The sequence below is a fragment of the Halopiger aswanensis genome (assembly GCF_003610195.1).
GTDB lineage: Archaea > Halobacteriota > Halobacteria > Halobacteriales > Natrialbaceae > Halopiger > Halopiger aswanensis.
Genome location: NZ_RAPO01000009.1, coordinates 1 through 51,537, shown reverse-complemented (window position 1 = coordinate 51,537; position 51,537 = coordinate 1). Strand labels below are relative to the sequence as shown.

The window sequence follows — 51,537 nt, the reverse complement described above, 5'->3', positions numbered from 1 at the left end:
TGATGCCGGCAATTCGATCCAAGCAACCCAAAAGCGAGAGACCGAGTCTGAATGTCGATCGTGTAGTGCATCAATTCCATCGAACCGAACGAAATGCCTGTTCTGTTTGACCGAGCGTATCGATCCCCCAGATGAGGCGACTGGAGAATCTGCTGAGAATCTATTGAGCGTTGTCTTCATCGTCGTCCCTGCACGGACTCGTTACGAGGCCGTCGCAAAGGGAACAGTCGCCTGTCGAAAACTCGTCGCTGACGACGGGCCGATCGATGGGTACCAACTCGTAGCTGATATCGACAAGCCGGCACCGCAGCTCGTCGAACGCTGGACGTCACTCCCATCAGCGGCCAACCTTCACTCTGAACCAGGGGAGCAGTTGCTCAAGCAACTCGAAGACATCGTGGACGCAGATAGTGCGAGATGGTCAGCAGTCGGTAGCAAGTTTCCGATTCTGTACGACGAGTGGGGAGACGCTATTGACGACCGCGAGGAATTATCTGGACTCAAGGGTCCACATCAGTGGTTCGTCCCCGCACTTGCGCTACACGAATTCGCCCGGTCGAATCAAACCACGCAATCAGAATCGAGTATTCCACGAAAGACGCGACTCTGTTGTCCCCACTGTGACGAAGAGACAATTCACGTCTTCGACAGCCGTGATGCTGTTTCAGGGTCTTCAGTCTCATCAGCACCTATCTGGGAATGCAACCGATGTAGCACTCCTCGTCATGGTCCAGCCCTCAAGTGAAACCACATACCAATTGTTCAGTGTCCCTGATAGCAGGTACAGGACAAGCAGTTACCGAAGTGTTATTGATATATCTGAAACATGCCAAAAGTTACCCTGCTGAATATAGAGATTGTAGTCACTACTGTAACTTCGATTATTTCCACTCCTTACCTCCGAATCAACCGCCCAGCGTACGTGCGAAGTAACATCTACGAGAGCAGTTCATCCCACTCGAGTGAACAGTAGAACTCCTGTTATTACCGAAACCGAGCCCAATATTTAGTCAAGGTCATAGTTCAAGTTGTTGAGGTCGTCTAAAGTGAGGAAATCTTCATCTTCGATGTCCGAATACAGTTCTCCCGACTCAATATCGACTGATGGCTTATCGGGTTCGGTGTCTAAGTCAAGCGTCGATTCTTCAATCGTGATATCAAGGTCCAATTCGCTGGATACAACGCGGTCTAAGGATCTCCGCTGCCAGCCACTTCCCAATGGAGAAACACGTATCTCCTTGATAAGTTTCTCTACATCTACGTCGGTTGTAACTGGCTCACTCTGATACTGGCATCCGTCAATGAATCCGCCTGCTAAAGTGGATTTTCTAGCATCCAGATACTCTTCCTCATTATTGACAATACCTTGGTATTCCAATTGGTCGAACTCTTCTATGTTGAAGCCAGTCTGGAATACTATAGCCCGTATTTCTCGCTCGACGAGACAGAGTTTCTCGTCGATGCTGGCGGCTATCTGACTGCCCTTGTCCGCCACGAATTGAGCGGTCAGCTCAACTACAGCGACTGAAACCACGTCGAAAAGTGGTTTCAGACCGTCTCAATGCGGATTGACCGCTTTCACTCCTTCTGGCGGGGCAGTCCGCCCAGCGCAAAACGCTGGCTCAGACGCTTCAGACACCACTACAACCACGATCGACCGAATCAAGCACTCAATGGCCGAATGCCAGCCGAGGAGGTGCTGAACTAGACAGTGCCTTCTAATTAGCATATCATAAGCCCTGTAGGTACGAAGTGTAGCTTCGTTCCCCGGTACTAAATCAATGAAAGTCTAGTGTTCTAAGGCTATTTCGATGTTTAATAGGTGATGTTTATGGGAAGAAATTATTAACCTATAGAATGTCAGTTAGTTCCCTATATTATTAGAAACAATCAATGAAGATTCCAACTGAATCATAATGTATGGATCATATATGTAAATCTGATAGTAGGGGGATGAATGAGAGAGATGCTGCCCGCGCAGAGGTGTCAGAGATCTCGGACCAGATCAACCGGCTACTTCTGTACGTGGACTATGCCCAGGGGAGCTGTGAAGACTCATAATAGTTGATGTCTTGGATATCCCAGCGTGGACCTTGAGTAGCCAATCGTTCGCGGAACGACTCCCAGTCGTCAGTTTTGGTGTCAGGTGACCATCCAAGTTCGGCGATAGCAGGGAACCGGGGGAATAACATGAACTCAATATCATCCAGCGTCTCGAGGGTCTCGGACCAGAGCGCCGTCTCAGGTCCCATGATTGAAGACTCGTCGACGCCTTCGATGAACGTCCCAGGATCCCAGTCGTAGGCCTCCTTCACAGATGTGAGCCCTGCCCAGTCGAGACCGAGTTCGGTGTCCTCGTGGTATTTCATATCGAGGTAGGCATGGCTTGCGGGGGAAGCGATGATCTCATTCCCCTTCTGAGCGGCCTCGGCGACTTCTGGGGCCTCGTTCCCCGGATACCAGTACTGGGGAATCACGTCGGCGTCCGGATCTGGCCCGAGAATCTGATGCCAGCCCAGAGGACGCTTACCGTGGTCCCGGACAATGTCGATTGCGCGCTCCATGAAGTAGTTGTATTCTTCATCGGTGATGACGTGGGCTTCGTCGCCACCAATATGAATGTACGGCCCGGGTGTGAGTTCTGCCACCTCACGGATCACATCGTCGACGAACTCATAGGTGATCTCTTTGTCGATACACAATGAACTGAATCCGACCTGCGTACCTGTGTAGAGGTCCTCCCGCTCGCCATCACAGTTGAGTTCAGCGTACGAGGCGAGCGCCGCATTGGTATGTCCCGGCATGTCAACCTCCGGGACAACGGTAACAAACCGTTCCTGCGCGTACTCGACGATTTCGCGGTACTCGTCTTGGGTGTAGAACCCACCCTCACCACCGCCGACCTCTGTGGAACCGCCGATCTCGGTGAGTTTCGGCCAACTCTCGATTTCGATTCGCCAGCCCTGATCGTCAGTGAGGTGGAGATGCAAGTGGTTCGCCTTATACTGGGCGAGATAATCGATGTACTGTTTGACATCATCGACCTCGAAGAAGTGTCGTGCAACATCCAAGTGCGCGCCCCGGTGGGCGAACCGTGGATAATCCCGAATCTGGACGCCGGGGACGGTCCAGTCGGCTGCCCGTGCCGAATCAGCCTCAACTGCGGGCGGCAGGAGTTGGCGGAGTGTCTGTACACCGGCGAACAGGCCGGCTGGCGCGTTGGCACGAATCGTCACCCCGCTGGGGTTGACCTGCAAGCGATACCCCTCCTCACCGACCTCGTCAGACGCACCGGTAAGTCGCAACGAGATGCCGCCAGCCGCCCCTCGAGGCGGCTGCTCGACGATCGGGAGTTCATAACCTGTCGGTGTCCGGAGGAAGTCGGCCAGGTATTTTCCGACACCGGTCGCCGACGTGTCTCCGACGTAGATCGCCGTCTCGTCGGTAATCTCGTAACCTGCGCCTGTCACTTCGGTTTCGACCGGCACAGGCACGATATTCTCGACGCGACGTGTGTCACTGCTCTCGGATCCCTGAGCTGCAGCGGATCCAATCCCGAATGAGAGGGTGCCAATGCCGCCAATCGTTTGTAGGGCTCTGCGTCTCCCCATGTCATCATCTGACATACAAAACGCTATTTCACATCCTACTATTTAAAAGTAATCCTATATTTAGGCTATTAAAGAAAGAAAGAGTTGTGTTACTTTATACTACATCAATGATTTATAAATAATGGCGTGCGGTGCCGCATCTCGAAAAGGAGAACAGGGCCTCAGATCGTATCGAAGTCCATGATCTGCAGTTCGCGCTCCTCCTCCCAGGCGCCGCGAGTGAAATCAGGGAACTTGACCGGCTTGCCCCCGTGTTCGATCGAGATCGCTGACAACGGCCGTACTGCGCTCCACGCAGCGGCGTCATAGACGTCCATATCGAGGGGGCGGCCTTCGTTGAACGCATCGAATAGGCGGTAAATTTCAAGGAAGTCGCCACCGCCATGGCCGCCGTATTCCTCGGCGATCTCTTCCATCTCCTTCCAGAGCGGGTGGCGGTACTCCTCATAGTAGTCGTCGTAGGTGTCGTCGTCGACGAACCCGTGGCCCTCGCCGTTGAGCGCCAGCTGGCTCGGGTAGCCTTCGTGATACGCCTCCGACCCCGCGAGTTCGTTCTTCCGGCTGTAGCCACGGTTCGTCTTGACGTCGAACTGGAGATGGATCTGACGGCCTTGGTTCGTCATGATCTCCGACCGTGTCGTGTCGCCGTTGGCCCAGTCATCGATGCCATGCGCCCAGTGATCTTCGGGGAGTTCCTGCGCTCGCTGGGTCAGCCGACTCTCCGGACTCTCCTGGCTCGCAATGTACTCCATTCGATCGCCACGGTTGAGTCCCATATAGAATGCAATGGGGCCTAACCCATGAGTCGGGTACAGATCGCCCTTGTACTGGAGGTGATTCTTCGCCCGCCAGTCGTTCCAGTACGCCTGGAAGAAGTAATCAGAAACCAAGTTGTGGATATACCCTCCGGAGGCGTAGTTCAACTGGTCACCGAACACGCCCTCCTGAACCATATTGGTGATCCACAGCTCCTCATCGAAGTAGCAGACGTTCTCCAGCATCAGACACTGCTGCTGGGTCTGCTCAGCGGTATCGACCAACGTCCAACACTCCTCGATCGACGTCGCCGCAGGCACTTCAACGGCCACGTGCTTCCCCTTCTTCATGGCATACTCCGCCATCGGTGTGTGGGCCTGATGGTGCGTAAACACGAAGACGAGGTCGAGATCATCGCGCTGGACCAGCTTCTTCCAGCTGTTTTTCGATCCTGAGTAGGTATCCACGTTCTCGGCGTCGTTCTCCCCTTCCTCGTCGATCCAGGAATACATGCTCTCGACGGCCTCTTCGCGGATGTCACAGATGGCCCGGATCTCGCCCTTATCCGGGTACATCGCATCGATGAGCTGCGTCATTGAGGAGCCTCTGTTCCCGAGCCCGATGATTCCCGCCTTGACCGTATCGATCTGGTCGGTGAGCCCGATTACCGACTCCCCTTTTCGCGGCGGCATCTCATTCGGCAATCCTTTGCCGTTCCCCGGGCGACCGTCGCTCCATTCCTGTGCAGTGCCCGTGTGTGACACGGTAACGATGCCAGCAGCGCCCGCGACTCCTTTCAGATAATTGCGTCGATTCATGGCGCATGCCAAGCGTCCACATTGGTGATAATAAGTCTTTCCTGAAACTATATATTCGATATAATTAGCAAGTGAATGAAAACTCATCTGTCGATTTCGATCCTCTGAGTGTCTCAAACACCATCGATCCGGTCTGGCGATTCACCATCGAGACAGATCCGGCGCTGTTTCTCTCCGCTAGCAACTTCCGTTAATCAGGAAGAGACAATCCATGAGGCTCCGATTTCTCAACGCGGACACGCAGAAAACGCTCTCCGTTACGTGATCGATCGAATCTGAACTCCGTCAGCGTCTCATCGCCTACTGAACGCGTGCAGTGACTTCGATCTCGACGCCGATCTCAATTGGAAGCCGTGATACTTCCACGGCCGCTCGTGCCGGATACGGGTCGGTCATGTACTCCGCGTACACCTCGTTTACGTCGTCATAGTCATCCATATCGGTGACGTATACATTTGCCTTCAGTACATCATCGAGGGACGCTCCGCCCGCTTCCAGAATCGCTGCGATGTTCTCGAGCGTCTGTTCGGTCTGTTCACTGATGTCCTCTGAGACGACTTCACCAGTCTCGGGATCAACCGGTCCCTGTCCGGACACATAGAGACGATTGCCATCTTTGATCCCTTGGGAGTACGGTCCGATAGCGTCAGGCGCGTTCTCAGTTACAATCTCTTCCATAGCTATGTTATCTCACACCCCACCTTTGAATCTATCGGTTCTCTAGTTTATTTGAAAACGAGTGGGCCGAACTCCGATGGCTGGTGGAAATCTGGCTTGGGGGCGTTGACTGGGTTCCATGTCGCGAAAAATGAGGTATCGCGTGGACCGAGACGATGGAAATTTCCCTGCCAGACTGTCCCCTCACTCGGCGAAATCGAAACACCGGTGACGGTCGCAAGCGTCTCAAACGGAAGCGCAATTGCAACCCACCAGTGGTCGTCCGCAGCGTTCGCAGCTGGCTGTTCGTCGATGGACGATTCAACCCGAATCGACTCTGCTTGGTTGGCGGTGATCAGTTCACGGTTCTGGCGATCCGGACCGAATCCGAGCCGAAATGCACCGATACAGTTGACCTCAACGTTGATGTAGTGCGGTCTGCGCTGTGGGTCGAGTGTCGCAAAAAATTCTACACAGCTGTCTTCCCAGACTGGCCCGTTGAGTTCATCAGTGTCTGCCCGGATGATCGCATCGTCAGCGTGATACTGCAGGTACAGCGCGTCCTCATCGTACAACGATCGGACAACCGTCGATCGCTTTGCGTCTGGAACGTTCCATGGGAATTCGTTTATCTGGATTGGAACTGCGGCTTCCCAGGGAGTGTCTTTCACCTCACCTGTGAGCGGTACAGACTCATCGACCCGAATGATCTGGCCTTGTCTCATCGCTCAGCAGGCGGATCATTTGCCTGATAGATCTCATTTTGGAATGAGGTGGGCAGGCTCACCGTGAGACCACCATCAACGACGATGTTTTCACCGGTGATGAAGCCGGCCCGTTCCGTGGCGAGAAAGAGGGCAGTATCTGCGACTTCCTCTGGGCGACCGAACCGACCTAACGGATACTGGTCGAGCCAGCGATCACGAGCGCTGGTTTCCGCCGTCCGTTCTTCGGTATTCTCCATCTCATCCTTTCGGTTTTGTGTTTCAATCGTCCCAGCGGAGAGGACGTTCGACCGGATGCCATACTGTCCGTAATGGGTCGCAATATTCCGCGAAAGGGCAAGGAGGCCGCTCTTTGCCTCGGAATAGCCTGCAAGGCCGATGCCGAATAACCCATTGACTGACCCGACATGAATCATTGATCCACCTCCCGCAGCGATCATCGCGGGTAGCACTTCCCGAGCAAGCAGGTACGGTGCTTTCAGATTAAGCTCGAGCATCCACTCATATGTCTCTTCGTCGCACCGATGGAGGAGGTCCGCTGATTCGACCGAGCCGCCGGCGTTGTTCACGAGGACGCGGAGATCACCAAACTCCTCAATCGCGGTATCGACCAGATTCGCGACCTCGTCAGCGTTCGTCACGTCACATTCGACGGGGATAACGCGCCCGTCGTGTTCAGCCGTAATCTGTTCAGCGACCGATTCGACGTCCTCGTACGACCGCGAACAGATAGCCACATCGCCGCCAGCAGCGGCAAACGTCGTTGCGATCTGGCGGCCGATACCTCTTGATGCGCCGGTAACGATAGCCGGACGGTCAGCTAAAGACAACTCGACCATGTGCTTCGTTGTACTCTTTCAGGTATAAAATAGATTATCCTCCGCTGCTACTCAGGTTTATAAGATCGGTTCCTCCTCGCTGCCGAATACGTAGTTCTACCTACGACAGTCCCACGATCTTAGCCGACAGGTTGCCAGCATCCAGTATTATACGAATTACACTTGGAACTTCTCGATCGCATCTAGATCGATGTCCACGCCAAGTCCAGGCGCATCTGGGACGGTCATCCGGCCGTCGGCGAGTGCGAACGGTTCCTCGAGGATATCTTCCTCCCATGCGTAGTAGGTCGTGTCCGGCGGGAGCGAGAAGCCCGGGAGCCCGTGGACGGCATGGAGGATCGCCGCCGTTCGAATCCCAAGGTCGAACGCGCAATGATGCGTATACGGGACGCCGGCATCCTCGACGATGGCAGCCTGTTGCCGAAGACCAGTGATCCCACCAGCAGGGGTGAGATCAAGGACAGCAACGTCCATCGCTCCGTTATTGATGAGCGATCGAAGGTTGTTCGGGATATAGGTATCCTCGTTCGGCGCGATCGGTTGTCGTAACCGCTGCCGAAGCGTTGCGAGCGAGGTATGATTGTTGACCCGAATCGGCTGCTCCATATACTGGAGATAGATCCCCGAATCTTCGAGTGCGGCGCCGACGCGGACGGCTTCATCGAGCGACCACCCCTGATTTGGATCTAACCGGAACTCAAGTTCCCCATCAACCTCGTCGTGCATCGCCTCAATGCGAGCGACGTCTTGTTGCCAGTCGCGGCCGGCTTTCGTTTTGAGTACCGAAAAGCCAGCCTCAAGTGCTTCGCGTGCCTTGGAGCGTGACTCTTCTGGCGGCAGGATCCCGAGACAGAACGCGAACTCCACCTCACGATCGGGGCGGGACTCTGCATCGGCCGCGTCGGCATTCAGCGCTTCCGTCTGCTCGGGGGCAGTCGCCCCGCCGAGCAGCTCGTACACGGGCTTGTTCAGTGCTTTCCCAACGATATCCCAGCAGGCCGTTTCGACGGCGGCGAAAAACAGTTCGATATTGGTGTACTCGATGAATACCTGTCGGCGGAGCCGTTCGACCTCGAACGGCGATTGGCCCTCAATCAGCGGCCCAATCCCGTCCTCGAGGACGGATTCCGTTGCTTCGGCCGAGAGAAAGGTCCGCATTTCCCCCCAACCAGCGATGTCCGCATCCGTCTCCACGCGGACGAGCACGCGTTCCATCGACTCGACCTGTCCATGGTTGGTCACGTAGGGCCCGATGCCAAGGGGGTCGTCGAGCTCGATCAGCGGCACATCGACGGTCGTCGCAGTCACGTCTGTGATCTCCATGCACGGTGCTGATTCGTGAACCACAATGAAGGTACCGTCTCGCCGACAGCGACGGGCACGGCTGCCCCGACACGGTTAGTGCGTCGCCGACTCAATCCACTCGAGCGATCGCTCCGGCAGGAGGCCGTAATTGTAAAACGACACCCGCGGGACATCGATCGCCCGCAATCCGTCAACGATGTCAACAACGGTCGCTTCGTCATGGATCGCGGGATGGCCAGGCAATACCCCGACGTGGATCGGGATCTCCGGCGTCAGCTCGTCGACGGTCCGGTACGCATCGAGCACGGCGTCTCGAGAGGATTCATACGCCGGAACGCAGTAATAATCGACGTAGTCCGCTAGCCGATTCAGATCCGCACCCACGAGCCACTCGCGGCCAGGGTCTGGCATGCCGGCATAGTAGCCGAGTGGTGTCCCATCTGCGGCGTCGGCGAGGTCGGCATACAGGTCGGCCAGGGTCCGCTCCCGCAGATCGACGTAGTCGGCGACGGCCGGCTGCGATCGCAGCCACCGGTCCGGACTGAGGTCGTGCGGCACACGGCCGGCAACGATGTGATCAAGCGTTTGCGCAGCCGTTTCTCGGACTGTCTCGACATCGATACCGGCGTCCGCTGCCGCTGCCCGACAGTGCTCGCAGAAACACAACCCGAGTAGAAACTCACCGAGGGTACCGAGCCGGGCATGGATTTTCTGGTGATGCCAGCCAAACCCAGTGCCGTAGAAGTAATCGAATGTCTCCAGTTCGATCCGGTCGAACTGGTCGCGATCGGCCAGATCCCCGACGACGGCGACGAGGTACTCGTGGACAGCCGGATTCGTCGGACAGAGTCCGAAGACGAGGTCATCGCCATGGGGGGACTCGATCGTGAGATCGGGGTGCGCCATTCCCAGACGGGAATTGTGGCACCCGACGGTCCACGCGGTCAGTGTGAGATCCGGGACTTGGTCGGCGATCTCGTCGACCCAATCCCCCTCCATTCCCTCGTAGGGCACCGGCTCGAGCCGGCCATACCGATCATCGGGTCTGAAGTACGAACTCGCCCGCGCAAAGTGCGTTCGACGGGTTGGATTGTGCGGTGTGAACGCTTGGACGGTGTGGTAATTGGTTGCCAGATTCAGTTCCGAGACACCGATCTCGCGGAGACGAGTGGCGACGCGGGTGGGCCCCTCGTCCCGAAGATCCCAAGGATAACCCCAGATCGCGAACTCCATAGCGGTCGTACGACCGGCCTCGTGTTAGTGGTTTGGGTGTCGCAAAAAGGGAGCGTGGGCTGTGCTACTCTTTGACAGCGCCGGCGGTCATCCCGCTCACGATGTACTCTTCAAGGAAGGCAAACAGGATCAAGAGCGGCAGAATCCCGATGACCGACACAGTCAGCATCATCCGCCAGTCCGTCTGGAGTGCCCCGACCATCGAGAACACGCCCCGCGGGATGTTGTACTTCGAGGCGTCCGTGAGGAAGGTCAAGACGAAGAGGAGCCGGTTCCACGCGTAGAGGAACGTGTACGTGATGCTGGCGACCAGTGCCGGTTTCGTGAGCGGCAACACGACCTTCGTGAGGATCTGCAACTGCGAGGCGCCGTCGATGCGGGCCGCCTCCTCCAACGAGACGGGAATCGTCTTGAAGTAGCCGTACAACATCCACACGTTGAATGGGAGTGTAAACGCTGCTGCCGGGATGATGACCGCCAGATAGCTGTTGAACAGCCCGAAGCTCGTGATCACGTCGAACAACCCGACGATCAACACCACGGGCGCGAACATCTGCACAACCAGGACCCCAAGGAGGAAGACCCGCTTGCCGATGAACTCGTTGCGTGCACACGAGTAGGCGGCCGGAATCGCGAGCAGCAGCGTCAGCACGACCGTACCGATCGAGATGAGGAAACTGTTCGCGATCCACAGCAACACGTCCGTCTGCGTCCAGACCGCGAGGTAGGCCTCAACCGAGGGGTCCGTCGGAACGAGTGTCGCCGGGCTGGAGAACATCTCCGACTCCGACTTGAGCGTGCTCGAGAACATCGCGTAGAACGGGAACATCATCAGCCCGAGCAAGGCAATGAGGACGCCGTAGATGCGGACTTTGCGGAGGCCCGTTTGGTCGTGGCCAGCCATCGTCATAGTTCTTCACCTCCGGACGTGTAGATCCGCAGGTAGATGATGGCGAACACGAGCAGGAACACGAAGCCAACCACGCTGTACGCGGCTCCCCTGCCGAGATTGCCGTTCTCAAGGCCGACTTGGTAGATCCAGATGACCAGCGTTGAGGTCGTGTTGATCGGGCCACCACCAGTCATCGTCCAGATCGTATCGAAGCTGACGAAGGTCCAAATCGTCGAGAGCAGTGTTGCGATCAGAATAACCGGCTTCAGCTGCGGAAGCGTAATGTAGCGGAACTGCTGCCACTTCTCTGCGCCATCGATCGCCGCTGCCTCATACAGCTCCTGTGGGATCGACTGCAGTCCAGCCAGGAAAATGATCGCCATGAACGGGGTTCCGATCCAGATATCAGCGACGACGACGCCGATCCAGGCGATATTCGGATCCCCGAGAATGCCGATCCCTTGGTCGATGAGCCCCAATTCTAGTAGGATGGCGTTGAGGTAGCCGTATTGGGGATGTTCGATCCAGCGGAACACGACCGCGGAGATCGCGTACGGGATCCCCCACGGAATCAGGAACGCCGTCCGGAAGAACTTCCGGCCGCGGATATCCTGATTGAGATGGACCGCAATCAGTAAGCCAAGCAGTGCCTTCCCGGCAACGCCGACAACGACCCAACGACCGGTCTGCCAGAGCAGTTGGTAGAAGATATCACTGTTAAAGATTTCTACGTAGTGCTGTAATCCGACGTACGTTTCAATGTTCGAATCAGCCGGCGATTCGTACAGCGAGAGCCGGAACGTCTCTAAGATCGGATACGCAATCACACTGCACAGGAAGAGCGCAACCGGTGCGATGAGCAGGTATGCGCGTCGCTGCTGCCAGAGATACGTCAGGCTCCGCTTGAGCCGTGAATCGGGTGGTGTCTCCGTGTATTCTTCTGCAAGACTCATAAATCAACGTTATCCCATCAGCTCTTCGAGATCGGATTGCGCGTCATCAAGCGCGTCCTGGGGCGATTTCTGGTCGCCCAGCGCTTCCTGGATCGCCTGGACCATCCGGTTGTTAAACTCGTTGAAGTTCGAGAGTTTCGGCCGGGCACGAGCGTACTGGGCGGCCTCAATGTACGGAGCCCAGTTCTCCGAATCTTGGAAGTGATCACGCTCGCCGACCGCTTCGATCGTCGGCATGAATCCTTTGTTGGTCGCGTATTCGAAGTGGCGATCCTCGTCAAAGTAGAACCGGAGCAGGTCTTCGGCCAGATCGCGGACTTCGGTCTGGCTGAAGATCGAGATCGCGTCGATCGTATTCAGACTGTACCGGCCTTCGGGCCCGGCAGGCACCTGGACGATCCCGTAGTCGAAATCCACCTCCCCGTTTTCCTTCGCTTCGTCGATGTTGAGGCCGGTGTAGACGTGGGCGATGACCATCCCCAGTTCGCCGGTCTCGAACAACTGGCGGATGTCCTGCCGCGTCGACGAGAGCGGCGACGACTGCGTCACCTCGTGCTCGAGGTGGAGGTCCGCATAGAAGGACAAGGCGTCGACCGCCTCGCTCGAGTTGACGACGGGGTTGCCATCGTCGTCGATCAGGTCCGCCCCGTGTGACCAGTGGTAGTGGTAATACTGCGACCCGGTCTCGATGGCATCGGCACCCGCGAGCCCGAGCGCCGGCGTCTCCGTCTCATCACGGATCTGTTGGGCTGCTGCGAGCATATCCTCCCACGTATCGAGTTGGGGGTCTTCGGGATCAAGGCCAGCAGCCTCGAAGACGTCTTTGTTGTAGTAGAAGCACTTGTTCGACGCGGCCCACGGCGCCCCGTAGTAGCTCCCTTGGTACGTACACCCCTCGGCCATCCCGTCGTAGAACCGGTCGCCCCACTCGCTTTCCATCAGGTCATCGATGGGCTCAAGGGCGTCCTTTCCGACGAGCTGTGGAATCCACCGGGCAGGCCAGCGCGCAACGTCCGGGGCTTCGCCGCCGTCGACGCGGTTATTGACGGTCTGCTGGGCGTTATCCCAGGTAACGCTCGTGAAATCGATCGTGACGTCGTACTCCTCCTCAAACTGCGCATTATTTTCCTCAAAGTACTCCTGGATATTATCTCCAACACCCATCGTCAGGAACTGAATGTCGGCGTTGTCGCTCCCATCGTCGCCACCGCCGAGACAGCCGGACAGCGCGATAATCCCGCCGGCGCCAAGGCCTTTCATTATCTGCCGTCGGTCAATTCCGTTCCCCTCAACTGTGTCTGGCTGGTCGTTCGGCATATGCACTAACCCTTATGCTGACACTATTAAAATATACCGGGAAATATATTTTTAATTATAATAAACAATGGATATGATTGGGTTTTGTCACGCGTTCTGTTCGTAGATCGCGACGAACAGGGCCGCGAGTTCCTCCGTGACGATGTCGTAGATGCGGGCGCCCTTTTCGGCGCTGGCCAGTTCGGGCGCTCCGATCGCCCCGGATTCGGAGTACTCGTCGAACCCGCGATAGACGGCCACCGTGCCGCCGTCCAGCAGGTCGCTGCCGCCCCAGTCGTAGGGCTCGTCCAACACGGTGGCAGTCGCCCGTTCCTGCTCGGCCACGAGATCCGGGCGGAGATGGAGCATGAGCGACGTTTCGTACTCCCCGCCGTGGGCCATCCCCCCGATCTCGCTCTCCCGGAGGGCCTCGATTTCGTCGGTAGCCAGCGTAAAATACGTCGTCCCGAGCACTTCGGCGTCGGTCGAGGTGCCGACCGTACTGACCGCCGCGTTGATCAGCGCCATATTCCCGCCGTGGCCGTTCACGAAACAGACGGCATCGAATCCGTTTTCGATCCCGGTTACCGCAACGTCCTCGAGGACGGCGCGCAGGTTCGCGAACTCGAGGGAGAGCGTTCCCCCGAACGAGAGGTGATGGGGGGAGAAGCCACTCCAGACCGGCGGAACGACCAGGACCGGGGCATCCTCGGGCGCCCGTTCTGCGGCCCCGGCGACCATCGCCTCAACGAGAATGGTATCGGTCGCGACGGGAAGATGGTGGCCGTGTTGTTCGATACTGCCGACCGGGATCACGAGGAGGGAGCCATCCTTCGCCGCGGTCGCTTTGATCTCGGCGTATGATTTCCCGGCCCACTCACTACTTGTGGCTCCAATAGCGTCGTATAGCATGGTTTTAGGCGGTTGTCACGGATTCGAATTCGTCGTTAAGCGGAACGCGGTCGCCGGTCGGCTCGAAAAAGTGGGCGTCGACCGCGGCGAAGTCGAGCCCAACCGTGTCGCCGGCTTCCGGGCGGAACTCGCTGTCAACACGCGCAATAATCTCGTTTTCGCCATCATCGGGATGGAGATAGAGGAAATTGTCGGCCCCCATCGGTTCGACGACGTCGACGACCGTCTCGAGTCGGCCAGGCCCGTCTGTCGCGGTGAAATCCTCCGGCCGGACGCCGAGGGTGTACTCGCCGGCATCCAGTGTCACCGGCAGCGTCGTGTCGAACCCGTCGCCTTCGACCCGCACCCCCTCGTCGGTCGGTGAGACGGTCACCTCGAAGAAGTTCATACTGGGCGAGCCGATGAAGCCGGCGACGAACTGGTTGTTCGGGCGGTCATAACACACCTCCGGGCGGGCGACCTGTTGGAGTTGGCCCTCGTTGAGGATCGCGATGCGATCCCCCATCGTCATCGCTTCGGTCTGATCGTGGGTAACATAAATCGTCGTCACCCCGAGTTCCTCCTGGATGCGTTGCAGTTCCGTCCGCATCTGGGTGCGCAACTTCGCATCTAGATTACTGAGCGGTTCGTCCATCAGGAAGACGTCCGGATCGCGGACGATCGCCCGGCCGAGGGCGACCCGCTGCTGTTGGCCCCCCGAAAGTTGTTTCGGATACTGGTCGAGGAGTTCCGGGATCTCAAGGAGGGCCGCCGCCTCCTCGACGCGGGTGTCGATTTCGGCCTCGTCAAAGTCGTCGGCCAGTTTCAGGCCGAATGCCATGTTCTCCCGCACGGTCATATGCGGGTACAGCGCGTAGTTCTGGAACACCATTGCGATATCTCGCTCCTGCGGGCGCACCTCGTTGACGACTTGGTCGCCGATGCCGATCTCCCCGGCGGTGACCGTCTCGAGGCCGGCGATCATCCGGAGCGTCGTTGACTTCCCACACCCGGAGGGGCCGACCAGCACGAGGAACTCACCGTCGCGAACGGTTAAATCGATCTCCTCGACGGCGAGAATATCGTCATACACCTTTGTTACGTCGGAGAGACGTACTTCGCTCATAGTGACGTACATCGATCTGTGTTGGTAAGGATAAAAAGGTACCGTTGGAAACCAGCGCTTCTCGGGCCCCAACGGCGAACTGAGCGCACGCACGAGTTTGACAATACCAAAAAATTATGTGGGTTGCCCCGAATCGGCCTGTATGGCCGACGACCGACGCCCACGACGGATTCAATCCGTGGAGTTAGCGTTTGAAATCCTCAACGTGGTCCGGGATGAAGAAGGGGCGACCGTTTCGGAGATCGCCACGCAGATCGACCGGTCGCCCGGGACCACCCATACCTACCTCCAGACGCTGCAGGAGCTCGGCTATGTTCGGACGAGCAACGGCGAGTATCACGTTGGCTTCTTTGCGCTGCCACTCGGCGAATACGTCCGGTCGCGCTCGCGCCTCTATCAGGCCGGGAAGTCCGAAGTCGATAAACTCGCCCAAGAGACGGGTGAAGCCAGCCATCTGGTTGTGGAAAGCCATGGTCGAGAAATTCTCCTCTATGAGCAGTTCGGCCCGGATGCCGTCGGCGAGGATCTCTACACGCAGATCAAGGGGTTCCCCAGACGGAATCTCCACTGTTCGGCAGCCAGCAAAGCGATTCTGGCGCATCAGCCCCCGGAGCGCCGCGATGACATCCTCGACGGCTATGAGTTCGTGCCGCGCACGCCGAACACAATCACTGACGAAGCGACCTTACGGGCCGAGCTCGAGGACGTCCGTGCCGACGGCTTCGCCCGCAACGACGAGGAACAGATCGCCGGGGTCCGCGCCGTCGCGGCGCCGATCATCCACGACGAGACCGTCTACGGAGCGATCAGCCTGTCCGCGCCAACGAGTCGCATGCGCGGGGAGCGGTTTTCGACGACGGTCCCGGACCGCATCGTCGATTCGGCGAACGTGATTGAAGTCACCCTGCAAACGCCAGCCCCTCCTGGGAACTAACTGCAGGCGGGGATCGGGCTCGAAACGGGGGCGCCATCCCACCGTACGCGGGCACTCCCTGTCGTTTGACATGGTCAAAGCCCAGTCATCGCCAGTAGCCCCGGAGCCGGCGCCGATAGATTACACAAGTACTTTCGTAAATCAAGTAGCCTACACCCCCGACTCAGCGACGTTGGCTGGTACCAAATTAATGTTTATTATAGTTATCGGCTCGCTCGGCCGTGCCCGACCAGCGATGCCTGGCGGGCGCTTACGCCCCAGACCGCCGATTTGCGCTACGCCGCTCGTCCAATGGCCGCTGGGGCACGGCAGCCAACCCGGGGCTGCAGTTGGCACGCTGCGATTCCCTCATTCGCTGTGGGTCTGAGGCCCGACCGAGCCCGCAGATGCAGCCAAATTTTCTGTTTGAGATACTATTCCCTATTCTGATATCTTTGTGATCCGTGGCAATGCGCGATGGACCAGCCCTGGCAGGGCAGCCTCTCGACGGCCGGCGCCTGGCTCGAGAGGAAGTGCACAATCGTGGGAGAAATTGGGATCAATAGGATGAATACAATTCCTTGATCCGAGATTCACTACGCGCTTCTTGGATGCGTAGTCGATACCTCGATGTCTAGTTCCACCCGCGCATACCCGTGGAATCGAGCAGATAGATTCTAGGAGTTCGATATATTTCCGAATACATCTAAGTTTGGAGAATTCGAGCGCTCCGCCTGCAGACCGGGCGACGCAGTGGGCCCGCTCGGTCAGAGCGGACCAGCGGCGTGGCCGACGACGAGCGGGGCGGCAACCACCGACTCAAGGGGCGCCGCGCCCACTGTGGCACCGCAACCGGCGCGGCGCCTCTCGACGTGAGCGGCGGCTGCCCGGCCGGCGGTGGGCGCGGCGGTCCAAGCCCGTCGCCTTGACACTGTCAAAACCGTCGCTACCTGCGTGCAGTCACCACTACGCCAGCCATCGGAACGCTGGCCGTGGCCCGCCGTCCTTGAGGGGCCCGCCGCCGGCCCGCGGGTCACGCCGATCCTCGCGAACGTGCAACTGTAGCTGGTCGCATACTGGGTCGCGAACAAGTTGGGGCGGTCGATCGACAAACCGCGGCACCTCGCGAAGAGCGTGACCGCCGAGTAACTCGCAGGGCAACATACCACGTCTCACCACCACTGATATCTATACTATAGAGGATTGTTCTGAATAGTCTCTCAGACGGAGTTATCCAAGCTCGTTTTTCCAATAGGTAACCACTATATTCGAAAATTCCTTCGCGATCATCTCATTATCAGACCTTGTCTCTGGACTCTCAGGAACCACAATGGTTTCACCGATAATGTCTTTCCATCTGAACATCTTAGCCGTGAATCCAGAGTGCTCGCCGAGGAAAGCGTCAGCAGCGTCCGAGAGATGGGAGATATCCGCACTCTCCGAGAGAAGTGCTGCCCAACCCTGGATTTCTGATTCAGCCTGCGCTGGGCTCTCGTATTTGGTTACGGCAAAATTGATATACACACTCCGATCAACACTTATGATTGTAGTGTCATAATCGTCGTTCCAGTCGGGGTCTGCGTACCACTCCATTTCAGATGAGTCGTCGATATACTCGATTGACGGAATTAATTCGTTGTCCTCCGGATCCATCTCCTCCGCGTCCGCATCCCCCTCGAGGCCATTTGCCGCTTCGGTGGTTGTGTTTCCATCTTCCTCATTTGTCGCTTCATTGGTCGTATCTTCGATCTCATCGCTGCTGCATCCAGCGAGCATAATGACGAGACTCATAGTCGCTACTAGAGCTGATCGGCGTGGGCAGCGATAGTCACCCATTGGAAATCACTGTGGACATCGACGCACGACGACGCGCTGTCCACCGGAAAGACGGTGTTCGACCGGTTGGTCGGCGCAGACCCACATGCTGGCGCCGTGTTCGACTACTACGTGACGTTCGACCAGGAGGACACGTCTGTTGCGGGGAAGGCACGATGGGGTGAGCTGCCGACGGCAGCTCCTATCGACTCCGATGACGGTCAGGACCTGCTCGAGCGTGGCTGGGAGGCAACGAAAGAAGAGTTCGAGCGTAACCTTGAGCGGGTGAAAGAGGCCATCGACGAACTCTCCGACGAGAAGATCATGCGCGACGAGGACCTCGCGCGGCACGCCTTCCGCAAGGTCGGTGCGTACGACGGCCCGACGATCTTCCTGTACACCGAACACGGAACCGGCATTCGCCACCGTGGGCAGTTAGATCGACTTCTCGAGGAGAGTGAAGAGCTCTGGATCGTACCCGCTGACGTCCACTTCTGAATAATGCCTCCCATCACCAACTGGCGACGCGAGAGCCGCTCGCCGACACTCGCGTATCGGAACACCGAGACCGGTGCGCGAGCCGTCCTGCATCGTGCGCCGGACTCCTACCGGTACAAGTGGCGCGGGGTGATTCTCGTCGACGGCTACCCGGTCTGGTCGCGGGGATACGAGACAAAGGATGCGACATCGTTCCGTGACGAGCTCCGGGAGCGGCCCGCACCGGACCTCAACTGCCCGGAGTGTCCGAACGACGACGTTCGCGTCGGCGAGAAGGCGGCAGACGGGGCGAAAGTCCAGCGGTGATATGACTGCCCCGATTGTGGGTACGAAGCTCCCTCACGCATCGTCTACGGCGCCGAACGGTGAATGTGTGAGCGCTGGGTGTTGTTTTTCGGCCGGGCACGAGAGGGTGCCCCGGTACGGCCGGGTGAGTCAACCAATGAGTCTCGAAGTACTTGACCGACACAGCGAGGCGCTGTTCGAGTTCCTCTGGTATCCCGTCTGCGGGCAGGAGGTCTTCACTCACATCCCGTTCGAGGGGGTGTTCTGCAAGAACTGCAACACCCAGGTCGAACTCCAGGAATCCCGAGAGACGCGCGGCTACGAGGAGGCCGTGCTCGCCTGCTTCGATACAACCACGACCTGGAACCTCCACGTCGACGAGAAACTGCGACGCGACCTGCCTGATGGGTCGGCCCGCGTGAAGGTCTTCGGCGCACCGGGCGCCTACAAGGTCGACTGGTGGAGTCCAGAGCCGGGTGAGGACTGGGAACCTGTGGAGCGCGGCGAGTTCGACGACGTCGAAGAGCCAGACGAAGTGTCGCATCTGGCATAGTCTCCTGTGAGGCTCTTTTAGGAGATTAACTGGAAATCGGGTATTGCTCTGAATCGTCCCAACCAACTTTATTATCGCATATTGTCTTTTCCCGACAATGTCGAATAGACGATCGAAAGAGAAGGTCTGGGATCAGTTTGTGCGGAGGACAATTCTCTCAGACATCCAGTCGACTGCAACACCGGATCCGGTTCCGATGGTCAACGACAGCGGCTCGGAATTATCGATGACCGACGAGTACGATACGTATCGCCTAGGTCGGGGGAGTGGTGACTATCTGTATATGTTGTATCTCCTTGACGAACCCGTAGACGGACCTTTCGACGTGATTCCGGTGTACATCGGTGAAACAAGCAACGTCGCGAGTCGACTGATGAATCACTTCAGAAAGCTCCGGGACGCCCTCCCCATTTCGGAGTGGGAAGACGATGGGTCGTGGGGTAGTTACGGGAAGTACGACCACATAGCGACTGTCTACGAAAAATCGGCTTCACAGCTGTACGCGTGGGTAGTCAACGTCGACGATCTGGAGGTAGGTCCGTACGGCTACCCAACGTACCGGCACGAACTCGAGGGGAAGATGGTCGGTCTGGTTCACTCGCTTCCCCGGTTCGACCGCGTGTTCGCCAATCGCGACTTCGTCCCCAATCGTGTCCCCCACGAGATGGGGAAAGTAGGTCACGAGTGGGTTGACGAGGATATCAAATCGTTGAATGAGGAAGCAGCACGTCTCTCTGAACTCCCCATTGAGAAGGTAACTGTGGAAAATAAGACCGAACTCTGGTACGAATGGGTTGAGAAGACCATCTGTCGAGACATCAACGACTCCGAGGAGGCAGATCCGATACCGCTCTTCGAGACTGACGAAGACCTCGTTGTCGAGACGAAGACGCTCGGGTCCTCGACAGTGCTCAAGCGAAGCGACGCTATTGACGAACGGATTCGTCGAGAGGGAAAACGATGTGTTCACAGGAACGGCGTGAAAGAGGGAGAGAGTGGCTTACTCTACGTCCTGTTCCAACTCAACTCTGCGAATCCCTCTCCAACAGATGTTGTCCCACGGTACATCGGAAAAGGTGAAGCGTACGGGAAAAAGAACGAACTGAGTGCTAACTTCGAAGAGATTGCGAAAGATCGGAACGGGACACGGAGTTTCGCTCGTTGGGGTGACGGGAGTTATTGGCACGTAGGAGAACTCTCGGAGACAGTATTCGGAGAGGAGTCGAAGAAACTCAGTTGGGCGAGTGAACTCTTCGAACAAGGGACGCGCCAACTCAAAGAGCAGACGTATCTGTGGATCCGCGCTTGGGATCCAGAAGCATATCCCGGACCGTACGGCTATCCAGCGTACCTCGCAGAAGTCGAGCCGCTCCTCGTCGGACTCGCATACGAGGCGTGGCCCGAGTACCTACTCAATCACAACGAGGTCCCGGATGACGCACCGGCGAACAGCCGCGAGTTCGAATTTCGACCCGTCGAAGACGGTCACTGAATGGCTTCCTCGAATTTTGCGGCAACTGACCTCCCCTCTAGTTTTCATTCCAGTGGGATAGTACCCATTTGTGCTGGGCTTCTCCACTCCCCATCATGTCTGCAGAAAGAATTAACCAACAGTAACAGATGGCTCCCGGTTTGTTGGTTAATTCCTTGTTTGTCGGTCATCCCTGGCGGCGACGACGTGGCCATCACTGCAACCGAGGACTCGACCATCGTCGCGTTCAGCATTAATTCCGACGCGCCGGTCACTCGTCAGGGCACGATCGGCCGCTGAGACACCGACGAGCGAGCCAGAGTGGTGTTTTTGTCCCCCTTGAGAGGGTGAGGGCTTCATCGAGAGCTCTCACAGTCAGGTGGTTTCCGTGAGTCAACAACAGCCAACGACCGATGTGTCAATCGACGATATTCCAGTCGATATCGTGAACATGCAATCAGGTGACGTCAATCCTACCGATGTTCCCGAGGAGATCGCGTCCATCACCCGTGGGCTTGCTGGCGAACAGCCGCCGACGAACCCGCTGGTCGTGCTGAAAGTAGCTCGCTGGTGGTACATCCACGGGAAAGGCGGAACGGATCCCGCCTTCCGGTGGGCTATCGAGTGGGCACGTCACCTTGCAACCGACACACCCGGCGATGTCGAGCAGTTCGACGAATTCCTCGAGTACCTCGTCACGATCGGCTTTGCTGATGAACGCCACGAGCTCCGCTGACCGACAGAGCGGTTTTTGAACGCCCCTGAGGGGTGCGGCGCGGTCTGAACAGACGCAGTCGCCGTGAACCTGATTCGGTGAACACGATGTCCACGACCAGTGATTCGTCGGTCTCCTTCGAACAGACCGACACGCGATCTGACGAGATGAACAGCACCATCGAACAGTGGATCGACGATCTTGTCGCCGAAGTCGACGATGCGCAGGCCAGCGCAGAGTTTCAGGAGTGGCTCGACGTCCAGAGTCGCTTCCACGACTACTCTCATCGGAACACACTCCTGATCAAACTCCAGTATCCCGATGCAACCCGAGTTGCTGGCTACCGAACGTGGCAGGAAGAATTCGATCGTCACGTCAAGGAAGGCGAACAGGCGATCTGGATCTGGGCACCGATCATCACGAAGCAGTGTCCGGAGTGCGAGAATTCGCCCAGCTACCACGAGAACAGTGACTGCGACTACGACGAGACACCGCCTGAAGAGTGGTCGAAAGGTCTCGTCGGATTCAAGCCTGCCCCAGTGTTCGACATCTCCCAGACCAAGGGTGAGCCGCTTCCGGACCTCGAGACAGAAGCGACTGGTGACGCCGGTGATCTCGTTCCACAGTTGATCGACGCCGCTGACGAACTCGGCGTGACGGTTCGGATCCTTCCAGAGGAAGAGTGGACCCACGGTGAAGCGAGGGGCGTCTGTAAGCAGCGCAGCCTTATTGATATGCAGCCGCGCGTCGAGATCCGTGACCGAGAGAACAATGCCGATCTCGCCCGAACGCTGATCCATGAGTACGCGCACGCCCTGCTTCATTTCGACGTCGACGACGACACCGAGCGGTCGAAACGCGAACTCGAGGCCGAAGCTGTCGCGTATGTCGTCGGCCGGTACTGCGGGCTCGACACCAGCGGGTCAGCATTCTACCTCGCTACGTGGGAGTCGGACGATCCCGAGGTCGTCCGCGAACGTCTCGGGCGGATTAGTCGAACAGCAGAGGAACTGATCGAGATCCTCAAAGACGGATCCTCGTCCTAACTCAGTTAACCAACGGGGTGATGGGTTCCTTCCGCTCTGTTGGTTAAGTTTTTCTGCGCCCGTGGAGGGGCAGAGACACATCTCCGTCGAATGATGACTGACCGCTATCTCACGACAGTCCTTGAGGAAGCCGAGCACGTTGCTGAGCAGCACGACCAGGTCAGTTAACACAGGCAGTCGCGGTCCCGCCCCGTCACGGGAGGTCTTCTGTCACGTCGACGAGTTCCTCCTCGGTCTGCCAGTGGTACAGCCGCCCCTCTCGGTCGAACAGCTCGAAGACACCGTCCTGCATCCAGCCGAAGGGGTGTCCCTCGTCCTCGTACTGCCGCTTGAGGACGTGGCTCTTCGCGAAGAACTCCGTCGTGCCGACGAGGAGCCCCTGTTCGACGAGGAAGTCACTCGGCTCTTTTTCGGCGACGCCGACGAGGTAAGTCACGATGTCGGCGATCAGGCAGAACTTCTGGATGCTGTTGTCCCACTCGCCACGGATATCGACCATTCGGAAGGCGTAGGTGTCCTGCCGGCGGTTGAGGCGGTCGACCACGAGGTTCAGTCGGCGGATCGGTTCCCGGTCGTAGTTCCCCAGCACGAAGTACGACTGGTCGTTCTCGTAGACGGGGGTCAGTTCGTTCAGGCCGTGGAGAATTTCCTCGTTCTCCGCCAACGAAATCTCCTCATCGTCGAGTTGGTCCTTCGCACTCGTGAGGACATCCTCGGGGACGGGCGACTCCTCGTCGGACATATACCAACGCTCTCAGCGTCGTGAGATATGGTTTACAGAGTAAATTACCAACGTAATCGAGTGTAGTTTATCCTGGAGTAGTTTACTCAAGGGTGAACTACTTGCCGCCAGAACGTGTATCGTGTCGTATGAGCACCGACCTGGAGACTGCTGAGGGGATGGAATCCCGGGAACTCGTCCACTTCGTTACCCAACAGACGCGGTTCGCACTGATCAACAACATCCTCCAGCACCCCGAGCAGCTCCCCTCGATGTACGAGCTCGAGGAGCTCAATCCCAGTGTCAGCGACGCCACCGTCTACAAGCACATCCAGAAGCTCATCGACGCCGGTATCGTCAAAGAGGTAGCCCTCGACGATGACGAACGGCGACAGGGGTACCCGTGGAAGTTCTACGGGCTCACCGAGGAGGGACGTAAATTCCTCGACGATCACAACCTCCTCCCAGCAGAGGGGACGCTCCAGCAGATCTACGACACCATCTCAGACAAGCCCGAGAAGATGGTCAAGTACGAGAACGCTCCCCGTCCAGAAGAAGCGTAACTCCCGAAGGCTCGGCCCAAATTAGCACTCGATTAGGATTCGATTTTGTAGTCAGCTGCCAGCTCCTGGAACTCGTGTCGCCGGGGTCAACCGTGGCGAGGACCTCGGATTCGATCCGTCGGAGCACGATGGTACATACTACGAAACCTGAATATAGGTCAGTTTCGAGTAGTGTTACAGATAGCAGAGACTGGATCATCACCATCGACTTAACCAACAAAATTATTGATCGGTATCCTGTGTTGGTTAACACGAGGCAGTAGCTGATGTCCTACGAACCACCGACCCCACCAACGGACATACCGACGGATCTGGTCAACACCCTCAACGAGTCCACTCCCGAACGGCTCCAACATATTGCCCACTACGCCGAAGAGTTGGCTGAGTACAAAGAGCGTGAAACCCGCCTCGAGGAAAAGCCAGACGAAGACGAGGTTGGAGAGCGCCCCGATGACCTCCCTGACGACGTCCCATCAAAGGCCACGATCACGATCAAGGAGATCAACGACAACCGCTACTACTACTGGCAGTGGAGGGAAGGGGATCAAATCAAGTCCAAGTATAAGGGACCGGTCAACTCCGACGAGTAGAGCGAATCACCGTCGTGGTTTTAGTATCGACACCTCGTGTGCGAAGTGACACCCTCGCCGGAAATAGCACGGTTTATGCATCAAAGGATCGTCAAACGGGAGGTAGGAAACACATCGATAGAGGGGTGTCTCTTCCGTTTCAATTATTTTCTCAGTCGCTGAGAACGTTTGCCCCTATAGTTCATCTTGTTTTCCGCATCAATAAAGCACCACTCAGAAAACCATACGAGTGATTTCAGCCGTCCCAGGGCTTATTGATGGACATCACACTTCGATAGAGGTGTGTGGAAAGGGTTCGGTAGAACCGATAGTAGAAGATGACCATGAGTATGTTCCCTGATAGCACCTACTGGATACACATCGATAGAGGGGTGTCTACTGAATACCGAACACATTGCCAAGAAGGAACTCTCGCTACGTTCGATTCCGAATTTGTGCCTTCACAACTGATTGAACTTCTTCGGATGAGACCATATCGATCCGAGAATCTTCGCGAAGTGTCTCGAGGATAGTCTCAGGTCGCTCCTCGAATTGGAATTCCAAGAACATGCCAGAGCTAGGACCGTGACTCCGTCGCTCAAAGTCGACGAGTGAGTACGTCGTCAGCTCCTTCATCTTATTGACGTACGTTTCCTGGTGGTACTGATCGGCATCGATGGTGTCAGTGAGGTACTGATAGACCTGATAACCGGTCGTACTCCGAGCGGCTCCATCCTTGGTCTGGGAGGCGACCGCTGCCGTCGCGTAGAGACACAGCTTTTTCTGGGTACTGATACCGCGGACGACCTCGAGAACACGGTTCTTCTCAACCTTCTCCTGGGCCTCTCGGACGTGTTCCTCGCGAACACGCTCGTTACCTTCTCGTTCGGCAAGTTCGCCGGCGACACGCATGAGGTCAATCGCTTTCCGTGCGTCTCCGTGTGTTTGCGCCGCGAACGCTGCTGCAAGCGGAATAACATCGTCATCTACGACGCTGTCGTGGAAAGCGTCTTGACGTCGACGAAGAATCGCCTGGAGTTGATTCGCGTCGTAGTCATCGAAATGAACGTCTTCTGGGGTAAACGAACTCAATGCGCGGCTTCCAACAGCTTCCATCATCCGTGTATCGTTCGAGATAGCGACCACTGAGATCGAGGCAGTGAGGTCGTCGTTCGCGCCAGCTCGTGAGAGTTGATATAGAAGTCGCGAGAATGCTGGTTCCTGTTTATCACGCCGACCAACGAGCATATCGAGTTCATCAAGAACGAATACGACCGAGTCAAAGTTCTCATTGACGATACGATAGAGTTCATCCCATTTTTCTTTCGTCGCAACTCCGTGTTTCGGAACCTGGACATCCACACCGGCCTGATCAGCCGCCTGTTTCGTCAGTTCATATACCGCGACGCCGAGAGTGTCGAGGTCTTGGCAATTAACCTCAATCGTTCCGAAACTGATGTCGCGGGTTTCACAAATACGGCTGATGTTATTACAGACAGCTTTCGTGATGAGCGATTTTCCGGTACCAGATGGACCATAGAGGAAGAGATTCGGTGGACGATTGCCACCGAGTGCAACACGAAGCATCTTGGTGACTTCCTGGAGTTGCTCATCGCGACCGACGATTCGATCTTCCGTAACTACGTAATTCGGATCGAGAAGCGATCGGTCACGAATTAGCCCATCCTGTTGATCAAACTCGAGCAGCATGTCCTCGATCGACTGCGAGGAGTCATCGGAGCTAGGATCAGTTGACGAGGATTGCTCGTTAGGTATCGGGGCAGTATCCTGATCCGAAGTTGAGTCCGATTCAGAGGGAGCCGAAGAAAGGTCTGTTTGCGTTGTAGTCTCATCCTCCGGTGTTCTCGTCTCAGGTTGAGAACCGTCGGAGTCGTCAGTACCCATGTGAAGGACCATACAGGCAGGTTATAAAAAGGTTCTCCTACCCCTATCGAAGTGTGATTTGCTGCGTTAGTTGCCGGATCTGCTTGAGAGCGAATATTCAGTTGAGAACGTCTGAATAGAAGGAGAATCCGTGTCGAAGTGTTAAAGAGGATCTGAACGAAGAGACACACCCCTCTATCGATGTGTTCGAAGTCTCGAGAAGGGAGGGGTTCAGCAACAGAAAGACTCGAAAGGAAAGGGAGAGAGATCGTCTAATCTGTTGATTCTACCCGAAGGAAGGATCAACAGTACAGAACAACGGTATCTATCTTCTTCTCTTCTTCTAGCTTCCTAGAAGGAACACTCACACACCCCTCTATCGATGTGTTCGATGTGAATCTGCAATCCTTATTTTCGTCCTTTCAGTTCCAACAATTCGTTCAGTGGTCGGATCCTCGCCATTCTCAGGAATTCTGGCTTGAGAAGTCCTCTTTTCATTATTTTCTATTCGGCTACTGCCTACTACTTTCTTCTATTCCATACTAGCCTCTACAAGAACAGATCGAACACATCGATAGAGGGGTGTCTGTATCCTCGAGACTTATCTCATTGCTCGACTATTATTCGACCTAATAAGATATTCAAATCTATTGACCAAACAAAACACATCGATAGAGGTGTGTCTTGTCTACACCTCCGTCCTTAGTATACCTAGATTGCTCAACGTACCTACTCTCCTTGGTTCTCTCGCTTATACTGGGTGTAGTGATTTCCGTCTATTCTGCTCATTCTTAACCAACGATCTCATGAGGCTTCCCACTCTGTTGGTTAACTCCCGTTATCTCCGACAAAGGCGGTCAACTCCAGTTCTCGAGTTTCGGCAAGTTCCCGGCGGCTGACCTCTAGAGGAGTCCGCTGGCGAGTCCACAGCCCAGAAGATTCTACAGCGACGCAGTCCGCGTCAACACCGAGTGCAACATCTACTGTTCCCATAGAGAGCCGTATTCTCGATTATCAGCGGGGAAGTAGTGTATCACAGCTCGTCTGTGGACGTATTCGGATCTAATGCTTCACCACCCACCCCGTGTGCAAAGTGAATTTAGCTGAGGGCAGGGGCAATGGAATTACCTCACACCACCCTGCAAGTGTTCTTCCCACCAGCAGATGAGTGGGTCATCCTGGAATGAGGGATCATCCATAAAGAGAGGGAATAAAGAGTAGTCGAGAAAAACGTGCTGTTACCGCTTAACTCCCATCTATTCCACTTATTCAGGAATGTCCGATCTTGTTCAAGCCTAATACCTCCTCTACCACCTCTGAAATTGAGAACACTTGCAGGGTGGTGTGCGTCGCCACACTCTCCTTTGTTCGGCTGATTCATCGGAAACGTGGAGCGAGACTGGAACGATGGAAACTTTGTGTGGAGGTAGATCCACTACGATAATTCGTCGACGGAGCCGAACGAACTCAGAACAGTCTCTTTCCCTGTCGAGAGTTTTCGTTGAATATCTATCCGGTCCCATCCGAGCGGTGACAGCACACTCTCGACAGCTCGGACTAGCTGTGTCTCGTAGTAGGAAGCGTCATAGGTCTCAATTTCCTCATGGGTGAGGGCAACACGGTCCCGCGAAGACTTCTCGTCATCGACAACGACGTATTCAATGTCTTGTCCTGGATGAATGGCGAGATCCTGGTCGCGAGCACGTTTCAGGGCCGCGACGTTCTGCGTGTTTTGCGTGTATCCCTCGAGTGGTTTAGAGATGCGATTCCGTTCGACGAGCTGTTTGACTGGGACCTCGCCGGCATGTAGCTGTTTGATCGCCTTCTGGAGATAGGCGAAGACCGCTTCCGGTGACCGGGTTGCGTCAAATTGTTCTAGACACTTCCGCTGAACCTCTTCGATAAACGGTGGGGTTGACCGCTGTCGGGCTTCGATGCCTCTAATCTTGAACTCGTCCTCGCCGGCGACTTTTCCGAAATACTTCGTCAGCGCACCAGCGTCACTCCCGCGTTGGGGGACAAACGCAACCCAGTCGTAGTGGGCTTCGTGCTCGAGTCGAATGTTGACAGTCTCAGTGATCTCTGTCGCAAGCGTTTCGAGATCAGTTCGCTCGGTGTCATCGATAGTCGGATCAGGAGTAACCCAGATCGAATCGACGATTCCGTGGACGACTCGCCATCCACCCGCTTCCAAGCGCTGTTTCGCCGTCAGCAGGATTTCACGAGCAAACGCATTGATTGCTTCGTGGCATTCGATCCGTCCGAACTTCGCGTTGCTAAATCCCTGGTAGCCAAAACAGGCGACAAGAATCCACTTCAACGCTTCCGAGCGTCCCTCGAGTTCCCGAAGCCGCTTTTCATCAGGCTCGTCACGCTGTCGTTCGCGTCGAATGGCGGCTTTGATCTCGTCTCGATCCTCGATGATCGGTTCGAGGACATCAACGAGATAGCCACGCTCATCACAGATTGAGTACTCAAGCTCCGGCACATCCTCGCGATCGTGATGGCAGTCACATCGGATGACGTCCGGTGAGACGTTTCGCGTACAGATGATATTCGGGTAGAGGCTCGAGAAATCGAGCTCGTGGACGTCTTCGTGGAGACCAACATCCGGCGCGAAAATGAACCCGCCACGGTCAGCGTCATGGAGCGTGCCCATCGGCTTGTAGAACTCATGGCGCCAGGAATTCCACGGCACTAATACATCGCGGTCGTGGGCTTCGCAAATCTGGATCGAAGTGAGGACGTTTCCAATTGATGCCCACGCGAGCTCTTGGACTGGCTTTTTCGAGCGGGAGACGAGATCGAGGATGCCCTCGAGGTTTGTCTCGCCGTAGAAGAAGGTATTCGACTCGTCGATGATCACTCGACCAGGAACGTTGTACCGGGCAGGGGAGTGTCCGACACGCCCGTAGCTGGAATATGTCGACCGACTTGCAAGCTGTTGGTACTCAACGCCAGACCATCGACTTAGTGTAAAGTCACCGACTCCCGCGGTCGCTGCCATCTCATACAATGTCGGAATGATCTCGCTCGTCGAGCAAATGAGGATATCAGGATCATGGGCCTTGAGTGCCGCTTGGACTGTAGTCAGAATATCCGCTGATCGACCACTAACTGTCTCACCGTCGATCGACAGCTCTCTGTACGTCTCATTCCCGGACTCGCTCATCGGGACACTGAGGCGAAGCGTCGACAGGTCCGTCGCTGGCGTTGGATCGAGGCCGTTCTCCAAACAGTACCGGAACTCGCGCGAGAAATCGACATTAAAGCAGGCGAGATCCCCAATCGGATAGTCGGACAGCTGTCGAGCTTGACTCGCTAGCGATGTGACCCGATCGATATGATCGACGTCGACGGCAAGGACGTCTTCCTCGTCGCGCCGAAAGCCAGGTCTTCGACGAACAACCTCGGTTGTGACGACATCCGGATGCCGGTCGTAGATCGTTCTAAGCTCTGTGAGGTCGAGATCCGTATCTGATGACCGGGGTGCAACGTAGAAGCGTGGCGTGTAGTCGTCGCGCTCGGTCGCGACAGCACCGTCGGATGTTGTCTCCCACTCGAGAACGCGACCATTATCGAGAAAATCGATTGTGAATGGCATGGCTATTCGTCGCTCTCAGCCGAATCGTCTGTATGGTCGTCTCTCGCTTCGAGCGCCGCTTCGAGTTCCTCGAGGCGTTCCTCATGTGCATCTAGGCGCGCTTCCTGCTCGAGATCGATGCTGAGGAGTGCCGGAAGCAGCGGATTTTGGTGATTCAGTAACCCACTGGCGTCGGCGTGCTCACGAGCGTACGTGAACAGCTGGTCAAATCGAGGTTGATCACGACGGCGAAGAGCCTGCCGGAAGTCCGACCATCGCTCTTCGATCGCCCGAAGGGCATCCCGGTACGTCGGATTGGTTCGCCCCATCGTTATCGCCCTCCCGTATCAGCAGCAGTCCACGCGTCGAGCAGTGGATTCGCAGTGAGCGTTGCCGTCTCTCCGCCAGCAGTTACACCTGTCCCGATACTTGCAGCACGTTCCGATGACGTCGAGGGGGTAGCCGGCTCTAGACCAAGCTGCTTCGCTCGAGCACCAAGCAGCTGCTGCCAATACGCGAACGTCGTCTGATAGTATGCGCCATCGTCGACCGGATACACAAGCGTCTCGAACTCCTCACCGACGAACCGTGGTCCCATTCGGGTCTGTTCACACTTCAGATGGTGGTCGGCAACTGTCGCGATCGGCGCCGTGAATTCGTCTCGCTTACTGCGGGTAACGAGAACCGGGATATCGTATCCCTCAGCATAGGTGGCTAATCGTGCGAGTGTTCTCGCTTGGAGTGTCTCTGAATGCGCTTCTCGGAGTGTGTCATCAGCACGGTACTGTACATCGACTGCTGGGACCACAAGGAGGGAGGGGGTATGCGGAGATGATTCCCCATCGCGATTAGTCGCCTTCCGACGTGACGTGTCCGCTTTTGCAGTCGATTGCTGAATGGACTGATTTACCGCAGTGGGGAGGTCACAGATCGCTCCATAGTGCTGGTAGGGAGTGAAGCCTCGAGCAACGTGGATTCGATCGAGTAACCGCTGGCTCGGTGCAACTCGAGCGAGTCCAGTCGTAGTAGCGTGACTATTTGCGTCGACCCAGAACGCGGGCCCGACGTTCAAAAGTAAGTGGTCAAGGACAAGTGACTGCAGAACTGGGACATCTCCATCCCCGTTGATGTCTAGGAGCGTAATTCCCTTCTCGAGCGAAGGGAGAAGCAACTCGTCGGTCGCTGGATCGGCTCGCTTGACGAGATCGCGATTGCGGTCTGCTCCTCGAGTCGGACGATCTACTGCCAGCTGATTCGATGGTGACGCGGATCCCTCGAGCATACTCGACTAGATGGCCACTCTTCCAATAAGCCAGAGCGTGTGGTTTCCTTGTTTCAGGAAACAGATCTATATTGGCGGTACAACGGCTCTATCTTCTTTTTGCCATACCCTATCTGACGCTTCCGAGAACGATTCCTGAATTATGGCTGTTCTAAGTATTAACCAACAGATAGGGACAACAGTCATACATGTTGGTTAAATCTGTATTGTTCTCGTCCAGGATTGTGATCGATGTCACTCTAGCCACTCATCGGCAAGGACGGCGTAGCGGTACTCGTCGAGCCACTCGCCGTCGGAGAACACTTCCTGGCGCAAGGTCCCCTCACGCTGGAAGCCGAGCGACTCCAGTACAGCCGCCGACGTATCATTCGTCTCATGGACGTACGCGGCGACCTTGTGGAAACCACACTCTCGGAACACGTAGTTCAAGAGCATTTCAGTCGCCTCCGTGGCGTAGCCGTTGCCTTGATGCTCGGGTGCGATCCAATACATCAGGAACGCTGACTGCGTGTCCTCAAACACCCACGGGAGGGCAACGACGCCGACAGGTTCGAGATGGTCGTGACTTGCGTCTCGCATAGGTTTAGTGCATTCAGCGAGACTACTTGCGGGTCCGCTGTTCCTTTCTTCTGTAGATTCGCTGTGTTCGTCCACACAGACTAGAAACCGGTACTCATCGTCCTCGACCATCTCCGCGACATCGCCACGGGAGTAGATGGTCGAAGATCCGAGCGGCCGCCTTATGTCGGGGTTGTTGCGGCCGTACTGGAGGAACTCGTAGTCTTCCTCTTCGACAGGGTGGAGAGAAACGCTATCACCAGATGCGAACGCGGGTCCAGGCATACTTTGATTATTGAAAACTAATAAGATATGTTTTCTCATGGCTTGTGTGTTAGTACCAGACGTTCCGTCCGACATCACGCACCCGTCGACGAGGAGAATCACGCGGTGAACGGCCATCTACCTAGTAACGGTAAGGGCCTGTGACCGATAGCCAACACAATTCTATCAACAGGACAGATCGCTGGTGGATGTGGTAGCGTTAGGTTCGCATCTGTATTGAGCGATTCTCCTACAGTAAATATCTTTCAAGAAGAGGTTCATAGGACAAATGCAATGATTTCTCGAAAGCTACTGAACAGAGGGGGAAGCTGTTGAATTGACTAATGAGTATTCACGGTCTCGGCTTGTCCCCTCTGCCTCAAGAAGATTATACTGTGCCATTTTCGAGAGATAGGCCCGAACGGTTCGTTTCGTTCGGGGATCATCAACTTCGTCGACGTATCGTTCGTGGATCTCTCCCGGTGCAAGCGGGCCGTCATCGCGAACAATGTTGTATACGACCTGCTGATGGGGCGTAAGCGAATCGAGGCTTCGCTGTTTAATCTGCGCGCGGGCATCCGTCGCTGCATCGAGCAGAATATCGTCGGTAATCCGCTCCTGGTTCTCTCGGTCGGCTTTGCTTGCTGCGGATCGGAGCATACCAATAGCGAGACGAGCATCGCCGGCTGCTGCATCCGCGATCCGGTATAGTTGCTCGTCTGTGATGGCTTCCTGCTCGAGTCCACGCTTGGTGCGTGCCTGAAGAATGTCGTAGAGTTGCTCGTTGTGGTATTTGTCCATTCGGACGTGCTCGCTCGAGCGGAGTCGGCTTACGAGACGGTCATCAACGCGATTGAACAAGTCCTCTTCCTTGTTCGCAATGCAGATGATTGCAAACTGCGGGAGGCTGTGGAGGTCGTAGAGAACGCTCGGATCCTCCAGTTGATCGACCTCGTCGAGGATAACTACGGTCCGAGGGCCGTTGTACTGCTGGAGTCGTTCGATGAGTTCGTCATGTGGCGTTGATTGGCGATGGATGTCGATCGTCGTTCCCAAGTCATCAAGGATCTGGTAGAGGGTCCGGAAGCGAGTATAGTTGCGCCAGCAGTTGACGTAGGTGGCTTCGACATCGAGCACCTCTTCGCGAAGGCGTTCGGTAACGAATTTCGAGATGCAGGTTTTCCCCGTGCCGCTCGGTCCAGTCACAATAGCCGTGTCAGCAGGCTCGCCGTTCGTGATGGGTTTGAGGACACTCGAAAGATGGTTCACTTCGGCGTCGCGATGCTCAACTTCTCGAGGAACGAAACCGGCGCGAAGGACTCGAGCATCGCGGATCATACGTTGTTGACAGCCTGTTTCCCCAGCAAATCATAAAAGCGTGACTGGGTCGTTTCCGGAAAGAGTCTCGATAAATCTTGTTAGTAGTGGGATTATAGATTCCTGAGGGCAAACTATACACCGTAGAGAATCTCATCAGAGGTCTTTCCGGAAAGAAAACTTCGATCCAGTCATCTGGAGCAGGATGTGATGTAATGTTACAGATGTCTGTAACAGCTATCTGTTATTGGCCTTTGTGACTGAGGCATCGAATTCATAGATCGAATTCCTTCTCTCCGTAGCCATCTATCGAAATCATAGTGCCAATAACTTGCTGCTCCAGATATCCGTTTTATCTATGTGGATCAAGAAATCGCCTGATAGGGCCATTACAGAATTATGTTACAGATACCCGTTACGGATCACTATAACAGATGATTGTCGCAGATATTTGTGGCGGAAGTCTGGCGATCATATATCGAATTCCTTCACTCCAAAGCCGCCTATCGAGATCATAGAGACGACACCTTGCTACTTCAGATCTCCGTTTCATCACCACAGACCAGAAAACTGCCCGACAGCGCCATTACAGGACCATATTACAGACACACGAAACAGATCACTGTAACAGATATCTGGAATAGCAATATAGTACAGATTTAAGTAATTGATGACTGTATCGAATGCATATGATAACGGCAGTCGTGTACTCGGAGTCCGGCGGTACGTTCAAAACGACCACGACAGCGAATCTCGCGGTCAGTCTCGAGCGGATGGGCCTGGATGTCTGCGTGATCGATCTCGACCCCCAGGAAGGGAATCTCACGAGCCTGTTCGACGTCGGGGAGCATCGAAGCGATCCCGAAGCCGACAATCTCGTGAAACACATTCTCGAGATGCCTGACGGTAACTTTGAGGATCTGATTGAGACATCCTCAGAAGGCGTTGATGTCGTGCCGAGCCACGACATGCTCGGCGATTTCACGTCCAATCTCGAGCAGAAGATCGCCTATGAAACGGGTATGAAGAACATGAGTAAGGACGAGTTCCCGCGCTATGAGTTGCTCTACGATCTACTCTGGAACGAGGAACAGCTCCAGGAGCAGTACGATGCGATTCTCATTGACCCGAACGCTCGAGCAGAGGATCTGTTGTTTAATGCGATCTATGCAATGCGGACACTCGTTGCGCCGGTCAAGCCGGCAGGGAAAGGCAACCTGAGTCTCGATGGCCTCGAGGAACTCGTCACAAACATGAGCGACCAGCTGGACATTGAGGTTGGATTGTCCTGTGTCGTTCCGTCCGGAGTCGGTCAGACGAACGCTCACCAGCAGTACTCGAAACAGTTCAAGAACACTGATGCGTATGAGACTCCGGTCGCCATCCCTGACCGCGAGAGCTTGATGGATACGATGTGGGAAGCTCGCGGCTCGGCATTCAAGGTCATCGAAGAACGATGGAAAACGTTCGAACAGGACGGTGAGATGGTCAGTGAACCTGGTCGACGACGCCTTCGCGATCGCGAACTCGAAACGGCCCGCGATATCTACGAACTCGCAGCGTTCATTGCAACTGAGACGTTCGACGCCGAGATTGATCCGGAATTGACGCTCGATATCGAGGGGAAAGGCGAGTACACGTTCAATGTTCACGACGACGCAGAAACTGAGGTGACGGCGTAATGAAAAAGGGATCTGGAAATCTCGACTTCGGTGATAGCGACGACGATTCGGAGGATGAAGAGTCGGAACCTCCGTTCGCATCCTCTGATGACACCGAGCCAGAACCCAGCCAGTCAAAGACGACTACAAACGAGCGAACCACTACTGAGTCAACGCCATCTGACGAATCTTCTTCAGACGGCCGTGAGTTCCCGTATTTCGTCCGCCGGAGTAACGTCGGTGATGAACGAGATAAGCGAATTGAGGTCCATCTCCGCCCGGAAGTAAACAGTCAGGAATCTGAATTCCGAAATGAACTTGCTGACGAACTCGATGTCGGCGAAGTTGCGAAGACCGACGCTCGAGAATTTGCGCTCAAATTTGCGTTTGAAAATCCGGAGGCCGTTGCTGAGTTGATGCGTGACGAAGGCTATGGATTAACCGACTGACGGCTTCTCTTCTATTCTCCCCGGATGACGTATGTCTGACATATAATTCAGATATCTCTAAATCTCTGGATCACAGATAACTGTTACAGATAAACGTAACATACTCCTACTATCTAGTGGATCATTGTAATTCATTGGTTGGGTGGGTTGTAGCTGACGTGCTGAATTCAGGGTGCATATCTTGCATGAAGTTACATCTGAGTGTCGTAGCTGAGACCGGCTGTGCGGACAGTAATTTTGATATAGGCTCAATGTGGTGATCTAACATGTGACTTCTGACGATACACTCCCAAAAAAACCATCCAACGTAGCTACCGACGGCGGTAGCGAGACACCAAAGTTGCGGGACGATTACGCGGGCAGTAAACCGTCTGAAACCTGGTTTACGGAACTCGATCAGGCTGTCATACAGGAGGATCGCTGTATCCAGTGTGGTAGCTGTATCGCCGTCTGTCCGGTCGATACAATCGGTACCGATGAGGACGGACTACCAACGCTAACGAAGATGTGTATTGGCTGCTCGCGTTGCTGGGATTTCTGTCCCCGTGGCGGCCTTCGATACGAACGCCAGTGGAAGATTACCGGCGGGGAAGACAACGTCAAAGGTGCCGGCGACCCGATCGATGAACACTCCGCAAAGGTCCAAGACAACTGGCGAGAGAACGCACAGGACGGTGGCGTCGTCACCGCCATGCTGATTCGCCTGCTTGAGGAGGGCAAGATCGACGGCGCGGTCATCGCAACCGAAAGTGAGGACGAGCCGTGGAAGGCTGAGCCGTTTATCGCAACCACTCCCAAGGAGTGTATCGAGAACGCAGGGTCGTTCTACAACCAGACGATGGCGCTGGAACACCTCGATTACAGAGCCATCGAAGAGACGTTCCCGGAGATGGACCTCGACGACCTCGATCTCGCAGTCGTCGGGACGCCGTGTGTGATCGAAGGTATCGAAGCCCTGCAGGACTTCGAGTGGGACTACGGCAGCCACGAGGAAGGCGTCCGTGCGATCGAGTACACGATCGCGCTGATGTGTACTAAGAACTTCAACTACTACAAGTTCGTCGGCGAACAACTCGAGGAGAAACGCGACATTCCGCCGAAAGATATCAAGAAGATGGACATCCTTCACGGCAAGCTGATGGTCTGGGACCACTCCGACGAGATGATCCTCGAGGAAGACATCGAAAACTTCCACAGCGCCGCGCTGAAAGGCTGTGACGAGTGTGCTGATTTCACCGGCTACTGTGCGGACGTTTCGGTCGGCTCGGTCGGCTCGTCCGACGAGTACTCGAGTGTCATCGTCCGAACGGAGGCGGGCCAGGAAATGTGGGAACTCACCGAACCGGAGCTCGACCACCACGACCTGGAGGACCGCTCCGCGATCGGCGGCCTCCAGAATTGGGACAAGAAGGCCGCGTTCGACGCGCTCGAGCGACCGTTCGATCCGGATGCGCCACGGTTCTTCTCCTACAGCGAACACGCCGACGATTACGGCGTTGATCCGAACCCGTACGATCCATCGGTCAAAGGCAAACCGAGCAGTAGTAGCTGAGACCGGTCGGTGGGGCTGTCCCTCGACGTGATCGAATCCGAGCACACCGCGATGGGCCGCGTTACCAGGGTGTCGTGCCCTTCCCAATCGGTGTCCGAAGTAACACACGCCTCCGACGGGGGGCTCCGCCCCCCTCGTTGCCGACCGCCAACCGGCGGACCCGACATCATCCAGCAGTTCCTCGACCGGACCGTCAGGTGAGGACGCCGTCCAACGCGGGGTCCTTTCACGCGGACGAGTCACCGAACGGTCACGGCCGATCGGGGTCCGGAGACGACGGCGACGCCGTACGGTTCAATCGTCTCGCCGCCGACGAGGAGGTCCCCGTCGGCCACGTCGATATTGCGCGGCTCACCGGTGAAGTTCGTCACCCACGTCAGGCCGTCCCGTTCGTTAAGTCGGACACCCGCTGGGAGACGTTCCCCAATATAGATGTCGCCGCGCGACAACAGTCCGGTGACGAGCGCATCAAGCAGGTCCTCGTCGGGCCAGATGCCACAGTAAGTCACCGACCCGCCGCCGCGTTCGGCGCGCGTGATCGCCGGCTGACCGGCAGCCGGACCGACCGTGTGTTCTGCGACTACCACTGTCGCTTCCTCGGGTGCGAGCCATTCGCCCCAGACGGAGTACGCGTAGTCGTCTCCGTCGAACTTGACCGCGAGGTCGGTTGCCTTCGCAAAGCTCTCGTGTTGTTCGACCCGAACGCCGGCGAGATCGGCGAGCGGCCCCGGAGCCAGCGTCTCGTGTAACTGATTCGCCGGCGTCTTGACTCCTGACCGGGCACCCATGAGCAGTTCCCCTCCTCCCTCGACGAAATCGGTGAGGCGGGCGGCGAGGTCGTCGTCGACGAGGTGGAGACACGGGGCGACGACGGCCTCATACCCTTTTAACGATGCCTCGGGGTGGACAATGTCGACCTGGACGCCCCGAGACCGCAGCGCTCGGTAGTAGCTTCGGTGGTGCTCCCAGTAATCGAAGTCGGGGGCGTGCGGCTGAATGTCGATGGCCCACCAGTTCTCGTAGTCGTGAAGCAGCGCTACCGGCGCGTCCACGTGGTTGGGATCGACGGCGTCGAGTTCTCCGGCGGCGTTCAACGCGTCGACGTACCCACGGTCGGCGGAGCCGTCCTGCTTTCGAAGACCTGCGTGGTACTGTTCCTGGCCCTGCCGACACCGTCGCCACCGGAAGTATGACACCACGTCCGCACCGTGGCCTACCGCGTGGTGCGCCCAGAGGCGCATCGCGCCCTCGCCCGGCTGTGGACAGCGCGGCGGCCAGTTGATGTCTCCGGGCTGCTGTTCCATAACCCAGAAGGGGGCGTTGTTCGTCGCTCGACAGAGGTCGTGTGTCATCCCGACTTGATCGGGATCGCCCGCTCGCAGTTCGTCCATCGAAGGGGAACCAGACCGCCGGTCTTGGACGAATCCCGTCGGGTACGAGTCCCACGAGACGAGGTCAAGGTCGTCGCTAACTTTGTGCGCGTCGAGCGTCTCGAAGTCACCCATGAAGTTGTGTGTGATAAACCAGTCGCCATGGTCGCGCAGGATCTCGACATGGAGGCGGTTGTAGTCAACGACGCTGTCGGTAGCGAAGCGGTAGTAATCGAGCAGGTGCGACGGATGGTGTTCGGCGGGCGTCGGCCGCGGCGGGTTGACCGCCTCGAACGAGCGGTACCGCTGGCTCCAGAAGGTGGTTCCCCACCGTTCGTTCAGATCATCGATATCGTCGTACCGCTCGGAGAGCCATTCGGAAAAGGCGGCCGAGCAGTCCTCACAGTAACACCGAACGGTCCCGTGGCAGCCGAACTCGTTGTCTGTCTGCCAGCCGACGACTGCGGGGATGTCTGCGTAGTGGCTCGCCATCGCCGAGACGATTCGACGTGTTTCCGTTCGGTATTGTGGCGAGTTGAAACAGTAGTGCCGCCGCGAGCCAAAGTGCCGCGAGGTGCCGTCGCGGTCGGCTTGGAGGATCTCCGGGTGTTCGTCGACGAGCCACTTCGGGGGCGTCGCGGTCGGCGTACACAGGACGACCTTCAGCCCGTGGTCTGCGAGGACCTCGATCGCCTCGTCCAGCCACGAGAAGTCGAACACACCGCGCTCCGGCTCAATGATGCTCCACGAGAACTCGGCCAACCGAACGTACTCGATACCGGCGTCGGCCATCTGCGCGGCGTCGGTCTCCCACCGTTCCCGCGGCCAGTGCTCGGGGAAGTAACAGACTCCGATCGACATAGTGTGAGTTATCGTCTAAGTACTACGATAAAAAGCCTCGGTAATGCCGATCGCAGACCGCTCCGCGCGTTCGACTCTCGGCGTGACCGTCGGTCGACTGCCGCCATCGGGAATTGTACATCGGTCGATCCAGAGCCCCGACTGTACCTCAACGCGACGTCGGCTCAACAGCGTACCGCGGAATACATAATAGCGGTTTCGTACGCCCCGCTCCGTTTTTGTGAAACAGCCTCTCGATTCGTTTGCAGCCCCGCCCGCTGGAACGGGACTCGCAACAGCACCGTCGACGGGGGTCGGGACGGACGCGGTGGATCAGTACTCGGAGAAACCTCTGTCGAGTTGTCTGATCGTCGGAGTCTCCCCCTCGATATCGGTGAGGCACTCCTGTAGCTTGCGGGAAAGTCGATCTGCGGTGTCGCGGTAGTTGGGACGGCCCGCAAGGTTCACCTGCTCGAACGGGTCCTCGTAGAGGTCGTAGAGGTACCGCTCCACGTACGTATCGCTCGCCGGGTCGCCGTTGCCGCCGCGCCAGCCGTTGAGCTTCGGCGCCGCCACGGCGTACTTCCACCGGTCCGTCCGGATTGCCCGCCCGATCTGCGACTCGCTGATCTGGACGAACGCGAGACCGTCCTCGTCTGATTCATCACCCCGTATCACGGGAAGCAGGCTGTCTCCGTGCATCTCGTCGGGCGGTGTGAGTCCCGCCGCCTCCAAGAGGGTCGGAGGGAGGTCGAGGAGACTAGTGACGCGCTCCACGTTGTGCGCCTCATCGAAGCCCGGTCCGGCGAGGATCGCGGGGACACGGACTGCCGACTCGTGCGGCGTCCGTTTGTACTCCCCTGGTCGGGTCCGGAAGTGACACCCGTGGTCGGACGTGTACGCGACGACGGTGTCGTCCCGGATGCCCCGCTCCTCGAGCGCGGAGAGGAGATCGTCAACCGCCTCGTCCAGTCGCTTGACCATCCCGTAGTAATCGGGAAGCTCGCCGTACCAGTCGCCCGGGCTCGACTTCAAGTCGCCCGGAATCCACGGGTCGGTGCCGTAGCGTTCCGCGTAGTCCTCGGGGGCGACAAATGACCACATATCGTTCTGGTGGTGCGGCTCAAGATACGAGACGACTAAGAAAAACGGCTCCGAGAGGGCGTCCAGCCCCTTGATCCCGAACTCCGTGAACGCATCTGTTCGATATGCGTCGAAGGTGACTCGGTCGCCCGCCTCGTCGTAGAGGTACCCTTCTTCTGGGTGCGACGTGAACTCGGGTACGTCGGCGGCCCGCCAGAAGTCAGTGTATCCGCCCCGCGACCCTTCCGAGACGGGCTCTTCGAACGCCCCGGAGAGGTACCATCCGCCGACGAAGCCGACGTCGTATCCCGCGTCGGCGAACCGGTGCCCGAGGGTCCGAACATCGTCGTCGAGCTCTAACCCCTCGCGCCACACACCCGTCTCCGTCGCGAACCGTCCTGTCTGGAAGGCGGCCCTGAACGGGACACAGGTGGGCTGGGGCGTGATAGCCTGCTCGACGACGGTTCCTTCCGCCCCGAGGCGGTCGAGGGTCGGGGTCAGGTCCATCGGCGAATCATAGACGCCGAGCGTATCCCACCGCTGCTGGTCGGTGAGCACCACGAGTACGTTGGGGCGGTTGCTTCGGGACATCAGGCAGCACCCCCCGGTACAGATCGACTCATCGGTTCGGTCCAACGCCATTCTGTCCGGCGGACCGTCGTCATGGGCGTCATTGGAGCACCTTGTTCTGAATGGAGGTCGCGGTGCTTGCGACGATACTCGAGAAGTCATACTGAGACGATTCCTCTCGCATTTGTTCGGCCGGTCCCGAGATGGTGACCGCGCCGACAGGGTCGTCGTCTCTATCCGTGATCGGCGCCGCGATACAGTGGCGATCGCTGTCGTATTCGCCCCTGTCGTGTGCCAGGCGGTTATCCCGTACGGCCTGTAACTCGGCGTCGAGCGCGTCCCTGTCGCTGATCGTGTTCTCGGTATACTCGGACGGAACGAACTCGTCGAAGACGGCTTTGCGGTCGTCCGCCGAGAGGTACGCCAGTATCGCCTTTCCCCCGGCGGTAGCGGGAAGAGGGACTCGCTCTCCCTCGAACAGCTCCGTCTGCGTGTGCTCTTCGCTCACGACTCGCGTCAGGTACACACCCCAATTCCCCTCGCGGATCATGATGCTTGCCGTCTTCTCGGTCGCCTCAGATAGTTTCTTCAGTGGTCCGTGAGCTACGTTGTAGAGGGTCATTCTCGCGCGCACGCTCGCACCCAGTTCCAGAAATCCGACGCTCAGTCGATATTTGCGACCCGTTTTGACCACATATCCGACCCGTTCGAGCGTGGAGAGATGTTTGTGTACGGTCCCTTTTTGAATCGAAAGCTCGTCCGCGAGTTCGCTGACGCCCACGGACGTCCGACCGGCCATCGCGTCGATGATCCTGAAGCTCGTCACGGTCGTCCGTGCAACTGGCGTGCTGAGGTCGCTCGGATCGCGGACAGTTGGCCTTGGCATACCATCCGTTGGGGCCCCGCCACGGAAAAAGTTGTTCATACATCGTGAACTATGTAGGAACTCGACGTCAGGTTCCGAGCGACGACAGTCTAACTTCTCGAACGCGGCCGTTTAGATGGGGACGTCACACCATGGACAGACCGGATCGCCACTCAACACGGAAGGCGGCCGTGTTCGAGCGAACGTTTCGAACCGCATATATGAGGGGAGGTGTACGCTATTCCGCTCTCTTTTGGTGATATGAACGATACGCACGCCAGTTAGTTTGATTTAATATGATGGGTGGTTTAATGTCGAAAGGAGATGTATTCCTCATCTGATCACACGACTGTGGACGCATCACTCTGTCTCCCCGTCCGCCAGGAAGTTTACGGCCCAAATCCGAGAGTTGTATTACACACGTATGTTTGTAATTTCTAATTGGCCATCCAGGTCACCAGCGGTGCGAGCCACACGAGAAATCGTCGCGACCACATATATTGTTCATGCATTGTGAACAAATCTACTAACAGCGTTTCTTGGGTGCTGCGACGTACCTCTTCGCAAACGCTCCTCGCCGTGCTAGCCGCCACGCGTCGAAGATGAACACAGCCTCGCTGGAGTAACTCCGGTTTCGGGAACTCACTCAAGCCGCGGCAGATACGGTTCGTTGGCCGCCAGCAGTTCCTCGGTCATCTCGTGAATCTCCGGCAGTGTCAGCTGTGCGGCGGTCAGCGGGTCCTGTTTGACCGCGCGGTGCACCTTCGCACGATCATTCTCCAACGCGCCTTCGACGACAAGCTGGTAGACGGCTGTGTGCTGCTGTGGGAACGTCCGGATCGATTTGGGGAGCTCGCCGACTGAACACGGGTGGATACCGGTCCCGTCGGCGAGGACGGGCACCTCGACGCAAGCGTCCGCGGGTAGCGATTCAATCGCGTTCGTCTCGTTGCTGACGTTGAGATTGAACCGACGGGGGGTGTCTGTTTCGAGGGAGTGGATGAGTCGCGATGCGTACTCCTCCGACCGCTCGGCGCTAACCTCGTCGAGATCGACGTTCAGGTCCGGATCGTCGCGTTCCTCGGAGCGTTCCTTCCACCCCTCAAGGTACGTCGCGGTTGGCATCCGTTCAGCGTAATCGGTACCCGTCATCGCTTCTATCGTCGTCTCGTCGGTACGGAAGTACGGGACGTATTCAGACATGTGATGAGAGGACTCGGTCGGGAAGTAGCCGAAGTGGTCCAGCATCTCGAAGCGAACCGTGTCTCGGTCGTAAGTCTCGGGTCGGTCGCCGGCGTCGCGGAGTTCTGGGTAGAGGCTCTCGCCGTCGTGTGTCACCTCGAGGAACCACGCGACGTGGTTAACGCCGGCGACCCAGTACTCTAGTTCGTCTTCGGGAACACCGACGTAGTCGGCAATGGCCTCGGCGGTGTGGGGGACACTGTGGCAGAGGCCGACCGTTTCGATGTCGGTCGCTTCGAACATCGCTTGGCACAGGATCGACATGGGGTTCGTGTAGTTCAACAACAGCGCATCGGGACATACTTCCTCCATGTCGCCTGCGATGTCCAGCATCGTTGGAATCGTCCGGAGCCCCCGGAAGATGCCGCCCGGTCCGATCGTGTCACCGATAGCCTGCTTGACCCCATACCGCTCGGGGATGCGGATCTCGTTTTCAAACGGCTCGGTCCCGCCGACGTTGATCATATTGAGAACGTAATCTGCGTCCTCCAGTGCATCGAGCCGGTCGGTCGTCGACTCCACCGTCGCGTCGAGACCCTCGTTCTCGACGATCGCTTCCGCAACCCGTGCCGTCTGGTCCAGTCGGTGTTCGTCGATGTCCATCAATACGATCGTGCTGTCGGAGAGTTCGTCGAACGAGAGGATGTCGCCGACGATTTTGGTAGCAAACACCATACTACCCGCTCCGATGAACGTGATTTGGGGCATACAAAGAATGCTAAAAATGAAGGATTAATAAATGTATGTGTCGACGGAGTGTATGCCCCACGAGCCGTGGTCACAGCCGCCGTCATAAATTATAAATAGGATTAGTTAGACATACAGAGCAGAGTCACACCATGACAAACAGCAGCAATACTGTGGGCAGTCAGTCTCGGCTGAGCAGGCGGTCGCTCGCGAAACTCATCGGCACCGGTGCGGTGGTCGGTCTCGCCGGCTGTAGCGGTGACGGCGGTAGTACCGGCTCGGGCGACGGGAGCGACTCCAGTGGCGGAGATGCGACCGAAGGATCCAGCGAAACGACGACCTTAACCGCCGCCAGTTGGGGCGAGGGGGTCGAACGCGAGATAGTCACGGAGATCCTGAACAGCTACGGGAATTCGGCGGAGGGTGTCGAGGTCGAGTACCAGAACACGCCTTACGATCAGTACTCGCAAAACCTCCAGACGCAGTTCGCCGGAAACGAGGAGCCGGATGTCTTCTACCTGATCTCCGACGAGGCGCCGACATTCATGCGGAACGGCGCGCTCCTCTCGGTCGGGTCCGATCTGCGAGACGCCGACGACTACGACTTGGACGACATCCTCGATAACTTGCTCGAGCCGTTCACCTACGAGGGCTCAGTCTACGGGATCCCGAAGGATTTCACGCCGGTTGGGCTCTTCTACAATACGAACCACTTGGAGGAAGCGGGCGTGTCCGCACCGGAGACTTGGAGCGAGCTCCGGAGCGTCCTTGAAGCAATCGGTGAGTCGACTGACGTGGACTACCCGATGGCGGTCGGGAGCCAGCCCCGAAACACGCTCATTCAACTTATCCTGCAGAACGGCGGGAACGTCCTCTCTGAGGACGGCAGCGAAGCGGTGGTCGGATCACAGGAGGCCGTCGAGGCCATGGCGTTCCTGAACGACCTCGTCGAGGACGACCTCGCCGGAATCTACGGCAGCGACCTTGATTCGACGTGGGCACCACCCGCCATGGACGCGGAAACGATCAGCATGGCAATGACCGGTGCGTGGTCCGTGTCTACACTTGAACAGGAGTACAGCGACCTCTATGAGGCGACCGAGGTGGGGATGCCCATCCCAGAAGGCGGCGAGGAAGCCACCATCTCATTCACGACCGCATGGGCGGCCTCCGCGAACACGGATGCTCCGGATGCTTCTCTTGGCCTGATCAAGGCGCTCACCGACGAGGAGGGCATGTGGGACTGGGTTAGTACCGGCACGGCGCTCCCGTCACGACAGTCGCTTCTGGATCGTGACTTCTACGATGACCGGCACCTGCTCTCCGGGTTGGGTGACCTCGGCGACGTCGCCCACCCGATGGTGTTCGGACCGCAGACGCCGATGATCCTCGACACGATCATGAACGAAGCGGAGGCTGTTCTGACCGGTGACAAAGACCCCGAAACCGCGATGACCGACGCCGAGCGCCAGATCAACTCTGAACTCTGACGATGGCTCAAACGACTATTGACGGTGTGACGAAGCGCTTCGACAGCGGCGACGACACCATCGTGGCCGTGGACGATCTCTCGATCGACATTCGTGATGGCGAGTTTCTCGTCCTCGTTGGCCCATCCGGTTGCGGGAAGTCGACAACGCTCCGCACCATCGCCGGACTCGAAACGGTGAGCGAAGGGAATATTTACATCGGAGACCGCGACGTTACGGACGTCAAACCGAAGGATCGCGACATTGCGATGGTGTTTCAGAACTACGCGCTTTACCCGCAAAAAACGGTCGCCGGGAACATGCGGTTCGGGCTGAAGATGACGACCGACCTCGACGACGAGGAGATAACGCGTCGCGTCGAGGAGGCGGCAGAGCTGTTGGACATCAGCGAGCTGCTCGACCGACGACCACGGGCGCTCTCCGGTGGCCAACAGCAGCGAGTTGCCCTCGGCCGGGCCATCGTTCGTGACCCTGCGGTGTTCCTGATGGACGAGCCGCTGAGTAACCTCGATGCGAAGCTCAGGACGCAGATGCGAACCGAGCTTCAGGAACTCCACGATGAGCTGGAGGCGACAACCGTCTACGTCACCCACGACCAGACCGAAGCGATGACGATGGGCGACCGCATCGCCGTTCTTGCCGGCGGAGAACTCCAACAGGTGGGCACGCCGATGGAAATGTACTACGAGCCGGCGAACGAGTTCGTCGCCACGTTCATTGGGTCGCCGTCGATGAACATCTTGGAAGCTACCTTCGACGGCGAGAACATTCAGCTCCCGGGATTCACGTACGAACCGACCGACGCACAGCGCGAGGCGCTTGACCGCGACCTGCGCGGGGACTCGCTTACGCTGGGTATCCGACCCGAGGACGTCGTTCTCACCGAGGAACCAGGCCCACGGACGACGGAGTTCACCGCAAGCATCGTCGAGCCGATGGGCAACGAGAACGTCCTTCATCTCGACCACGAACTCGGCGAGGTGGTAGCGACCGTCGCAGGCGGACAGCGCGTGCGAGAAGGGGACCGCGTCCGAGTCACACTCCCCGCGGACCACGTCCACGCCTTTGACGGCGAGACTGGCCAGACCGTCTTCAACCGAACTCGAACCGAGGAGACGGCGACGGGCGTCATCGGGTCGCGGTCGAACTCGGGCGGGAACGCTCTCACGGACGGATCGGGAACCGGTGAGAATCGATGAGCACGCCGTCAGAGTCCGACGAACTGTCGGCCAGTCGCCTCGGGACGTCGATCCGGACGGCGCTGAGCAACCTCGTCGACCGGCCGACCGAGGAGAACAACCTCGCCGGATTCCTCTTCGTCATTCCGAACGTCGTCGCGTTCACCATGTTCCTGCTTGGGCCGATCGTGTACGCGTTCGTGCTCTCGTTTCAGGAGTGGAACCTGTTCTTGGGAACCGGCGAGCTGTACTGGACGGAAATATACGGAGTCAGGCTCCCGGTCGGGAACTACGCCGATATCCTCCAACCGTGGCCGTGGGCGAACGACTGGGCGTCGCTCAGCAGCCCTTCCTACAGCCTCTGGTGGTTCGCCGTGCGCAACACGGTGTTGTACACGGCGGTCGTAGTACCGGTCCAGATCGTCGGCGGGTTCCTTGTGGCACTCGCACTTGACAGTCGTATCCGCGGGAAGAAGGTGTACCGCGCTGCCTACTTTCTCCCGGTGATGCTGTCGGCAGCAGCGAGTGGTGTCATCTGGCGCTGGGTTCTCTCCGAGAACGGCGTCATCAATGAGTTCCTCCGGCCGCTGGGGCTTGCTTACGGCTGGGCGAACAGCCCCGATACTGCGCTCGGTGCCCTGATGCTCATTGGGCTCTGGGGCGGGATCGGGTTCAACATGATACTGTATCTCGCCGGGCTCCAGAACATCCCGGACGAGCTGTACGAAGCAGCGCGGATCGACGGGGCAAATGGACTCCAACGGATCCGTCACGTGACGTGGCCAAACCTTCGGAACACGCACTTTTTCGTGACCGTTCTCGCCATCATCGGGACGTTCCAGGTGTTCGGAATCGCTCTCGCCTTCGCGGAGGGCGGTCCGGCCCGCGCGACGACGACTATCGTCGTCCTGATCTACGAGACGGCGTTCGTCCAGAGCAGTTTCGGGCGGGCGACGGCGATGGCGTTCCTGCTTTTCGCCGTCGTCTTCGTGTTCAGCTACTTCCGGTACCGTCTTGAACAGCAAGAGGAGGTGAGCTACTGATGCCGAAATCGAACTACGAGTATCCGGGCTACGAGCGATCCGGTATTCGGTACTGGTCGAAGACGACACTTTTGTACGGGTCCGTCACGCTCGGCGCGCTGCTCTGGTCGCTTCCGTTCTGGTGGATGGTGTCGACTGCGCTGAGCGCGGACCCGACCGCGGGAGGTGTCTCGCTGCTTCCTCAGAGCGTGACACTCGCAAACTTCGAGGAACTGTTCGCGACTCAGCCCGTCGGCAGGTGGTTCCTCAACACCATCTTGTTCGCCGGCACCGTTACTGCGTTCAACCTCGTGTTCGACAGCCTTGCCGGGTATGCCCTGGCTAAAATCGAGTTTGTCGGTCGCGAGAAGCTGTTCTTGCTCTTCGTCGCGACGATAATGGTCCCCGCGATGGTGACGCTCATCCCTGTGTATATTCTCCTGTCTAACCTCGGCTGGGTGAACACCTACCAGGGGCTGATCGCGCCGATGATCGCGAATCCCCTCGGGATATTCCTGTTGCGCCAGCACTTCAAGAATCTCCCGTCCGCACTCGGCGATGCCGCGAAGATTGACGGATGCAACGAGTTCCAAACGTTCTACAGGGTTTACCTCCCGCTCGCGAAGCCTGCACTCGCCACGCTCGGCATCTACACGTTCGTGACCACGTGGAAGAACTTCGAGTGGCCGCTGATCATCGCAAGCGACAGGTCGATGTACACGCTCCCGGTAGCGCTGTTCACGGTGCGGAATCAGTACTTCACCGAGTGGGGGCTAGTGATGGCCGCCGCCGCCGTCATCGTGCTGCCCGTGATAGCCGTTTTCCTCTCGGCGCAGCGGTACTTCATCCGCGGCATGACGCTCAGCGGCATGAAGGGGTAATAGACCCCTTTACCGCTCTATACCTGTTTCAGGCGCAACGGATTTTGCTCCCTCGCCCACTACCTCTTCGAAGGCGACGACCTCGCCGACTGCGAGGACACCGAACATCGTCAAGGGAATTAGTATCAGCGAGACGGTCGCAATCGCGAGGAGTCCGGCGATGGAAACTAGCCAAAGTACCGTGTATGACAGGGGCGTTGCGAAGGAGCGACCGGCCATCCGAAGTGTGTCGACCGTCGACGGCGGCGATGAAGTGCGTGCCCGGAAACTCCCGACCCGATACGCCAACGCGAGTATACAGATGACGCCGTACATCCCTAGGAGCGCAAGCAAAAGCAGCCCTCCCTGCTGACGCGCCCCACCAACGACGTAGTAAAACGCCGTCACTCCGCCGACCGCGATCAGGAGGAAACTGAATGGCATCCCCGCCTGAAGGTTCCGCTTGAATGCCTCGACGAACAGCCGAGCACGGGCCCGCTCGGAAGGCGGTGCACCTGTGTCGCGACGGGTGATAACCGTCGTCAGCACGTCGACAGACGCGAGAATGGCCGACCCGACGGTCACGAGCGGTAGTGACGCTACTATCGCCAGAAGGCAGATAACGATAACGGTGAGAAACTCGGCGTACAGGACCCGAGCCCACGTTAGTCCAGTCGCGATGGGACTTGGCCAATCTTTTGGCATTACCGACGTACTGGTGGCTCCCAAAATAAAACAAGCGGTGTTCGAACTGGCAGCCGACGATCGGTCACGGCCGATCGTTCTCAGAGGTACTCGTGATTCCGCCCGTCCCCTTTCGAGTCACCGATTTGGGTACCGCTCACGAGAGACGCAAGCAACACGCACGTTACCGGGGCTGCGTTAATTTTGCGTGAGCCGTGTCGGACAGCGGGATCTTTTAGCCACGCTTTAGAAGTATTTTCCATATATAAAATTATTTAAAAATAGTAAAAATATAGGTTAATAAAATATATTATAGGTCATTTGGGATCGATAGTTGTCGTCGTCAAGGATTTTCAACGGGTAATCAGTGTTATCGACGGAACATTCGATGTTGTGGCAATGTCTAGTCGAGCCAGTTTGAGAAACGAGCAGGTCATTGAGTGAAGTGGTTAGGATGCCCGCAAACCTGCTTAGCGGGAGCTACGAAGTGGATCTAGAAGAAGTTTGGGAGAACGAGCGGACAGCGACGCCCATCAGGGCGTTTGCCGTCCATCTCCATCAGACCGATTGTTTGCTTCGGGAGGAAACAACGATTCTCGCTGAATTAGGCGTTGAACGCTCTTACGGAGCGGTTTGGAACTGGTGCATCGGCTGGCTGACAGCGGACGCGACCCGCCGACAGCGTCGCCGTTGCGGGTCGCTGTCGACGGAACCACTGTCAAGATCAGTGGCGAGTAATATTGGCTAAATAGTGCAATAATACTCGGTGACAAAGTTGATTCTCGATGTCTCATTATTTGATTATATATAAATAATATGGTGACTATGTAACTGCAGAAAACCCGAGAGAAACACGATTTCTTCGGGTCTAAGTTTCTTATTGATCAACTTGGCCATCTGACTAATCAATCGATAAACTATACCGACCGATAATTCATGGAAGAGGGTTTCATACCCTCAAGATACGTATAGACCGCTTCCGTAATTTGTGAATTGGCAGTCGGGCGAGCGTCCGAGAGTATATTGAACAATCAGTGAATTACTATAACCGCCAAAGACCGAATCAAGATCTCAACGAACTGTGCCAATTGAGGAGGTGCAGAATTAGGTAGTGACCTACAGGTAACGCTTTTTAACGCCGAAATTTTATTACTCGAGTAGGAATCAATCTTACAATGACTTCGCAGAACTCCCTCTTTCAAAAGGCGCAGTTACGGGCGCGGAATATCGGCGGAATAAGTGAAACAACCGTCGAACTCGACGATGGAGTCTCCGTTCTCACAGGGCGAAACGCGACCAACCGGACCTCGCTTTTGCAGGCGTTTATGGCTGCTCTCGGGAGCGAATCGGCATCTCTCAAGGCCGACGCCGACGAAGGTGAAGTCGAACTCGAGCTCAACGGCGAAACATACACACGACAGCTGCGACGGGCCGGCAACACCGTCGTCACCGACGGTGACCCCTATCTCGAGGATCCGGAACCGGCCGAACTGTTCGCTTTCCTACTCGAGTCGAACCCGGCCCGACGCACGGTCACGACAGAAGGAGATCTCCGCGAGATCATGCTTCAGCCGGTCGACACCGACGAAATCGAAGCTGAAATCGCCCAGCTGACCGCCGAAAAAGACCAGATCACCGACGAACTCGAGCGCCTCGAGTCACTCAAACGCGACCTCCCCGACCTCGAGCGCCAGCGCACCGACATCGAAAACCAGATCGAGGAGAAACGCGCCGAACTCGAGGCGGTCAAGGCCGAAATCGAGGAGACCGAAGCCGAGGCCGACGACCAGCATGCCGAATCCGACGAACTCGAGGAAAAGCTCGAGGAACTGCGCGAGCGCCGCTCCGAACTCGAGGACGTCCGCTTCGACCTCGAGACCGAACGGGAGAGCCTGGCGGCGCTGCGCGAAGAACGCGAGGGGATCAAAGCCGAGCGCGACGCCCTCTCCGAGTCCGACGCGATGGATCAGGAGGCCATCAATGAGGAGATCGACCGCCTCCAGCGCCAGTCCCAGTCGATCGACACTGTCGTCAACCAGCTTCAGAGCATCGTCCAATTCAACGAGGAGATGCTCGAGGGTTCCCACCCCGAAATCCGGGAGTTACTGGCCGAGGGCGACGACGCGTCGGGGTCGAGTTCCGACGGCACCGTCACCGACGCCCTCCTCGAGGAGGAGGACGAGGAGACGGTGCGGTGCTGGACCTGCGGCAGTGAGGTCCAGCGCAGTGAGATCGAGGGGACGATCGAGCGGTTGCGCTCGCTTCAGGAGCAGAAACGCAGCGAGCGCACCGATCTCGAGGAGCGGATCAAATCGCTGCGGACCGACCGCCGGGAGATCGAACAGACCGAACGCAAACGCCGCCAGCTCCGTGACCGGCTGGCCGATGTCGAGAACGAGATCGACCGCCGCGAGGGCCGTCTCGAGGAGCTAACCGAGCGCCAGGAACAACTGGAAACCGAGATCGACGCCCTCGAGGATGAGGCGGCGGAGCTGGAGGCCGAGGCCGAACCCGAGGAAAACGAGGACGGAGACGAGGAGAGCCTGCTGGAACTCAACCAGCGAGCCAACGAACTCGAGTTCTCGCTGGGGCGGCTCGAGCGGGAGCTGGAGACGACGACCGAGGAGATCGAGGAGATCGAATCGGCCCTCGAGGAGCAGGACGACCTCGAGGCTCGCCGCGAGGAGATCCGCGACGAACTCGAGGACCTGCGTACCCGGATCGACCGGATCGAGCGCGAGGCCGTCGAGTCGTTTAACGAGCACATGGACACCGTCCTCGAGATTCTCGAGTACGAGAACATCGACCGGATCTGGATCGAACGCGTCGGCCAGACGGTCCGCGA

The 51,537-nt window shown here is 57.3% G+C and carries 42 protein-coding genes and 3 pseudogenes; 19 read left to right on the top strand and 26 right to left on the bottom strand.

Features of this window, described 5'->3' with window-relative positions; genetic code table 11:
- Positions 1 to 1,006: 1,006 nt before the first annotated feature.
- On the bottom strand, positions 1,007 to 1,534 hold the full coding sequence (locus ATJ93_RS22490) for a hypothetical protein (RefSeq protein WP_170155636.1): 528 nt from the start codon (positions 1,532 to 1,534) through the stop codon (positions 1,007 to 1,009).
- Here ATJ93_RS22490 and ATJ93_RS22485 point away from each other — a divergent pair.
- Positions 1,436 to 1,708: pseudogene (locus ATJ93_RS22485) on the top strand (IS6 family transposase); the annotation flags it as partial. The gene ATJ93_RS22490 and the pseudogene ATJ93_RS22485 overlap by 99 nt on opposite strands.
- A gap of 322 nt (positions 1,709 to 2,030) precedes the next feature.
- Here the strand turns inward: ATJ93_RS22485 and ATJ93_RS22480 are convergent.
- From ATJ93_RS22480 to ATJ93_RS22425, 12 genes are all read right to left on the bottom strand, one after another.
- On the bottom strand, positions 2,031 to 3,626 hold the full coding sequence (locus ATJ93_RS22480; protein WP_120246895.1) for a beta-N-acetylhexosaminidase: 1,596 nt from the start codon (positions 3,624 to 3,626) through the stop codon (positions 2,031 to 2,033).
- A gap of 146 nt (positions 3,627 to 3,772) precedes the next feature.
- The gene (locus ATJ93_RS22475) at positions 3,773 to 5,185 is read right to left on the bottom strand and encodes a Gfo/Idh/MocA family protein (protein ID WP_170155638.1); all 1,413 of its coding nucleotides are present in this window, start codon (positions 5,183 to 5,185) and stop codon (positions 3,773 to 3,775) included.
- Positions 5,186 to 5,485: 300 nt separating this feature from the next.
- A complete protein-coding gene (locus ATJ93_RS22470) occupies positions 5,486 to 5,863 on the bottom strand; it encodes a RidA family protein (protein ID WP_120246893.1) in 378 nt (125 codons plus the stop codon).
- A gap of 47 nt (positions 5,864 to 5,910) precedes the next feature.
- Positions 5,911 to 6,567, bottom strand: coding sequence for a carbohydrate-binding family 9-like protein (locus ATJ93_RS22465; protein WP_120246892.1), 657 nt, complete (start codon positions 6,565 to 6,567; stop codon positions 5,911 to 5,913).
- Entirely contained in the window at positions 6,564 to 7,406 is an 843-nt protein-coding gene (locus ATJ93_RS22460; RefSeq protein ID WP_120246891.1) for an SDR family NAD(P)-dependent oxidoreductase, read from the bottom strand. The genes ATJ93_RS22465 and ATJ93_RS22460 overlap by 4 nt, the downstream gene beginning before the upstream one ends.
- A 156-nt stretch (positions 7,407 to 7,562) precedes the next feature.
- Positions 7,563 to 8,729: a mandelate racemase/muconate lactonizing enzyme family protein gene (locus ATJ93_RS22455; RefSeq protein ID WP_120246890.1), complete on the bottom strand. Its 1,167-nt coding sequence runs from the start codon at positions 8,727 to 8,729 to the stop codon at positions 7,563 to 7,565.
- Positions 8,730 to 8,804: 75 nt separating this feature from the next.
- Positions 8,805 to 9,944: a hypothetical protein gene (locus tag ATJ93_RS22450; protein WP_120246889.1), complete on the bottom strand. Its 1,140-nt coding sequence runs from the start codon at positions 9,942 to 9,944 to the stop codon at positions 8,805 to 8,807.
- Positions 9,945 to 10,008: 64 nt separating this feature from the next.
- The gene (locus ATJ93_RS22445) at positions 10,009 to 10,854 is read right to left on the bottom strand and encodes a carbohydrate ABC transporter permease (protein ID WP_120246888.1); all 846 of its coding nucleotides are present in this window, start codon (positions 10,852 to 10,854) and stop codon (positions 10,009 to 10,011) included.
- Positions 10,851 to 11,789 carry a carbohydrate ABC transporter permease gene (locus ATJ93_RS22440; RefSeq protein WP_120246887.1) on the bottom strand — a complete coding sequence of 313 codons (939 nt, stop codon included), beginning with the start codon at positions 11,787 to 11,789 and terminating at the stop codon, positions 10,851 to 10,853. The genes ATJ93_RS22445 and ATJ93_RS22440 overlap by 4 nt, the downstream gene beginning before the upstream one ends.
- 9 nt (positions 11,790 to 11,798) lie before the next feature.
- Positions 11,799 to 13,106, bottom strand: a complete 1,308-nt coding sequence (locus tag ATJ93_RS22435; RefSeq protein ID WP_120246886.1) for an ABC transporter substrate-binding protein — start codon at positions 13,104 to 13,106, stop codon at positions 11,799 to 11,801.
- 87 nt (positions 13,107 to 13,193) lie between these two features.
- On the bottom strand, positions 13,194 to 13,997 hold the full coding sequence (locus ATJ93_RS22430; protein ID WP_120246885.1) for a creatininase family protein: 804 nt from the start codon (positions 13,995 to 13,997) through the stop codon (positions 13,194 to 13,196).
- Between the two features lie 4 nt (positions 13,998 to 14,001).
- Positions 14,002 to 15,102 carry an ABC transporter ATP-binding protein gene (locus ATJ93_RS22425; protein WP_120246884.1) on the bottom strand — a complete coding sequence of 367 codons (1,101 nt, stop codon included), beginning with the start codon at positions 15,100 to 15,102 and terminating at the stop codon, positions 14,002 to 14,004.
- A gap of 142 nt (positions 15,103 to 15,244) precedes the next feature.
- Here ATJ93_RS22425 and ATJ93_RS22420 point away from each other — a divergent pair, with 142 nt between their 5' ends.
- Positions 15,245 to 16,036, top strand: a complete 792-nt coding sequence (locus tag ATJ93_RS22420; RefSeq protein ID WP_120246883.1) for an IclR family transcriptional regulator — start codon at positions 15,245 to 15,247, stop codon at positions 16,034 to 16,036.
- 1,209 nt (positions 16,037 to 17,245) lie between these two features.
- On the opposite strand, the gene ATJ93_RS22415 is transcribed toward ATJ93_RS22420, so the two are convergent.
- Positions 17,246 to 17,806, bottom strand: a complete 561-nt coding sequence (locus ATJ93_RS22415) for a hypothetical protein (RefSeq protein WP_120246882.1) — start codon at positions 17,804 to 17,806, stop codon at positions 17,246 to 17,248.
- Between the two features lie 33 nt (positions 17,807 to 17,839).
- Between ATJ93_RS22415 and ATJ93_RS22410 the strand changes: the two genes are divergently transcribed.
- The 6 genes and pseudogenes from ATJ93_RS22410 (at position 17,840) to ATJ93_RS22380 (ending at position 22,398) form a co-directional block, all read left to right on the top strand.
- A complete protein-coding gene (locus tag ATJ93_RS22410) occupies positions 17,840 to 18,328 on the top strand; it encodes a hypothetical protein (RefSeq protein WP_120246881.1) in 489 nt (162 codons plus the stop codon).
- A 3-nt stretch (positions 18,329 to 18,331) separates the two neighbouring features.
- A pseudogene (locus ATJ93_RS22405) lies at positions 18,332 to 18,697 on the top strand (DUF7568 family protein).
- Positions 18,698 to 18,770: 73 nt separating this feature from the next.
- The gene (locus ATJ93_RS22400) at positions 18,771 to 19,166 is read left to right on the top strand and encodes a DUF7567 family protein (RefSeq protein WP_120246880.1); all 396 of its coding nucleotides are present in this window, start codon (positions 18,771 to 18,773) and stop codon (positions 19,164 to 19,166) included.
- A 97-nt stretch (positions 19,167 to 19,263) separates the two neighbouring features.
- Positions 19,264 to 20,658, top strand: coding sequence for a GIY-YIG nuclease family protein (locus ATJ93_RS22395; RefSeq protein WP_120246879.1), 1,395 nt, complete (start codon positions 19,264 to 19,266; stop codon positions 20,656 to 20,658).
- A 367-nt stretch (positions 20,659 to 21,025) separates the two neighbouring features.
- Positions 21,026 to 21,373, top strand: a complete 348-nt coding sequence (locus ATJ93_RS22385; protein WP_120246899.1) for a hypothetical protein — start codon at positions 21,026 to 21,028, stop codon at positions 21,371 to 21,373.
- Positions 21,374 to 21,459: 86 nt separating this feature from the next.
- On the top strand, positions 21,460 to 22,398 hold the full coding sequence (locus tag ATJ93_RS22380) for an ArdC-like ssDNA-binding domain-containing protein (RefSeq protein ID WP_120246878.1): 939 nt from the start codon (positions 21,460 to 21,462) through the stop codon (positions 22,396 to 22,398).
- A 193-nt stretch (positions 22,399 to 22,591) separates the two neighbouring features.
- Here ATJ93_RS22380 and ATJ93_RS22375 read toward each other — a convergent pair whose 3' ends face one another.
- Positions 22,592 to 23,140 carry a hypothetical protein gene (locus ATJ93_RS22375; protein WP_120246877.1) on the bottom strand — a complete coding sequence of 183 codons (549 nt, stop codon included), beginning with the start codon at positions 23,138 to 23,140 and terminating at the stop codon, positions 22,592 to 22,594.
- Positions 23,141 to 23,268: 128 nt separating this feature from the next.
- Between ATJ93_RS22375 and ATJ93_RS22370 the strand changes: the two genes are divergently transcribed.
- The gene (locus ATJ93_RS22370; RefSeq protein ID WP_120246876.1) at positions 23,269 to 23,682 is read left to right on the top strand and encodes a helix-turn-helix domain-containing protein; all 414 of its coding nucleotides are present in this window, start codon (positions 23,269 to 23,271) and stop codon (positions 23,680 to 23,682) included.
- A gap of 266 nt (positions 23,683 to 23,948) precedes the next feature.
- On the top strand, positions 23,949 to 24,272 hold the full coding sequence (locus ATJ93_RS22365; protein ID WP_120246875.1) for a hypothetical protein: 324 nt from the start codon (positions 23,949 to 23,951) through the stop codon (positions 24,270 to 24,272).
- A gap of 414 nt (positions 24,273 to 24,686) precedes the next feature.
- Here the strand turns inward: ATJ93_RS22365 and ATJ93_RS22360 are convergent, their stop codons facing one another.
- The 6 genes from ATJ93_RS22360 to ATJ93_RS22335 all read right to left on the bottom strand — a co-directional run bounded on the left by ATJ93_RS22360 (position 24,687) and on the right by ATJ93_RS22335 (position 33,160).
- The gene (locus tag ATJ93_RS22360; RefSeq protein ID WP_211334126.1) at positions 24,687 to 26,156 is read right to left on the bottom strand and encodes an orc1/cdc6 family replication initiation protein; all 1,470 of its coding nucleotides are present in this window, start codon (positions 26,154 to 26,156) and stop codon (positions 24,687 to 24,689) included.
- Positions 26,157 to 27,570: 1,414 nt separating this feature from the next.
- Entirely contained in the window at positions 27,571 to 29,739 is a 2,169-nt protein-coding gene (locus ATJ93_RS22355) for a type B DNA-directed DNA polymerase (RefSeq protein WP_211334125.1), read from the bottom strand.
- 2 nt (positions 29,740 to 29,741) lie between these two features.
- The gene (locus ATJ93_RS22350; RefSeq protein ID WP_120246872.1) at positions 29,742 to 30,047 is read right to left on the bottom strand and encodes a hypothetical protein; all 306 of its coding nucleotides are present in this window, start codon (positions 30,045 to 30,047) and stop codon (positions 29,742 to 29,744) included.
- Between the two features lie 2 nt (positions 30,048 to 30,049).
- Positions 30,050 to 31,000 carry a hypothetical protein gene (locus ATJ93_RS24640; protein ID WP_120246871.1) on the bottom strand — a complete coding sequence of 317 codons (951 nt, stop codon included), beginning with the start codon at positions 30,998 to 31,000 and terminating at the stop codon, positions 30,050 to 30,052.
- Between the two features lie 234 nt (positions 31,001 to 31,234).
- Complete coding sequence (locus tag ATJ93_RS22340; RefSeq protein WP_120246898.1) at positions 31,235 to 31,843, bottom strand: GNAT family N-acetyltransferase; 609 nt, start codon at positions 31,841 to 31,843, stop codon at positions 31,235 to 31,237.
- Between the two features lie 288 nt (positions 31,844 to 32,131).
- Positions 32,132 to 33,160, bottom strand: a complete 1,029-nt coding sequence (locus tag ATJ93_RS22335; RefSeq protein WP_120246870.1) for a Cdc6/Cdc18 family protein — start codon at positions 33,158 to 33,160, stop codon at positions 32,132 to 32,134.
- Between the two features lie 668 nt (positions 33,161 to 33,828).
- Here ATJ93_RS22335 and ATJ93_RS22330 point away from each other — a divergent pair.
- The 3 genes from ATJ93_RS22330 to ATJ93_RS22320 all read left to right on the top strand — a co-directional run bounded on the left by ATJ93_RS22330 (position 33,829) and on the right by ATJ93_RS22320 (position 36,801).
- Positions 33,829 to 34,821 (top strand): ParA family protein, encoded by a 993-nt coding sequence (locus tag ATJ93_RS22330; protein WP_120246869.1) that lies wholly within the window; start codon positions 33,829 to 33,831, stop codon positions 34,819 to 34,821.
- Complete coding sequence (locus tag ATJ93_RS22325) at positions 34,821 to 35,249, top strand: acyl-CoA dehydrogenase (protein WP_120246868.1); 429 nt, start codon at positions 34,821 to 34,823, stop codon at positions 35,247 to 35,249. The genes ATJ93_RS22330 and ATJ93_RS22325 overlap by 1 nt, the downstream gene beginning before the upstream one ends.
- 268 nt (positions 35,250 to 35,517) lie before the next feature.
- Positions 35,518 to 36,801, top strand: coding sequence for a Coenzyme F420 hydrogenase/dehydrogenase, beta subunit C-terminal domain (locus tag ATJ93_RS22320; RefSeq protein WP_120246867.1), 1,284 nt, complete (start codon positions 35,518 to 35,520; stop codon positions 36,799 to 36,801).
- 239 nt (positions 36,802 to 37,040) lie between these two features.
- Here the strand turns inward: ATJ93_RS22320 and ATJ93_RS22315 are convergent, their stop codons facing one another.
- The 4 genes from ATJ93_RS22315 to melA form a co-directional block, all read right to left on the bottom strand.
- Positions 37,041 to 39,032 carry a beta-galactosidase gene (locus ATJ93_RS22315; protein ID WP_120246866.1) on the bottom strand — a complete coding sequence of 664 codons (1,992 nt, stop codon included), beginning with the start codon at positions 39,030 to 39,032 and terminating at the stop codon, positions 37,041 to 37,043.
- A 312-nt stretch (positions 39,033 to 39,344) separates the two neighbouring features.
- A complete protein-coding gene (locus tag ATJ93_RS22310) occupies positions 39,345 to 40,685 on the bottom strand; it encodes a sulfatase-like hydrolase/transferase (protein WP_120246865.1) in 1,341 nt (446 codons plus the stop codon).
- 79 nt (positions 40,686 to 40,764) lie between these two features.
- Positions 40,765 to 41,550 carry an IclR family transcriptional regulator gene (locus tag ATJ93_RS22305; RefSeq protein ID WP_170155637.1) on the bottom strand — a complete coding sequence of 262 codons (786 nt, stop codon included), beginning with the start codon at positions 41,548 to 41,550 and terminating at the stop codon, positions 40,765 to 40,767.
- A 621-nt stretch (positions 41,551 to 42,171) separates the two neighbouring features.
- Positions 42,172 to 43,479: an alpha-galactosidase gene (gene melA / locus ATJ93_RS22300; protein WP_120246863.1), complete on the bottom strand. Its 1,308-nt coding sequence runs from the start codon at positions 43,477 to 43,479 to the stop codon at positions 42,172 to 42,174.
- 131 nt (positions 43,480 to 43,610) lie between these two features.
- Here melA and ATJ93_RS22295 point away from each other — a divergent pair, with 131 nt between their 5' ends.
- The 4 genes from ATJ93_RS22295 to ATJ93_RS22280 are packed head-to-tail and all read left to right on the top strand — an operon-like array spanning position 43,611 to position 48,029.
- Positions 43,611 to 44,948 carry an extracellular solute-binding protein gene (locus tag ATJ93_RS22295; RefSeq protein ID WP_120246862.1) on the top strand — a complete coding sequence of 446 codons (1,338 nt, stop codon included), beginning with the start codon at positions 43,611 to 43,613 and terminating at the stop codon, positions 44,946 to 44,948.
- Between the two features lie 2 nt (positions 44,949 to 44,950).
- Entirely contained in the window at positions 44,951 to 46,147 is a 1,197-nt protein-coding gene (locus tag ATJ93_RS22290) for an ABC transporter ATP-binding protein (RefSeq protein WP_120246861.1), read from the top strand.
- Complete coding sequence (locus tag ATJ93_RS22285; protein WP_120246860.1) at positions 46,144 to 47,169, top strand: carbohydrate ABC transporter permease; 1,026 nt, start codon at positions 46,144 to 46,146, stop codon at positions 47,167 to 47,169. Before ATJ93_RS22290 ends, ATJ93_RS22285 begins: the two co-directional genes overlap by 4 nt.
- Positions 47,169 to 48,029 carry a carbohydrate ABC transporter permease gene (locus ATJ93_RS22280; RefSeq protein WP_120246859.1) on the top strand — a complete coding sequence of 287 codons (861 nt, stop codon included), beginning with the start codon at positions 47,169 to 47,171 and terminating at the stop codon, positions 48,027 to 48,029. The genes ATJ93_RS22285 and ATJ93_RS22280 overlap by 1 nt, the downstream gene beginning before the upstream one ends.
- Positions 48,030 to 48,038: 9 nt before the next feature.
- On the opposite strand, the gene ATJ93_RS22275 is transcribed toward ATJ93_RS22280, so the two are convergent.
- Positions 48,039 to 48,713: a hypothetical protein gene (locus tag ATJ93_RS22275; RefSeq protein WP_120246858.1), complete on the bottom strand. Its 675-nt coding sequence runs from the start codon at positions 48,711 to 48,713 to the stop codon at positions 48,039 to 48,041.
- A 433-nt stretch (positions 48,714 to 49,146) separates the two neighbouring features.
- Here ATJ93_RS22275 and ATJ93_RS22270 point away from each other — a divergent pair.
- A pseudogene (locus ATJ93_RS22270) lies at positions 49,147 to 49,800 on the top strand (IS6 family transposase).
- Positions 49,801 to 49,867: 67 nt separating this feature from the next.
- Positions 49,868 to 51,537 (top strand): archaea-specific SMC-related protein (locus tag ATJ93_RS22265; protein ID WP_120246897.1); only part of this gene is annotated, 1,670 nt, incomplete at its 3' end.

What these genes read in the sequence shown, in the direction of transcription:
- ATJ93_RS22440 (WP_120246887.1), bottom strand. Translation starts at nt 11,789, where the DNA reads ATGAGTCTTGCAGAAGAATACACGGAGACACCACCCGATTCACGGCTC.
- ATJ93_RS22395 (WP_120246879.1), top strand. Translation starts at nt 19,264, where the DNA reads ATGTCGAATAGACGATCGAAAGAGAAGGTCTGGGATCAGTTTGTGCGG.
- ATJ93_RS22420 (WP_120246883.1), top strand. Translation starts at nt 15,245, where the DNA reads ATGGCCGACGACCGACGCCCACGACGGATTCAATCCGTGGAGTTAGCG.
- ATJ93_RS22445 (WP_120246888.1), bottom strand. Translation starts at nt 10,854, where the DNA reads ATGACGATGGCTGGCCACGACCAAACGGGCCTCCGCAAAGTCCGCATC.
- ATJ93_RS22290 (WP_120246861.1), top strand. Translation starts at nt 44,951, where the DNA reads ATGGCTCAAACGACTATTGACGGTGTGACGAAGCGCTTCGACAGCGGC.
- ATJ93_RS22460 (WP_120246891.1), bottom strand. Translation starts at nt 7,406, where the DNA reads ATGGTCGAGTTGTCTTTAGCTGACCGTCCGGCTATCGTTACCGGCGCA.
- ATJ93_RS22285 (WP_120246860.1), top strand. Translation starts at nt 46,144, where the DNA reads ATGAGCACGCCGTCAGAGTCCGACGAACTGTCGGCCAGTCGCCTCGGG.
- ATJ93_RS22315 (WP_120246866.1), bottom strand. Translation starts at nt 39,032, where the DNA reads ATGTCGATCGGAGTCTGTTACTTCCCCGAGCACTGGCCGCGGGAACGG.
- ATJ93_RS22465 (WP_120246892.1), bottom strand. Translation starts at nt 6,567, where the DNA reads ATGAGACAAGGCCAGATCATTCGGGTCGATGAGTCTGTACCGCTCACA.
- ATJ93_RS22305 (WP_170155637.1), bottom strand. Translation starts at nt 41,550, where the DNA reads ATGCCAAGGCCAACTGTCCGCGATCCGAGCGACCTCAGCACGCCAGTT.
- ATJ93_RS22470 (WP_120246893.1), bottom strand. Translation starts at nt 5,863, where the DNA reads ATGGAAGAGATTGTAACTGAGAACGCGCCTGACGCTATCGGACCGTAC.
- ATJ93_RS22375 (WP_120246877.1), bottom strand. Translation starts at nt 23,140, where the DNA reads ATGTCCGACGAGGAGTCGCCCGTCCCCGAGGATGTCCTCACGAGTGCG.
- ATJ93_RS22365 (WP_120246875.1), top strand. Translation starts at nt 23,949, where the DNA reads ATGTCCTACGAACCACCGACCCCACCAACGGACATACCGACGGATCTG.
- ATJ93_RS22430 (WP_120246885.1), bottom strand. Translation starts at nt 13,997, where the DNA reads ATGCTATACGACGCTATTGGAGCCACAAGTAGTGAGTGGGCCGGGAAA.
- ATJ93_RS22455 (WP_120246890.1), bottom strand. Translation starts at nt 8,729, where the DNA reads ATGGAGATCACAGACGTGACTGCGACGACCGTCGATGTGCCGCTGATC.
- ATJ93_RS22415 (WP_120246882.1), bottom strand. Translation starts at nt 17,806, where the DNA reads ATGAGTCTCGTCATTATGCTCGCTGGATGCAGCAGCGATGAGATCGAA.
- ATJ93_RS22435 (WP_120246886.1), bottom strand. Translation starts at nt 13,106, where the DNA reads ATGCCGAACGACCAGCCAGACACAGTTGAGGGGAACGGAATTGACCGA.
- ATJ93_RS22340 (WP_120246898.1), bottom strand. Translation starts at nt 31,843, where the DNA reads ATGCCTGGACCCGCGTTCGCATCTGGTGATAGCGTTTCTCTCCACCCT.
- ATJ93_RS22325 (WP_120246868.1), top strand. Translation starts at nt 34,821, where the DNA reads ATGAAAAAGGGATCTGGAAATCTCGACTTCGGTGATAGCGACGACGAT.
- ATJ93_RS22450 (WP_120246889.1), bottom strand. Translation starts at nt 9,944, where the DNA reads ATGGAGTTCGCGATCTGGGGTTATCCTTGGGATCTTCGGGACGAGGGG.
- ATJ93_RS22400 (WP_120246880.1), top strand. Translation starts at nt 18,771, where the DNA reads ATGAGTCTCGAAGTACTTGACCGACACAGCGAGGCGCTGTTCGAGTTC.
- ATJ93_RS22330 (WP_120246869.1), top strand. Translation starts at nt 33,829, where the DNA reads ATGATAACGGCAGTCGTGTACTCGGAGTCCGGCGGTACGTTCAAAACG.
- ATJ93_RS22350 (WP_120246872.1), bottom strand. Translation starts at nt 30,047, where the DNA reads ATGGGGCGAACCAATCCGACGTACCGGGATGCCCTTCGGGCGATCGAA.
- ATJ93_RS22475 (WP_170155638.1), bottom strand. Translation starts at nt 5,185, where the DNA reads ATGAATCGACGCAATTATCTGAAAGGAGTCGCGGGCGCTGCTGGCATC.
- ATJ93_RS22310 (WP_120246865.1), bottom strand. Translation starts at nt 40,685, where the DNA reads ATGTCCCGAAGCAACCGCCCCAACGTACTCGTGGTGCTCACCGACCAG.
- ATJ93_RS22370 (WP_120246876.1), top strand. Translation starts at nt 23,269, where the DNA reads ATGAGCACCGACCTGGAGACTGCTGAGGGGATGGAATCCCGGGAACTC.
- ATJ93_RS22380 (WP_120246878.1), top strand. Translation starts at nt 21,460, where the DNA reads ATGTCCACGACCAGTGATTCGTCGGTCTCCTTCGAACAGACCGACACG.
- melA (WP_120246863.1), bottom strand. Translation starts at nt 43,479, where the DNA reads ATGCCCCAAATCACGTTCATCGGAGCGGGTAGTATGGTGTTTGCTACC.
- ATJ93_RS22355 (WP_211334125.1), bottom strand. Translation starts at nt 29,739, where the DNA reads ATGCCATTCACAATCGATTTTCTCGATAATGGTCGCGTTCTCGAGTGG.
- ATJ93_RS22425 (WP_120246884.1), bottom strand. Translation starts at nt 15,102, where the DNA reads ATGAGCGAAGTACGTCTCTCCGACGTAACAAAGGTGTATGACGATATT.
- ATJ93_RS24640 (WP_120246871.1), bottom strand. Translation starts at nt 31,000, where the DNA reads ATGCTCGAGGGATCCGCGTCACCATCGAATCAGCTGGCAGTAGATCGT.
- ATJ93_RS22360 (WP_211334126.1), bottom strand. Translation starts at nt 26,156, where the DNA reads ATGGGTACTGACGACTCCGACGGTTCTCAACCTGAGACGAGAACACCG.
- ATJ93_RS22335 (WP_120246870.1), bottom strand. Translation starts at nt 33,160, where the DNA reads ATGATCCGCGATGCTCGAGTCCTTCGCGCCGGTTTCGTTCCTCGAGAA.
- ATJ93_RS22280 (WP_120246859.1), top strand. Translation starts at nt 47,169, where the DNA reads ATGCCGAAATCGAACTACGAGTATCCGGGCTACGAGCGATCCGGTATT.
- ATJ93_RS22275 (WP_120246858.1), bottom strand. Translation starts at nt 48,713, where the DNA reads ATGCCAAAAGATTGGCCAAGTCCCATCGCGACTGGACTAACGTGGGCT.
- ATJ93_RS22295 (WP_120246862.1), top strand. Translation starts at nt 43,611, where the DNA reads ATGACAAACAGCAGCAATACTGTGGGCAGTCAGTCTCGGCTGAGCAGG.
- ATJ93_RS22480 (WP_120246895.1), bottom strand. Translation starts at nt 3,626, where the DNA reads ATGTCAGATGATGACATGGGGAGACGCAGAGCCCTACAAACGATTGGC.